The organism is Primorskyibacter flagellatus (genome assembly GCF_900176485.1).
Taxonomy (GTDB): Bacteria; Pseudomonadota; Alphaproteobacteria; order Rhodobacterales; family Rhodobacteraceae; genus Primorskyibacter; species Primorskyibacter flagellatus.
The window spans coordinates 1-53,221 of sequence record NZ_FWYD01000006.1 but is presented as its reverse complement, the minus strand read 5'-3'; the positions used below and the strand labels follow the sequence as shown (position 1 = coordinate 53,221).

Here is a 53,221-nt window from a genome sequence, read left to right as displayed (position 1 = left end):
CCGGGGACGTAATCGCCGGGCTTGCACAGCACCACCGTGATCCCCTCGCGCGCGTTGGGCGCACCGCACACGATCTGCTTGTCGCCCTCATTCGTGGCCACGGTACAGACCCGCAGCCGATCCGCATCGGGATGCTGCTCGGCATGGGTCACCTTGGCCAGCGTAAAGGTCCGAAGGGCGTCGGCGGGGTTTTCGACCCCCTCGACCTCCAGCCCGAGATCGGTCAGCGCATCGGTGATTTCCTCTACCGTTGCAGAGGTGTCGAGGTGGGATTTCAGCCAGGAGAGCGTGAATTTCATGGGTCGTCCGCCGCTTGTTTGCCTTTGCCGCCGTCCTTAGCCGAAAGGGGCGAGAGGGGAAAGGCCCCGGCGCTACTCGGCCCCCGCCCGCTTGGCCAATTGATCGACCTTGCCCATGCGCCACAGCTTGAGCTCGCGCATCAGGCGCAGGCTGGGTTTGCACAGAAAACAGAACGAGCCGATGATGAACAGCCAGATCGCGGGTGCCTTCATGCTGTCCCACAGAAACAGGACAGAGCCGATGGTGAAACTGATCGCGGCGGCAAAATCCACCAGCGTATATGCAAGCTCATAGGCCGCATAAACGCGCTGCGTCTTTGCGTTACGGGTGCGGTTGGAATGTCGGAAAAGCTGCATGGGGCGCGCCTCGCTCTGCGGTGTCGGAAATGTCCGACTTAACCTAGCAAGCACGAGCAAAGTTTCCGAGGCCTCTCTTTCCCACGCTCGCCACATCGCGCAAGCCGCGCAAGGGCCAGTCCGCGGGGTGGTGCCGCGACGGCTGTTCTGCACGCTTTATGCGGTCAAGTCCGAACACCCTCACAGCGATGCGCGAACCTCACCAAAGCGCCAGCCCGTCCGGGCGGACTGGCCCTTGCGCGGCGCCCTCCGGGCTTGATTCCGCGCCGAAGTACAAAACCCGCCCGTCGTAAAATGCTTTGACAAATAAAGTTCAAGGCACCTTTTTGCCAAAGCTGCCCTGCTTGTATTCCTTGGAATGCTTCGTTGGGGCAAATATCGACCACATCATAACGTCGCTACGCATCTCCCAAACCATTCGGTTGTAATAGCTCATCACCTCAATAAAGCGCGGATGTCCGGGTTCGGAAATTTCAACCAATTCCGGCTGCGCCTCTTCAAATTTTTGAAAATATTCAGCGGCATAAAGCGTGACCTTAGGCGATGAATACAGCGTAAGTAGTCCAGCTGACCTTTGAAACTCAGGGCTTTTCAGGTCGACGTTTGTGTGTGCTTCATCTGGTGCGGGACAGCGCGTTAGAAAAGTCTCATAAGCCTTTCTCTTTTGATCAAGGATCCGCTCAGACTGCGCAAAAATTTTGCCAAATAGAAAACTCAACGCACTCAGCAAGAGTGCCCCGAACCAAATCGCCGCGCTTCCCATCTAGCTCACCTACTCAACCCGCCCCGCAGGGTCGGGACGTCCAGCGATGCGAACCCGTAATGCCGCAGCCAGCGCAGGTCGCTGTCGAAGAACGCGCGTAGGTCGGGGATGCCGTATTTCAGCATGGCGATCCGGTCGATGCCCATGCCGAAGGCAAAGCCCTGCCACTCGGCCGGATCGACGCCCGCCGCTGTCAGCACCTTGGGGTGGACCATGCCCGACCCCAGAACCTCCAGCCAGCCGTCGCCCTGCCCGATCTTGAGCTGGCCGTCTTCCCAGGAACACTGGATATCGACCTCGGCCGAGGGTTCCGTGAACGGGAAGTGCGAGGCGCGGAAGCGGGTCTTGATGCCGTCCACCTCGAAGAAGGCCGAAAAGAACTCCTCCAGCACCCATTTCAGGTTCGCCATGGAAATGTCCTTGTCGATCGCCAGCCCCTCGACCTGATGGAACATCGGCGTGTGGGTCTGGTCGTAATCGGCGCGGTACACCCGCCCCGGCGCGATGATCCGGCACGGCGCGCCGTATTTCTCCATATGCCGGATCTGCACCGGCGAGGTATGGGTGCGCAGCACATGCGGCGGGCGCTCGTCGCCCTCGGCGCGATGCATGTAGAACGTGTCCATCTCGGCCCGTGCGGGGTGATGGCCGGGGATGTTCAGCGCGTCGAAATTATACCAATCCGTGTCGATCTGCGGCCCTTCGGCGACGGAAAATCCCATCTCGGCAAGGATCGCGGTCACTTCTTCCGTCACCTGACTGATCGGGTGAATGGTGCCCTGACGCACGCCGCGCGCAGGCAGCGTCACGTCCAGCCATTCCGCCCGCAACCGTTCGTCCAGCGCGGCATCGCCCAACGCGGCCTTCTTGGCGGCCAGCGCCGCGTTGATCTCGTCCTTCAGCGCGTTCAGCGCCGGCCCGGCGACCTGCCGCTCCTCGGGCGTCATCTTGCCAAGCTCGCGCATCTTCAGCGCCACTTCGCCCTTTTTGCCCACGGCCGTCAGGCGGATCTCCTCCAGCGAGGATTCGTCGCCCGCATCGGCAATCAGGTTCAGGTATTTTGATTTCAGATCGTCCATTGCCGCACCCCGGAATTGATTGGCATCCTGCTATCACAAGAGGCCGTGAATTCAAGACCGGGCGCGCGCAATCACCCGCGCCCGGTACCTTGTCTGCCGGATGTTGAAAGATCCAAAGGCGGCGCGGTTCGGCTCAGTTTCCGAAAATCTGGATCGGTGACGCCGCCAGAAGCTGCCCCAGCGCCGGCGATGGCGACTGGCTGAACTGGGTGTTGGCGTTCAACCCCTGCCCGATGATCTGCACCACCTGCGGCGAGCCCGCGAATTTCGTATGGTTGCTGGAGCTTGCATCATGGATCTTCGACAGGTCAATCACCGTCACTCCCAGCCGTTCCAGCATCGCCGTATCCGCCGCCCCGACCCGCGGGACCCCGCCCGCAATGCGGCGCGAGATGCGCAGGGCGAAATCATCCTTGGAGACCAGCACATACATCTTTTCCCGGATCGAGGCCGGAAGGATGCTGACCTGTGTGCGGAACAGGTCAATATCAATATCCGGCGCGGCCAGAACGATATGTTCCAGCTTGCCGTGACGTTTCAACCGTGAGGCCAGTTGCGCATCGACAAGCCCCTCCATGGTCAGGAAGGTCCCCATCGAATGGGCGAAGATGCCGAACCCCTCGGCATTGGTGCGGGTCAGGATCTGGGTGATTTCCTTCAGCTTGGCGCGGGCCACCAGCGCGCTGTTCAGATCATAGACATAGCGCGGCGTTCGCGCCGCCGAGGCCCAGGTGAACAGCACCGGCACGCCCTCGAACTTCGTATCCTCGACGAACTGCGCCAGCCGCAGGATGCCGTCGCTGGCGCTGGTGTTATAGCCGTGAACGAAAAACATGACCGACCGCTGACCGGGGGGTCTTGTTGCCAACTCCTTGTTCAGCGCCGCGATAAAAGCGCCGTCGCTGTCAAAGACGGTCGGATCGACCACGGTGAATTCGCGCCTCGGGTCCGGCGGCAACTGCCGCGCACGCTCCACCCGGCCGGGCATATGGTTGGGCGGTATCGTGACCTCGACAGAGGCCAAGCCCAGCTCTGGCGCTCTTTGGGCGGTAAAGAACGCGCCCGTCACCTCGGTCGCCTGCCGCGTCGTGGCGATAAAGACTTTCTGACGGTTAAGATCGAAGGACGCTGCCGGGAAGTCCGGGTTGACCACGCCGATCAGTTCCGGCGGACGCCCGCAACCGACAAGAAACGACAGCACAAGCGCCGCAACGAGGAATTTCAGAGAGAGAATTCGGGTCATGCGCGCTCCGCTTGGCTGAGTATGGCGCAGCCCGGACGTGCTGCAAGCTGACGCAATGCTATCAGCGCGTGTGTGACCGGGCAATAACGTCATGAGCCCCCCGCAGCAGGTGCCGCATAAGAAAAAGGGCCGCCTCCGAAGAGACGACCCTTTGATCTTTTCGACCGATTGCCAGGCTTATGCGGGCAATGCGGCTTTCGCCTGATCCACGATCGCGTTGAACGCTTCGGGCTCATGGACGGCCAGATCGGCCAGAACCTTGCGGTCCACTTCGATCCCGGCAAGACCCAGACCGTTGATGAAGCGCGAATATGTCAGCGTTTCGTCATGGCCGCGAACAGCCGCGTTGATCCGCTGGATCCACAGCGCGCGGAAGTTCCGCTTGCGGTTCTTGCGGTCGCGTGTGGCGTATTGGTTTGCTTTGTCGACAGCCTGACGCGCCACCTTGAAGGTGTTCTTGCGGCGGCCATAATAGCCCTTCGCTGCGTCTGTGACTTTCTTGTGACGGGCGTGGGTGACTGTCCCACCTTTGACTCGTGCCATTGTTCAGATCTCCTTCAGCGCGCGTAGGGCATCATTGGCTTGATGATCTGCTCATCAGCCTTGGCCAAAACGGTGGTTCCGCGCGCATCGCGGATGAACTTGGTCGAGCGCTTGATCATGCCGTGGCGCTTGCCTGCCTGACCCGCCTTGATCCGGCCCGAGGCCGTGATCTTGAACCGCTTCTTGCAGCTCGATTTCGTCTTCATCTTGGGCATTTCCGGCTCCTTGATATTAGGTTCGGTTACCGCGCGACTCGGCATGCCACTTAAGCCGGACGCGCAGGCGAAGCCGCCCTATACGCGCAGCCTGCCCGGATGACAAGAACCGATCCGCGATTTCAGTTGATGATGCGTCCGATAACAGCAGCGAAAGCGCGCGGCACGTCGTCAAAAGTCAGCCCGCCGGGTTCCAGATGGTACGCATAGCCGACAAGCCCGCCGCCGACGATCAACATGATCAGCGCAAATATCGGCGCGCGCCCGTCCGCCAGCGCAGAGGCCGCCCGCGTGATCGAAAATGTGCCCAGAACGCAACCGAGGACGAGGTAAAGATCACTCTCCATGCCTCGCCCCTTCTTTTCCAAACGCCGTCTCGCGCCGTTTCTAGTCCGGGTCGGTGCTGAAGATCAAACGCTCGTCGCAAGGGGCGACGCGCAGAATGTTGGTGGTGCCGGGGACGTTGAAAGGCACACCCGCAGTGACCACGATATGATCCGTGGCAGAGGCATAGCCCCCTGCCCGCGCTGCCCGCGCAGCACTGACCACCGCCTGTTTGAACCGCTCAAGCACGCCGGTCATCACGCAGTTCGTCCCCCAGCTCAGCGCCAACCGGCGCGCGGTTCCACGCTCCGAGGTCATGGCGATGATCGGCACCCGCGGCCGTTCACGCGCTGTCAGCAGCGCCGTGGTGCCCGATTGCGTGAAGCAGCAGATCGCCTTGATATCGACATTCTCGGCGATCTCGCGCGCGGCAGAGACGATCGCGTCGGAAACCGAGGTCCGGTCGACCTTGCGGCTGGCCTCGATGACTTCACGGTAGGTTTCATCCGCCTCGACCTCGCGGGCGACGTTGTCCATCGTCTGAACCGCCTCGGTCGGATACTGGCCGGCTGCGGATTCCGCCGACAGCATGATCGCATCCGCCCCTTCATAGATCGCGGTCGCCACGTCCGACACTTCGGCCCGTGTCGGCATCGGCGATTCGATCATCGATTCCAGCATCTGCGTCGCGACGATCACCGGCTTGGCCGCCCGGCGGCAGCGACGCACCAGACGCTTCTGGATCGGCGGCACGTTCTGCACCGGCAGTTCCACACCCAGATCGCCGCGCGCCACCATGATGCCGTCCGACGCCTCAAGGATTTCCTCGAAGGATTTCACCGCGGTCGGCTTTTCGATCTTTGACAGGACCGCGGCCCGGCCATTGACCAGTTCCCGCGCTTCCCAGACATCCTTGGCGCGCTGCACAAAGCTCAGCGCCAGCCAATCCACGCCCAGCGCGCAGACAAATTCCAGATCCTTGCGGTCTTTTTCCGACAGCGCCGCCAGCGGCAGTTCCACATCCGGGACGTTCACGCCCTTGCGGTTGGAAATCGTCCCACCGGTGATCACGGTGCAATCCGCGAAATCCGGGCCGCATTTTTCGACCTTCAGGCGGATCTTGCCGTCATTGACCAGCAGATGCGCGCCCTCTTCCAGGGCGGCGAAAATCTCGGGATGTGGCAGGCGCACGCGGTTGATGTCGCCCTTGGCCTCATCAAGATCCAGCCGGAATGCCGCCCCCTCGACCAGTTCTTCCTCGCCATCGGCAAATTCACCCACACGCAGCTTCGGCCCCTGAAGATCGGCCAGAATGCCGATGGTCGAATCCAGGTCCTTCTCGACCTTGCGGATGATCTCGTGGCGTTTGCTGATCTCGTCATGGCTGCCATGGCTCATGTTCAGACGAAACACGTCCGCCCCGGCCTCGTGCAAGGCACGAATGGTGTCATAATCGCTGGAGGCAGGGCCCAGCGTGGCGACGATCTTGACGTTCCGCAGGCGTCTCATATCAGCTCTTCCTTTGCATATTGATTTTTCGCAGGCGGGATCGGCGCAGCGATGTTATCGCTAACGAGCCCTTTGGGGCGTTATTGCCCATTTCACATTCTGACGCAACTGCCCTATGCAATCGCCAAGCAACATGAAAATCACATGACGTATCAACCATATTTCATCGAAGGTGCGCAACGCCCGTCTCGCTGGATGGTCACCTGCGATCACGCCAGCAACCTTGTGCCACCCGAACTTGGCGGCACATTGGGGCTGCCCGAAAGCGAAATGGCGCGTCATATCGCCTATGATATAGGGGCCGCAGGCGTCAGCCGCGCCCTTGCAGACGCGCTGGATGCCCCGGTGGCGCTGTCCAATTTCTCGCGGCTGGTCATTGACCCCAATCGCGGCGAAGATGACCCGACCCTGCTGATGCGGCTCTATGACGGAACGGTGATTCCCGGCAACCGCCATGCCGATGCGGCAGAGCGCAAGCGCCGGCTTGACGCCTATCACCGGCCCTATCATGCAGCAGTGGAGGAAGTGGCGGCGCTGCATCCGAAACGGGTGATCGTGTCGATCCACAGCTTCACGCCACAGCTCAAGGGGCGGCCACCGCGCCCGTGGCATATCGGCGTGCTGCACGCTTACGACGAACGCCTGACGGAACCGATGTTTCACCGCCTGACCGCCGAAGGCGATCTGGTTGTCGGGATGAACCAACCTTACGGCGGTCACCTGCCCGGCGACTCGATTGACCGGCACGCGCTGCAACACGGGCGGCTGAACGTACTGATCGAGCTACGCCACGATCTGATCGCCACACCGGATCAGCAACAGGCCTGGGGCCGGCGCCTTGCACCGCTGCTTGAAGCCGCCCTTGCCGATACCCACCTTTGAATGATGGCCAGGGCCACCGACAAGGAGACACGACATGGATGACCAGACCCGCATCGAACTTGAGGCCGCCGCCTTTCGCCGCTTGCGCCAGCACCTGATGCAAGACCGCACCGATGTACAGAATATCGACATGATGAACCTGACCGGGTTCTGCCGGAACTGCCTGTCGCGCTGGTATCAGGAGGCCGCCAATGAACGCGGCATCGAGATGTCCAAGGACGAAGGCCGCGAGGCGTTCTACGGCATGACGATGGACGACTGGAAAGCCAACTACCAGACCGATGCGGGCGCGGATAAGCAGGACGCCTTCAAGAAGGCCTTCGCCGAAAATGTCGGCCCCAAGGGCTGACAAGGCAATGGCTGGCGATGATCGGCTGACAGGGTTTGTGCAAACCGCGCTGGCCGCCGGCCACGACCGGACAGAGATTGCCGCCCGGCTGCGCGCTGCGGGCTGGTCGGCAAGCGAAATCGACCATGCGATGGGCCAATGGGCGCAAGACGGTTTTGCCCTGCCCGTGCCAAAGCCGTTGCCATCTCTGGGCGCGCGTGACGCTTTTCTTTATGCACTGATGTTCACGGCATTGGCCGTGGTTCTGGGCTTTTCCGTTCCGCTCGGCTTTGCCCTGATCGACAGTTGGCTGCCGGACCCGGCGGACAGACTCATGCGCCTGGCAGCGCGGATGCGCTGGCCCATTGCCGTGCTGGCGATATTCCTGCCGCTGTTCCTGATCCTTGACCGCAGAATGGTCCGCGCGACCCGGCAGGACGGTGCCCAACGCAGGTCCCGCGCGCGGGCGGTGCTGGGGTTTCTTGCGCTGTTTCTTGCCGCGCTCACCCTTCTCGGGGATGCCATTTCCGTGGTCTTCACCTTCCTGTCGGGCGATCTGTCCCTGCGCTTCGCGGCAAAATCCGCCCTTGTCGCCCTGCTGGCCGTGCTGGCCTTTCTGTATGTCAAAGGCCTGATGGCCTCCGATCCGACAAAGGCTGAAAATGAAACCTGACCGACTTGCCGTCTGGTGCCTGACCGTGCTTGTCGCCGCGATGCTGGCGCTTGCGCTGATGCAAACCGGCGGGCCGGGCATGGGCCGGGCCGAGAAACGCGACTTTGCCCGGCTCAATGATCTGACCGCGCTTGAGCGTTTTGTGGTTTGCGTCGCGCGCAAGGGCGGGCAAGACACCCTGCCCCCGACCCTGTCGCCGGTCGCCGCCTGCCCGGAGGACACGCCCCGCGAGGATCCGTTCACTGGCGCGCCCTACCGTTACGACCGGCAAAGCGACACCACCTTCCGGCTTTGCGCCCGCTTCGAAGTGCCCGAGCGTCTGGATTATCGCGCCAGTCAACTCGACGACGAAACCGGCTGCATCACCGGACTATATGAACGGCCCGCGATGCAAGTCGAGTAAACAAACCCTTGTTGCATCGCGCACAGAATTTACATTTAATTGTTTAATATTAAAGGCTTAGGTTTCGCCGCGAAACCTCAGACCGCAGTCTTGCGGCTTTCCTCCAGATAGATCTCGCGCAGCCGCAGCGCCTTTGCGCCCGGCACCCCGTCGCCAATCGCCGTGCCGTCAATCGCCACCACAGGCATCACGAAAGTCGAGGCCGACGTGATGAACGCCTCATCCGCCTGTTTGACCTCGTCGATGGTGAAATTGCGTTCTTCCACCTCCATCTGCGCCTCGCGCGCGAAACGCAGGACCGCGGCGCGGGTGATGCCATGCAGGATGTCCTTGGACAGCTCGCGCGTGATGATCTTGTTGCCCTTGACGATATAGGCGTTGTTCGAAGTGCCCTCGGTCACGAAACCATCCTCGACCATCCAGGCATCATCGGCACCTGCCTTCTTGGCCATCATCTTACCCATCGACGGGTAAAGCAGCTGCACCGTCTTGATGTCGCGGCGGCCCCAACGGATATCCTCGATCGAGATCACCTTGATGCCCTGTTTCGCGACCGGATTATCGGCCAGTCCGGGCTTGTTCTGGGTGAACAGCACCACCGTCTGCGCGGTCTCTTCCGGGTCGGGGAAGGCAAAATCGCGGTCCGCAGGGGCACCTCGGGTGATCTGAAGATAGATCATCCCCTCGTCAATCTCGTTCAGCCGCACCAACTCTCGGTGGATCTCCAGCAGGTCGTCCCTGGACATGGGCATGCCCATATCCAGCTCTGTCAATGACCGTTCCAGCCGCACGGCATGGCCGTCAAAGTCGATCAGCTTGCCGTCCAGAACGCTTGTTACCTCGTAGACACCGTCCGCCATCAGAAAGCCCCGGTCGAAGATCGAGATCTTGGCGTCGGCCTCGGGCAGGTAGTCGCCATTCACATAGACGGTGCGGCTCATGTCGTGGTCCTTTGTTCTTTCGGGTGCGGCACCCGGTCGTGGCTAGCGGGGCGGATCACCCCCAAAGTGCGGCTTCGGACGGGTGAACCCCCGCCTCGTTGAAAACCAGCGCGTCGTCACGGTCTTTAGCCAGCAGGAGCGGCCCGTCAAGGTCCGTCACCTCGGCCCCCTGTGCCAGCAGCACCGCAGGCGCCATCGCCAAAGAGCTTCCGACCATGCAACCGATCATCACGCGAAAGCCCAACCGCTTCGCCCGTTCGAGGGTGGCCAGCGCCTCTGTCAGCCCGCCGGTCTTGTCCAGCTTTATATTGACCATGTCATAGCGCCCCTGAAGCCTGTCCAGATCGTGACGGTCATGGCAGCTTTCATCGGCGCAGACCGGCACCGGACGCGCGATCCCGTCCAATGCAGAATCCTCGCCCGCAGGCAGCGGTTGTTCAACCAGCGCCACGCCAAGACGGCTGAGATGCGGAGCGAGATCGGCGTAGATCTCGGCGCTCCAGCCCTCGTTCGCATCAATGATGATGCTGGATTTCGGCGCGCCCGCGCGGACGGCCTCTAGCCGGGGCATATCGTCGGGCGTGCCCAGCTTGATCTTCAGCAAGGGCCGATGGGCGTGCTTTGCAGCGGACGCGCGCATCGCGTCGGGCTCGTCCAGCGACAAGGTATAGGCGGTGATCTCGGGATGTGGTTCCGCCAGCCCAGCGAGTTCCCACACCCGCTTGTCCGCTGTCTTCGCCTCCAAATCCCACAGGGCACAATCGACGGCATTCCGCGCAGCACCGGCGGGCAGAAGGCCCTGCAAGGCCGTGCGGTCGAACGTATCGGGAAGACCCGCGATCTGGGCCTCGACGCTGTCCAGCGTCTCATCGTAGCGGGCGTAGGGCACGCATTCGCCCCATCCGGTCACGCCATTCTTGGCAATACGGACGGTCAGCACCTTGGCCTCGGTCCGGGCACCCCGGCTGATGCGGAACACCTGAGCCAGCGGGAACGCGTCGCGCGTCACGTCTATCTGCACCGGGTATACTCCTGTATTAGCTGCCCGTCGCAACCTGCCACGGGCGAAACCGGAACTCAAATGGCGGCCAGTGCCTCAACCAGCTTTTGCGTACCAAAGCGGAACGGATCGGTCGCAGGCAGGCCCATGCGTTGTTCAAGCCCCGCCAGATAGTCGCGGGCCTCGTCCTCTTCCATCGCCTGCGTGTTGACCGAGATGCCCACCACCTGACAGTCCGGATTGGCGACCCGCGCCAGTGGCAGTGCCGTGTCGCGCAACGTCTCCAGTGACGGCAACGCATAGCCCGGCAGGCCGCGCATATGGGGGCGCGACGGTTCGTGGCTGAGGATCAGCGCATCGGGCTGGCCGCCATGGATCAAGGCCATCGTCACGCCAGAGAACGAAACGTGGAACAGGCTGCCCTGCCCCTCGATCACGTCCCAGTGGTCGTCGTCATTGTCGGGCGTCAGCCATTCCACAGATCCGGCCATGAAATCAGCCACGACCGCATCCAGCGGGATGCCTTCCCCAGTGATCAGGATGCCGGTCTGGCCGGTCGAACGGAAGGTGGATTTCATCCCCGCCGCGCGCATGTCACGATCCAGCGCCAGCCCGGTATACATCTTGCCGACTGAGCAATCCGTCCCCACCGCCAGAACGCGCTTGCCGCGCCGTTTGACCCCATCCGCGATAGGGTATTGCACTGACGGCACGCGCACATCATGCAGCGTGCGCCCGCAGTCGGCCGCCACCGCCACCAGATCGGGCTCATCCCGCAGCAGGTTGTGCAAGCCGGAGGCAAGGTCAAAGCCTTCCTCCAACGCGGCCACCAGCACCTTTTTCCACGCCTGCGAAATCACGCCGCCGCGGTTGGCCACGCCGATCACCAGCGTCTTGGCCCCTGCCGCCTTTGCCTCGGCCAGCGTCATGTCCGGCAGCTTCATGTCGGCCTTGCAGCCGTCCATCCGGAATTGGCCGACAGCATTGTCGGGCCGCCAGTCGCGAATGCCCTGAGCAACTTTTACTGCAAGCGCATCAGGGGCATCCCCGAGAAACAACAGGTAGGGGGTCTGGATCATGGCGGCACCTCTGGATCTGTATCACGTTTGTCTGCGACCCTAACAAGTGGGGCCGTGAATGAGTTTCGCAAGTTATGGGTGTAGGCACGCAATTGCACACGAATCTTCGACAGATTGATCATTGCTTGCAAGAAATTTGCAGGAAGTTCCGGAAATTCAGGAGCATTCATCACTATATCGCAGCAGGGAACACGAACGCGCCCTTCCCGGCGGGCCGCCTGAGAAAGCCCCCTGACCCGTGGCGTTCCTTTCGCCGCAATCCGTTTTCGGCAGGAGCGCTGTCAAATGCTGCAAGCGCACATTCGCACTTGCAGCAATGCACGCAAGAATATACTACCCGAAGCAACAGATACGCAACTTCCTTACGCAGAGGCCCAGCCATGTCCTTCCGCATTCAGCCCACCCCCGCCGCCCGTCCGAACCGCTGCCAACTGTTCGGCCCCGGCTCTCGTCCTGCGATCTTCGAGAAGATGGCGGCAAGTGCGGCCGATGTCATCAACCTTGATCTTGAGGATTCCGTCGCCCCCACAGACAAGGATTCGGCGCGCGCCAACATCATTCAGGCCATCGGCGACATTGACTGGGGCAACAAGACGCTGAGCGTGCGAATCAACGGGCTGGACACGCCCTATTGGTACCGCGATGTCGTCGACCTGCTGGAGCAGGCAGGCGACCGTATCGACATCATCATGATCCCCAAGGTCGGCTGTGCCGCCGATCTTTATGCCGTCGACGCGCTGGTCACGGCGGTGGAGCGCGCAAAGGGGCGCAGCAAGCCGCTCGGATTCGAGGTGATCATCGAAAGTGCGGCGGGCATCAGCCATGTCGAGGAAATCGCCTCTGCCACGCCGCGCCTGCAAGCGATGAGTCTGGGGGCCGCCGATTTTGCTGCCTCGATGGGCATGGCCACGACGGGCATCGGCGGCACGCAGGAAACCTATTACATGGCGCGCGAAGGCCAGAAATACTGGTCCGACCCGTGGCATTGGGCGCAGGCGGCCATCGTTGCGGCCTGCCGCACGCATGGCGTATTGCCGGTGGACGGGCCGTTTGGCGATTTCTCCGATGACGAAGGGTTCCGCGCGCAGGCGCTGCGGTCGGCCACGCTGGGCATGGTCGGGAAATGGGCGATCCACCCCAAGCAGGTGGCGATTGCCAACGAGGTTTTCACGCCCTCCGACACGGCCGTGGCCGAAGCACGCGAAATTCTGGGCGCGATGGAGCAAGCCAAGGCCAATGGCGAAGGGGCAACCGTCTACAAGGGGCGCCTTGTTGACATCGCATCGATCAAACAGGCCGAAGTGATTGTGAAACAATCGGAAATGATCGCGCAAAACACCTGAATTCGAGAGCGTTTACGACCTCGTAACGATTGCGCATGTATGACGCGTATAGGTGTGTTTGTCCCGGAGACCTGCCATGTTGCAAGGGTACAATGTTGTCGATTTTGCCGGCCCGATCGGGTTGTTGTGCGTTCTGATCGTTGGCGTAGGCGAAATCCGGCGCTGGCTGTCCAGTCCGAAGCAGGCACAATATGTGCTGGGCGCGATCTTCGGTCTGGTCGCCGTGATCGAGATGGAGATGCCGATCAGCCCGTTTGAGGGCGTCATCATCGACCTGCGCATCGTCCCTGTCATTCTGGCGGGGGCTTTCCTGGGCTGGCGCGGTCTGGCCGTCTGCCTTGTCATGGCGATTAGCACGCGTCTGTATATCGGCGGCGTCGGTGCCGGTTCGGGTGTTGCATCGGTGGTGATTTCCGGCGCGCTGGGGGCGCTGTGGACAAGCGCGACACGGGCGCATTTGCGCCGCGGTTTCTGGCAGCTTTGCCAGCTTGGCCTGATCTCCGGCCTGTCCTTTGTCAGTGCGGCGTTGCTTCCTGCGGATATTGCAATCTGGTTCGTCTGGAACGCAGCGCCGATTCTCTGGCTGATCTATCTGGTGACCATTCCAATTGTCGGAGCGTTGATCCAGCGAGAGATCCGCCGGATCGAAACCGAACATTTCATGCGGGAGGGTGCCTCGACCTGTCCGGACAGCGGATTGTTGCGCCCGGCCTCGTTCATCCGCGAAACCCTCCAGCTGGCCGCAACAGAACCCAAGGGCACGGTCGCTGGCCTGTTGGTGATCTGGCCGGTCTACGCAAAATGGCTAGGCACGTTCTGGGGCAGCGGGCTGACCAGCCGTGTGCAGGCCGCTATGGCCATTGCGCTTGTCGGAAGGTTGACCCATTCCGGCAGGATTGGCCTGTCCCGGCATGGGCACCTTCTGGTTCCGTTGACTGCGGAAGAGGTCGCGCAACACCGGGATGCCACCGAAAGCCTGTCGCGCCGCCTTGCACAAACCGAACTGCGCCTCTCGGCCGGACAGAAGTTCCGCTTTGGCGCAAAGTTGCGGGTGCTGCCGGCGCAGAACGATGCGGAACTTTTCGATCTGCTGCAATCCGTCGAGAGCATCGACTCTCCTCCGGCGGAGTCTTGCGATGGGCAGCCAACCTCATATGCGGCGGCGCAAGCGGGCAATGGCACGCGCCAGAGTCGCGATTCGTTGTTCGCCAAGCTTGACGCGACGCTCGCCGTGTCCAGAACGGATACGGTCAGGCTGAACGACTGAACATAACCTAACTGCGTTCATCCTTGGGTGACCCCATCACGACGTAGGACGTGATCGCGGCCACCTGCGGCAATGTTCCCAAAACCTCGGTATGGAAATGTTTGTAAGCGGCAAGATCGGCGGCTTCGATCCGCAACAGATATTCCACGGAGCCGGTGATATTGTGGCACTCTCGGACTTCGGGGCTGCGCGAGATTGCGCGCTCGAACGCTTGTTGTGCGGCCTTCGTATGCTGACCCAACCCCACCGTTACATAGGCGATGAACCCGGTGCCCATTGCCTCGGGGTTCAGCACCGCGCGATAGCCAGAGATGACGCCCGCCCGTTCCAGCGCCGTGACCCGCCGCAGGCAGGCTGACGGCGACAGCCCGGCCCGCGCGGACAGGTCCAGGTTGCTGATACGCCCATCCTCTGTCAGCGCACGCAATATTCTGCGGTCAATTTCGTCAAGTTCCTTCATAAATTGCATAAATAGTGCATAATTCTTACAAAATGCAACATAATTACGCGAAGACCGCGCAATAAGTGCACGCATGACAGAAAACATCCTCATAGCGCTGGCAGGTTTTGCCCTTGTTTCGTCAATCACGCCGGGACCGAACAATCTGATGCTGATGGCATCCGGGGCCAATTACGGCTTTCGAAGCACCATCCCGCATATGCTGGGCGTGGGGATCGGATTCGTCGTGATGGTGGCACTGGTGGGCATCGGATTGGTCCGCGTGTTCGATGCCTGGCCGGTGGCGCATCACATTCTGACATGGGTCAGCGTGGCGTATTTGCTGTGGCTGGCATGGCGCATCGCCCATTCCGCCGCCCCCGGATCTGCCGATGGAACCGGTCGCCCGATGCGTTTCATCGAGGCTGCGGCATTTCAGTGGGTCAACCCGAAAGCCTGGACCATGGCACTGAATGCAATCACGCTTTATGCGCCCGAAAGAAACCTGACTTCCGTTCTGCTGGTTGCCGCGATTTTTGGCGCGATCAATCTGCCCAGTGTCTCAAGCTGGACCCTGATGGGGCAGCAGATGCGACGCGTGCTGAGCAATCCGCGCAGGCTTCAGCTATTCAACTGGACCATGGCACTGCTTTTGGTGGGTTCTCTCGCCCCTGTTTTGATGCAGTGATCCGCACGATCCCGGCAGTAGTACTGTCACGCGCGCCAGCCTAAACGCGACCCGGTGCCAAAAATCTTGTTTTGTTGCATCTGCTCGATGGCCGCGCCATATAGCAGCAGGGACGCGAGACGGCAAAACGGAGCATGACATGACCCATTACCTCGATTTCGAGAAGCCTCTGGCCGAGATTGAAGGCAAGGCCGAAGAGCTGCGTGCCATGGCACGGACCAACGAGGAAATGGATATCGAGAAGGAAGCCGCGGCCCTGGATCGCAAAGCGGCCGACATGCTGAAAGATCTGTACAAGACGCTGACGCCGTGGCGAAAATGCCAGATCGCCCGGCACCCGGACCGGCCCCATTGCAAGGATTATATCGAGGCCCTGTTCACCGAATACACACCTCTGGCCGGCGACCGCAATTTTGCCGACGATCATGCGGTGATGGGCGGTCTGGCGCGCTTCAACGACAGGCCGGTGGTGGTCATCGGCCATGAAAAGGGCAATGATACGCAATCGCGTATCGCCCACAATTTCGGCATGACCCGTCCGGAAGGGTATCGCAAGGCGATCCGCCTGATGGAGATGGCGGACAAGTTCAACCTGCCGGTGATCTCGCTGGTGGACACGCCCGGAGCTTATCCCGGCAAAGGTGCCGAAGAACGCGGTCAATCCGAGGCGATTGCACGTTCGACAGAAAAATGTCTGCAAATTCGTGTGCCGCTGGTATCGGTCATCATCGGCGAGGGTGGTTCTGGCGGGGCGGTTGCCTTTGCCACGGCCGACCGTTTGGCGATGCTGGAACATTCGGTCTATTCAGTGATCTCGCCCGAGGGCTGCGCGTCGATCCTGTGGAAAGACGCTGAAAAAATGCGAGAAGCAGCAGAGGCGCTGCGGCTGACGGCACAGGACCTTACCAAGCTGGGGGTTGCCGACCGGGTCATTCAGGAACCGCTTGGCGGGGCGCATCGCGACAGCGACGCGGCGGTGACAGCCGTGGGAAAAGCGATCCAGTCGCTTCTGTCGGATCTGGACAGCATTTCGCGCAAAGATCTGGTCAAGCAACGGCATCGCAAATACCTGAAAGTCGGATCGCGCGGGCTGGCCGCCTGAGGCCCATGCTGGCGTAACCTGAACGGGTCAGGCCGACGAATCGACGCGCCCCGGATCAGCCCGCCAGCATCTTCAGCCCCTGCGTCACATCCGACCGCACCGCCAGCCGCAACCCCGGCTCGTCCCCGGCCTTGAGTGCGGCGATGATAAGTCGGTGGAAATGCGGCGGCTCGGTCCGATTGAGCCGCCCGTAAAGCGCCCGCATCGTCGGCCCCAGTTGCAGCCAGACAGTCTCGGCCATGGCCAGCATCGCGGGGGCCTGAGCGCGCAGATAGAGCGTGCGGTGAAATTCCAGATTTGTTCGGATATAGCCAACCGCGTTGCGTTCCTCGACCATCTCGCCGACGCTGGAATTGATCGTCTGCAGGCGGTCAATCAGGGCCATATGCGCGCGCGGCATGGCGCGGCTGGCAAGCTCTACCTCTATCAGCGCGCGCAGGACCGCCAGTTCCTCGATCCGTTCGTTGGACAGTTCCGGCGTGGACACCCGCCCAGACGACGACAGCGACAGCGCGCCTTCCGCAACCAACCGGCGGACGGCTTCGCGCGCGGGTGTCATCGACACGCCAAATTCCCGGCCAATGCCGCGCAAGGTCAGGGCAGCACCCGGTGCCACCTCGCCCACCATGATGCGGGCACGCAAGCGGCGATAAACGCGGTCATGGGCGGCGGCCGGAATCGGCTCTGTCTGGCGGGGGGCGGTCAACATGCGGAAATTGTGATCACAACCGGCAAAAACGTCAATCGCCAAATCGGTAGCGGTGCAATTCAGCCCCCTGATCTCGCAGCCAGTTCCGCGCCGGCTTCCAGTCGCCATAAAGCTGCGTGACCAGATCCCAGAAAGCCTGAGAGTGGTTCATCTCGGCCAGATGTGCGACCTCATGCGCTGCGACGTAATCCAATACCTCTGGCGGTGCCATGATCAGCCGCCACGAATACATCAGCCCGGCGTCATGCGTACATGACCCCCACCGCGACCGCGTGTCGCGCAGGGTGATCCGCGCGTAAGCACGCCCCAGCCGGGCGGCATGGCGGTCCGAGGCTTCGGTCAGCCGGTCGCGCGCCAGCACCTTCAGAAAGGCCGACAGCCGGACGCCGAAACGCGCCTCATCGCCGGGCACCAGAATCGCCTCTCCCTCGACGCGCACGCGCCGCCCCTGCCCTTCGCCAATGCGCAGCATCCGCCCCTCGACCGGCAGCCATGCACCGCTGCGCAAGGTCACAGTGGTGGGTTGCGCTGACAGGTGGCCCCGCAGCCAGGCCTCTTTCTCGCGGGCGAAGGCATGCGCCTCTTTCACCGCCACATGCTTGGGCAATGTCATCGTCACGCGCCCGTCCAGCCGCGACAGGCGCAGGCTGATCCGTCGCGCCCTGACGGAGCGCCTGAGCACCACGTCGATAGGTGGGTTGCCAGGCAGGGTGAACTCGCCCATACGTCTTCCTCGGTCGGGACCGCGTCAAAGCCTTTGACACGACGTTGGTGTTATGGCAGGTGGCCCGGATCGTCTTCAAGACCACATGATATATGAGAGGGAATGCCCATGCCCAAAGAAGAATGGGGCGTCAAGCGTGTTTGCCCGACTACAGGCAAACGATTCTACGACATGAACCGCAATCCGATTGTCAGCCCCTATACGGGCGAGGCGGTCGAACTGGACAGCACGAAAAGCCGCATGATCGCGGCGGACGCCGAAGATGCATCCACAACCAAGGCGAAAGCCAAGGAGAAGGAAAGCAAAGACGCCCTGGACGATGACGAAGATGTCGATCTCGACCTGGGTGACGACGTGCTGGATGACGACGACGATGATAACGTCTCGTTGGACGACATCGCCGACGTGGCCAAGGACGACGACGATTCCTGACTCGAAATGAATTCGCGAAGGGCTGGATTTTGCTCTTGATCCCGCCCTTCGCATCGCATACATCGCAGCTCACAGCGTCGGTTGCGATGCTGCGAATGGGGCCTTAGCTCAGCTGGGAGAGCGCCTGCATGGCATGCAGGAGGTCAGCGGTTCGATCCCGCTAGGCTCCACCATACCGCACTTGATACGTGCCAGATAGTTCTGCCTTCTCGTCAGTGGACTTGCCTCTGCCGCGCAGACGGCTGCCATTTTACCCATAAAAATCCACGCTGCTTTGATTGGCGCCATTTCGGCGCGCTGATCGCATCGTAGCCTTCCCCTCTCGTTAAACCCGAGGATGGCCCATGGGTGACCATTTCTTCGTCGTGACGGGCAGCCCAGTTGACAGCGTCGAGATATGGGAATCGAACGCGATCATCCTCTATCTCACCGCCCTGCTTCCGACGGCCAGGAGGGGGCCTGTCGCGGGCGATCCGCAGTGGGGGCAATATCTGAGCTGGTTAGCGTGGTATGGCAACGTGATCGAGCCGGTCATCGCCTTCGGAACGGCCGAGCTGTCGCATCCGGTCCTCGATGTCACGTTCCGGGGCGTTCCATGAAGTAACGGTTGGCGGTGTTCGCCTAATCAGTGAATTTCTGCTTGTTCGCGGTCGGCACCGCCAAGATGCACCCGTCGACATAGCTCATTGTCATTTCTCCCTCTCATTTTCCCTTCACAATATACAAACCAAGTGGTATGTATATCAATATGCCGAGACCCACCAAACATTCCCCCGAGCGCGGCGACGCGAAGACGCGGCTTCTGGAAGCCGCCCGTGACGTGATCCGCCAGAAGGGATTCGCCGCAACCTCCGTTGATGATCTTTGCCAATCGGCGGGGGTGACGAAGGGCGCATTTTTCCATCACTTCAAGACCAAGAACGCGCTTGGCGTGGCGGCCGCGAACTACTGGGCCGAGACAACCAGCGCCCTATTCGCCAGCGCGCCCTATCACCAGCCGGACGATCCGCTGGACCGGGTTCTTGCCTACCTTGATTTCCGCAATGGGATCATCGGGGGAGAGACATACCAATACACCTGCCTCGTCGGCACCATGACGCAGGAGGTCCACGACTCCGCCCCCGCGATCCGCGATGCCTGCGCGGACAGCATCCTCGGCCATGCCGCAACGCTTGAGGCTGATATCGAAGCGGCCCGGGAGCAACGCGGCATCGACGCAGACTGGACCTCCGCAAGCCTCGCGCGTCATACGCAGGCCGTGCTTCAGGGTGGGTTCATCCTTGCCAAGGCGACCGGCGATCCGGCCCTCGCCCGAGAGAGCGTCGATCACCTGATCCGCTATGTGCGAGCGCTTTTCGACCTCGATGCCGAATCAGAAACGACAACAGAGAGGGAGAGTTGACCAATGAAACATGCAGCCAAGGTGCGGACCTGCCTCTAGTTCGAGAAAGGTGGCGTTGAGGCGGCCAAGGAATATGTCGCTCTGGTGCCAGACAGCCGGATTGAAGCGGTGCGCGACAATGGCCAGCCTGACGATCCGATGATCGTCGAGTTCAACCTGGCCGGTTCGCCGATGATGATCCTGACAGCGGGCCCGCATCACAAATTGACGCCCGCCGCCTCGATCAGCGTCCTCACTGAGGATCAGAAGGAAACCGATCAGCTCTGGGACGCGCTGACCGGAAATGGGGGCGAGGCCGGACACTGTGGCTGGGTGGTGGACCGTTTCGGCGTATCCTGGCAGATCGTGCCGAAGCGGATGCCGGACCTTCTGGCCAGCGATGATCCGGGCATCGTTCAGCGCGTAAGCAAAGCCATGATGCAGATGGGCAAGATCGATATTGCGGCATTGGATGCGGCAGCAAACGAGCCAGCGCATGGGTGATTCAACCGAGATCGCATGTTCCTGCGGACAGACCCGCCTTGAGGTGCAGGGCAAACATATCGCCAGCATCGAATGTTGCTGCTCGTCCCGCCGGGAGGCCGCCGCACGGATGCAAGGACTTGATGGCGCGCCGTTGATTTTGACGAGCCATGACGCCACGCCTTTCGTGATGTTTCGCAAGGATCGGTTGCGGTCTATTTCGGGGCCTCGAGAACCCTGCCTCATTTCGGCTGGCACCGAATGCCACATCCGCGCTGGTGATCGCGACCTGCTGCAATACGCTGGTCTATCTTGATGTCAAACACGGTCATTGGTTGAGCCTCTACGGCACGCTCTGGCCAGACGGCGCGATGCCGACAACGGAGATGCGCAACATGGCCTCGGATCTGCCCGAAGGAGCGCGCCTGCCGGACGACATTCCAAACGCAAGGAAACAGGGCCTGGCCTTCTGCGCAAGAAACTTCGGCGCTTGGGTCGCGATGCGGTTCCGCAATCCGAAGACACCGAAAACAGGAGAGATCAATGTCCGACACCGAAGAAATGATTGAAGTCGAGAGCATCACGCAGCCAGGCAAGATAAAACGCGTGAACCGCGCCAAGTATCTAACCATGCGCGACGCCTTCCTTCCGGTGCTTCCGACCGAAGCACCCGGAATGACCTTCGCCGATGCCAAAGCGGCCTTGCTGCCTGATCTTTGTGACGCGTTGTTCCCCGGCGGTGACAAAGCTGGCTGGTGGTTAGCCGCCGTGCAGCTCGACCTGGAAGCCAAGGGCGTGATCAAGCGCGGTAGCAAAGGGCCGGTGCGCTTATTCAGAACGAGGAAACCGGAATGAAAATCAATCACCTCTTTCTCAGTATCAATGCAGCCGATTTCGCCGCTCAGTCCGAGTGGTGGAAAAATTTCATCGGCCGGCCTTGGGACCGCGAACCGATGCCCTCCTGCCACGAATGGGATCTGACGGGTCGCGTGCTGTTCGAGGTTCTCGACAGCGATGATGGCCAGGGTGGCACGACCGTGACACTGCACGTTCCCGATCTCGACGCAGAGACCGAAAGGCTGGGCCGCGCGGGGATCGAGGTGCCAGAGCCGGTGAAGGTCGAGGGGTTCGACACGCTGCGCTATGCGGAGTTCGCCGATCCCGAGGGCAACACAGTGGGTCTTCTCGATGGCAGTTGAGGGGAGCGTGCGCGGGCGCCGACAGTTTCGAATACGCGATGAACTGCCATTCTTCGGATTGCGGACGGGCGACCGGGTCCGCCTTCAAGCCTATGGCCGGAATCGGCATCGACAGAATCGGAATCGTCTCTGGCGAAGATCATCTGTCGCGCCCGGCACGCTTATCGATACGCCGGGCATCCGGCCGGCGGCGCATATATTCGTGGGATCGAAGGCCGACTGGTTTGAGATTACGGACGACCTCCGGCAGCACCTCGCGTTCGGCTGACGGGCAGGCTACAGTTTCTCACCCGGCAACTTGCTGGCTTGCCGGACCCAGTCCACGAACCGTTCCTCGTCGAAATCGTCCTCCTCGTGGATGTTGAGATACCGGACCTTCTCCTGCTTGGAGCTTTCCGGCGGGGGCGGGTCAAGCGAGGCACCATCGAAGAACGTCACCTTCACGTATTTCGTGAAGCAGTGATAGCTCAGGAACCAGACGTCCTTCTGTGTTCCGTAGAAGGGTGAATTCCATTTGACGGCCTTGGTCACGTCGGGGACGGCTTTCTCGATCAGATCGTCGAGGCGGCGACCGATTTTCCGCTTCCAATCCGGCATGGCGGCGATGTAGTTCTCGACCGGGCTGTTACCGTAGCCCTTGGGGATCTGGGGATTGCCTCCCGACAGCAGTTTTACATCATTGTCTTTGCTCATCTACTTGCTCCTTGCCCCGTCGAATTTCAGTTGCGGCAGATGCGATCACCGCTCGTTGTGCCCCTTGCCCATCATGATCTTCGACTTGGCCTTACGCACCCGATGGGCGCGTGTTTCGGATTTCCTGGCATCCCCTATATGCAGAACGTAGCTGCGCTGGCGCCCCGGAGTCAGGTCCTCGAAGGCTTTGGCTAGCTCCGCGTCGTCGTCCAGCGCGTCCCGAAGCTCGGCGGGATAGTCAAGGTCGTCCCTCTCGCTGAAATCGACCTCCAGCCCATCCTTTTCTGCTTGTACCGCCTTCTCGATGAATTGCCGGATCAGGGCTTCGCTGTCCGCGATCTCCTCCAGGCTCTCGAACCGCATCTGCCGCATCGCCTGCGAATGCTTGCCGGGCCGAACCAGCACGTCATCCGGATCCTCCAGAAGCGATCCCTTGAAGAACCCGAGCGCGCAGTGATTTTTCTTGCCGTAGATGATCACGACGTTGTTGCCCTTGTAGGTGTAGCAGAGCTTTGCCCACTTGACGGCTTCCTCCAAGCCGCAGTCGAGGATCAGGTCGCGCAGGGCCCTACGCTCAGTGTTCCAGTTTTTCTTGCCCAATAGGTCGTTGACGCTTGGATCATCTGCCACGGTTGGTCTCCTGGATCACAGCCGAGCAACGAAGAGCCGCCCGAGCGCGATCACCGCGCAGACCGCCGCGACGCCCAGCCAGTAAAACATCGGTCCATTTTCCTCCGCACCGGCACGGAGATGGAGACCTGAGAACATCAGCATCTCGACGGCAACGGCAATGGCGGCAAGCGGCACCATCCAGCCGAGCGACGGCACAAGGGCCGGGATCACCAGCCCGATGGCGCAGAGCAGTTCCAGCGGGATCAGCAGCAGCCAGACCGAATGCGGCAAGGCGCTCAGCGTCGGGATCGACGCTTCGGAATTGACGATTTTCCAGCCCGCGCCGATGCCCGTGTGCAGTGCCAGAAGGACCTGAAGTATCCATAGGAATATGTTCATTTATGCACTCCTTGAAATTCGCACTCAGTCGAGGCCTGCTGTCACCTGTTCCAGCTTGTCCAGAAACCGCGTCCAGCCCGAGATCGCGCCGCGATAGGCCTGTTCTTGATCGGCGGTGAAGCCGGTCTGTTCCATCCGCAGGTGCGTGCCGGTATCGGTTTCGGTAAGCGTCCAGGTCACGACGCTTTCGAGCCCGTGCGCCTGCCACGAATAGGACAGGGACTTCTGCGGCTCGACCGCCAGAACCTTGCAGGCAATTGTGCCCCACTCGGCGTCCAACGCGAAACGATGGCCGACCTCGGCCTTGAAATCGCTTTCCATCAGCCACTCCTCGATAAGGTGCTTTTGCGTCAGCGCGCGCCAGACCTTTTCGGGAGCATGACGCAGGTCGCGCTCTTTGACGACAGTGCGGCTGTCTTTGCCAGCGCCGTTCATTGATCCATCCTCCCCAGCAGATTTTCGAGGCTGTCGAGCTTCGTATCCCAGAACCCGCCCATTTGTCGGGTCCAGTCGATTAGTGGGTCCAGCGCCTTTTTCCGGGCGGTGTAGTGCGTCTGTCGTCCTTCGTGGCGACCGCTGACGAGTCCCGCCCGTTTCAGAACGCCCAGATGCTTCGAGACAGCCGGTTGGGAAATCCCCGCCTGCTCGGTCAGAGCTGCGACAGTCTGTTCACCGTCGAGACACAGGCGTTCGAAAAGCGCTCGCCGCGTGGGATCGGAGAGGGACTTGAATACGGCGTCGTGATCAGGCTTCATGAATAACTCCGCGGCTATGATTGATAGATAGCCGCGCGGTTATGGGTTGTCAAACCATGCGTGTGACACGGGCTCCTTGCTTATCTGCGTCGCCACGAACTCCCATCCGCGAGAGGCCCATTCGCGTAGGGTGCGCTCCGATTGACGCCCGGACGGATCGACCAGAACGAACCCTTGCGGCCTCCGTTCCGACATTTCCATCGGACTGACGTGTTCTTCTTCTAAGGTGGCGCTATCTGCGTCTTTTCCGACCCGGACCATCATCAGCGCGTCCCCGGTCACACCGCTCACGATGGCCGGGACTGCATTACCGTCGCTGACATCGCAGCTGCCCGTTCGAAGTGCCGTCGCCTTGTGCCAGATGATGGAACGGGAGCTGCGCGCGTGACGGCCGGTCCGATATGCCCCTGCATCCGCCGCCCAGGAACACGGGCATTCTGTGATGCCATGTGCTGTCCGATCGGACAGGGTGAGAGAACAAGGTGGGAACAACTCGAAACCCGCGATTGCGGCATCTCACAACTGCCACATTGAGAAACGACATGGCGTTTCCGGGGGGCTCAGGCCGTAAAAAGGCGCTATTCTTTGCGAAACTTGATGACAGACATACTGTACAAACCGCCACATGGTTGCTATTTACCCCCTCAATTAACATCTTTGCGGTCCATATTCAGAGAGGTGGTGTCAACCACATGCAGGTCAGTGTTCGCGACAACAATGTCGATCAAGCCCTTCGGGTTCTTAAGAAAAAGCTTCAGAAAGAGGGTGTTTTCCGTGAAATGAAGCTTAAGCAGCATTTCGAAAAACCTTCCGAGAAGAACGCTCGTCAAAAAGCTGAAGCGATTCGTCGTGCCCGCAAGCTCGCGCGCAAGAAATTGGAGCGCGAGGGATAAGTTTTTATCCCTTGATGCTGAACGAATGAAGCTCCCGTCGCCTTTTGGCCGCGGGAGTTTTGGTTTTGAACGGACCGTTATGTGCGACAAGTCTTGCCAAGCCGGATGATAATCCACTCTTGCCCAGGTTGCTATCGCGGGAAAAGCAATGCCGACGTGCGGCCTTGCTGACCGACGGCATTTGGCCGCCAGACATGTGCCGAGGTCACGGGATCCGCTCTTTGAGCGGTCCCGGACACACGAGCAGCTTTATTTCGAAGATGACGCGCCGCGGCCAAGACGTAGCGGCATGTGGCGGTTCACATCCTTGTAGAGCAGATAGCGGAACGGGCCGGGGCCACCGGCATAGCAGGCCTGCGGGCAGAAGGCGCGCAGCCACATATAATCGCCGGCTTCGACCTCCACCCAGTCTTGATTCAGCTTATAGACAGCTTTGCCTTCCAGGACATAAAGACCGTGTTCCATCACATGGGTCTCAAGGAACGGAATCACAGCGCCGGGTTGGAGCGTCACGATGGTGACATGCATATCATGGCGCAGGTCGGCGGGATCGACAAATCGCGTTGTCGCCCATTTGCCGTCTGTGTCCGGCATCACGGTCGGGGCGATATCCTGCTCGTTGGCGATAACGACGTCGGGGGCATCCAGCCCTTCAACCGGCTCATAGGCTTTGCGCACCCAGTGAAACCGCAGCATTTCCGTGCCGGTGTTGTGCAATGCCCAATCGGTCGCAGGCGGCAGGTAAGCATAGCCCCCCTCGGCCAGAGTATGGGTTGCGCCGTCCACAGTCAGCGTCGCGGACCCTTCGACCACGAACAAGACGGCTTCGGCTTCGGGATCGGTCTCGGCCCGATCTGAACCGCCCCCCGGCGAGACCTCCATGATGTATTGCGAGAAGCTCTCGGCAAAGCCGCTCAGCGGTCTTGCGATCACCCAAAGCCGGGTCTTGTCCCAGAACGGCAGAAAACTGGTGGTGATGTCCCGCATCGTGCCTCTGGGAATAACCGCATAGGCGTCGGTGAACATCGCACGGTCGGTCAGCAGTTGTTGCTGAGAGGGGTGCCCCCCGGTCGGAGCGAAATATTTTGCGGTCATCGGCGTCCTCGATCCTGTGAGTTTGTGGTCATTATGGACGCGCCGGCCCAAGACAACCATTGCCATTTGCAAGACAAGAGTTTCAGGGGATTTTTGATAGTGCCAACAATCTTCGCCGAAAGGCCGAATAAATGCCGCGGCGTTTCCGACGGGTGACACGCCTTGGGTGTCGCAGGACTTCAGATCTCGTGCACGCGCAGCTCGTCGCCACAGACTTGTCGGGCGATATCGACGACATGGCGGTGGTGGGTCAGGTAGATCGCCTGCCCGGTGCGTCCGATCCGGGCCATCACATGACAGGCCGCGCGTGTCCGATCTTCGTCAAAGGTCTCAAAAATGTCATCGCAGAAAAACGGCAGAACCGTGCCTTGCTGGGCAAGCTGTTCATAGGCCGCTGCCCGCAGCGCCAGGTAAAGCTGAAAGCGCGTGCCCTTGGACATATCCTGCGCCTGTTTCGACTGCCCCGCAGGATCAAGCGCGATCAGTGTCTCTGCGGTGCCGTCTGGCTGCGTCATCAGCCGCGTGTAGGCACCATTGGTCAGTTCTGAAAACGCCGTTTCGGTGGCTTTCATCATACCGCTGCGATGGGTATCGCGGTAGCGCCGGATCGCCTCTTCTGCCAGATCATGGCCAAGATGCAGTTCCAGATAGGCCAGTGCGGTCTCCTGTATCTCAAGCTCGAGGGTCGCCTTGCGTTCCGTGAGCACAGCAATATCGGCATCGCCGGTCACCGCGCGCAAATCGCGTTCGGCGGCACTGCGCGTGGCAATGGCGTCGCGGTAACGGTCCTCTATCGCCGCGCCGTCGCTGTTAAGCTGCATCAGTTGCGCCGCCAGGCTTGTGTCGGTCACATCGTCCAACATGCTGCGGGCTGCGCTCAGATCGGCCACGTCGAGCGTGAGGCACAGCCCGGACAAAAGCGCCGCGCGGCGGGCCTTTGCCTCGATCACCTGTTGCGCCTTCCCGACGGTTTTTCGCAGGGCATCGAGTGTTGTTGTATCCGCGTCCTTCGGGAAAGCGCTGGCGATGTCTTGCATTTTGGTTTCGATCGCATTCAACGCCCGCAGCGCCGTATCTCGCGCCTCGCAATGGCGGCGGAGCGTCGCGAGCGTGTCGGCATGCTGCTTTTCCGCCGCTTCCGCTTGATCCGCCGCGTCACGCAGCGTTGCAAAGGCAGCCAAAGGGTCGGACAGGTCGGATGCCTCAGCAAGCGCTGCCACAGCCTGTGCGAAGTCGCGCTGATCTGCCTCCATCGCGGCGATCTGGCGCGCGATGCTTGTGCGTCGCGTGTCCAATTCCCGCAAGCTTCGCAGGGGGGCGAAGGACCGCTCCAGCGCTTCGCCTTGCACAGCGCCGTTGAAGTTTTCCGCAACCGTCTCGGCCCAGACCGAGCGGGCTGTTTCGTCGGCCTTCTCGCATTCCACCAGATGCGCCTGCCGTTGCTTTCGTTCGCCGTGAAGTTCGCGCAACCGGGCGCGCGCGTTTTGCGCGGCCTCGTGCAGTTTTCGGGCCTCAGAGGCGTGGCTTCGGGCAGCCGCCAACAGGGTTTCGAAATCCGGGCTTTCCAGATCGAGATACGCAGACAGCGCCTTTGACAGACGCGCGGCCTGATCGAAGACATTGGCATGCTCGGCCCGGATGCGCGCCAACCGTTGTTCTGCGGCCTGTGCTTCGGACAGGCGTACGACCCATGCGGCAAAGGCAGGTGGGGTCAGGTGGGCATCGATCCCGCTCTCGCGGGCGGCAACGGTCAATTGCCCCTCAACCTGCGCGATATTTGCGACAAGCGCGTCCCGCTTTGTCTTTGCCTTCTGGATGCGGTGTTCGGCGCGTTGGGCGTCTTCCTCAAGGTGGCGAAGCTGGCCAAGTTCGCGCGCATGGGCCAGCCGCGACTGTGCAGCAGCATCAACTTGCCGCATCGCCGCCTCAAAGGAATCTGCTGTTGCTTCGGTCAACGCCTTGCGGTGGCTTTGCCAAAGCGCGTCGCGGCGCTCCAGAAGGGCGCGGGCCGCATCATCCCCAAGCAACGCAGCCGAGGCCGCCAGCCCGTCGATTTTTATCGAACGGTCGGCAGTCTCGGCCTCCAGAGTTTCAATCGCCTCTTCGGTCGCACGCAGGTCGCCGCATAGCTGCGCGTGCGTCTCTGCCAGCGCGGCAGCTTCTTCACTGGTCAGTGGACAGACAGGCAAGTCTGCAAAGCCCTGCCCCTTTAACAGCAGCACGTCGCGGGTTTCGGCGCAGTCGCGTTCTGCCTCGGCCACCGCCTGCTGCGCCGCTGCGTGACGCGGGGCCAAAGTATCGACTGAAAAGCGGTCGAGAACGGCACCTATGTCCGGCGCGCCCTCCTCATCTTGGCTGGTGATCGCCGCCTCGGCCCCGGCGATGCGCTCTGCCAACCGGGCAAGCTCGTCTCGCGCGGCCTCGGCCTTCTGCATCGCCGCACGCTTCGCATCGCGCGCCGTTTCCAACTGTGCCAGTGCCCCCGGCGCGAGGACCAGCGCTTCGGGATCGGTGCCCTCGGCCGCGTCCAGATCGCGGGCGGCGAGGGCCATGTCGGCCCGCACCTCTTCAAGGGTGCGGCGTCGCTTTGGCAGGTCTTTCCCGGCGGTGGCGTGACGACTGCGCAGATCGTCCAGATCATCCAGCGCCGCGCCTAGCGCAAGGTGTTCGGGATGCCGCTCAACCCCGTCGCGCTGACCTTCCAGCACCTCGATTTCGCGTGTCAGACGTTCTTGATCCGCTTTGGCCTGTCGTTGCTCTGTCAGCATGTTGACCAGCGCCTCGGGCTCGATGTCGAGCCGGTCGGGAAAGCCCGGATGCGCATTGATGATCGCGTCCAATCCGTCGACTTCGGCCAGCACCGGCAGGGCGTCGCGCTTGGCCAGGGTGGCGGCATGCTCGCTTGCATGGGCCGCGCGCATTTCGCCCGTCTCGGCTTCTTCCTGCGCGGCGCGGTCGCGGGCCTGCCGCAACGACCGGTATGCGGCGGCGGTGACATCCTCCTCGCGAATCCGGTGGTCGATGTCTTTCAGTTCCGCCTTGAGTTCCGCCATACGGGTCTTGCTGCTGCGCTTTTTGTAAAGCGCATCGGCGCGGTCGCGCACCGAGCCCAGTACCTCGGTCAGATCACTGATCCCTGCCGCCGCCGAAAACAACAGCCACCCGATATCTCCCTTGGCGCTGGCGATCTCTTCGCCGCCGCGCTCAATAGTTTCATCGTCAAGGCATAGCAGGTTGCGATAGTCGTCCAGCCCAAGCCCGCCCAGATGCGCCGCCAGCACTTGTTCGGGCAGCGGCTTGCCTTGCGCGTCCACCAGATTGGCGTTGCGCGTTGGCAGACGTGTCAGTTCGCATTCGGCATCGCCCAGATCCAGCACACCCGAGATGCGCAATGTCTTGCGATCATGCTGAAAGGCATAAGGCTCGCGCAGCGGAAAACCGTAGAGCAGCCGCAGAAAACCTTCCATCGTGGTGGTCTTGCCGGCCTCGTTGGGGCCGTGGATCAGGTGAAAGTCAGAGACTCCGTCAAGGCGGGGGCCAAAATCGTAGGACTTGCCGGAAAACTGTCCGAACAGTTCCAGATCAAGCCGTCGCAGCCGGATCATTCCGACGCCCCTTTCATCAGCGCTGTCACATGATGCGCGCCCGTCTCGGCCAAGCGCTGTGCAAGCGTGGTTGCGGCGGCCTCGTCGGGGATCAGGGCAGCCCGGATATGGGCGGGCAGATCGGACAGGATCTCTGCCAGTTGCGCCTCGATCTGTGCTGCATATCCGGGTTCGGTCCGTATGGCCTGCATCAGCGCGGACAATTCGGCGGTGGCGCTGCTGTCAATGCGTGGTCCGTCGGGATCGGTAAGGGCAATCTCCAGCTTTTCGACCCAGAGGCATCCGGTTTCGCGCGCCATGCCGCTGACAGTCTCTGCCCAGGTGTCGCGGTCACGGTCGATCTGCCAGCGCCGGGCCAATCCTCCGGTGAGGCGCAAACGCAGAATGGCGGCATCAGATTGCAGCGACGCCGCGCATTGCTGAATGGTCTTGCGCAGGTGGTCACGCAGCGCATCCTCGTCCTCGCAATCCGTGACATCCACCTCCACGGGCAAAAACTCGACCTGACTGGTGTGACAGTCGGAAACGCTGATCTGGCTACCCTCGATAGACAGCAGCGTCGCACTTTGCGGGCCGGGTTCCCCTATATCGCGGCCCTGAGGCGTGCCGGGCATGACGATCCACGGTGCCTGAGAATGGATCTGCCGTTTGTGGATATGGCCAAGCGCCCAGTAATCGAACTCCATCGCGCCAAGCTCTGCCACGGTACAGGGCGCGTAGGTGTCATGCCCCGCCGCACCGGCCAGCGAACTGTGCAGCAAAGCGATATTGACCGCGCCCGCGACCGGAGGCGCGAATTTCGGCAGCAAACTGTCGGGCGCGTGACGGCCGCTGAAGCTGACACCGTGGATCCAGATGTCATGCGCGCCCAGTTGCACCGCACCACCGCGCCCGCTGAAGACATGGACGTTATCGGGCAGCGCAACTTCACCGGTGATAGGGTTTTCGGCGTCGTGATTGCCCTTGATCAGGAAGACAGGGATGCAAGCAGCCCGCAGCCGATCCAACTGTGTGGTCAGAAACGCCGCCGTCCGGGCACTGCGGGCGGCCCCGTCATACAGGTCCCCAGCGATCAACAGCCCCGCCACGTCTTCGTCCAGCGCCGTATCGACGATGCAGGTGAAGGCGCCGCGCGTGGCGGCCTGCACCCGGTCGCGCAGATCCGGATCGCGCAGCGCAAGCGATTTCAGCGGCGAGTCGAGATGTATGTCGGCAGTATGTAAAAGCTTGATCACGCTGGCCTCTTTCGCGGCGCAGTCTTGTCCACGCCGCGCGGATTTGCAATCGGATGATTTGCCTAACCGGTCCGTACGTTCAGTCCAACGCCGTCCACGCCGCATCGGCCTTGGACGAGGCAATACAGGCCGAGATAAAGCGCATGCCGTCCAGCCCGTCCTTGATCGTCGGGGCATGCACCCCTACGGGCAATGGCGTGCCGGAATCGGCGTGGCGGATCAGGTGCGCGGCCTCGGAATACAGCGTGGCAAAGCCTTCGAGATAGCCTTCGGGGTGGCCCGGCGGAATGCGGGTGGTGCGCAGCCCGGCCTCGTTCGCGCCAGCGCCGCCACGGGTCAGGATCTGCTTTGGCTCACCAAACCGGGTGAACGTCATCTGGTTGGGGTTTTCCTGCGCCCATTCCAGCCCGCCTTTTGTGCCATGTACACGCAGGCGCAGGGCGTTTTCATTACCGACGGCGACCTGACTGGCCCAAAGCATCCCCTTCGCGCCCCCGTCGAACCGCAGCATGACATGCACGTTGTCATCAACCTGCCGGTCCGGCACGAATGCGTCCAGATCCGCCGCCAGCGACGTGGTTTTCAGCCCGGTGACAAAGCTGACAAGGTTGAACGCATGGGTTCCGATATCGCCCACACAGCCCCCCGCGCCAGAGCGTGCCGGATCGGTGCGCCAGTCGCCTTGCTTGTTGCTGGCGGGTTCGGTCAACCAGTCCTGCGCATATTCCACCTGAACAACGCGGATCTCGCCCAGATCTCCTGCCGCTACCATGGCTTGCGCCTGCCGGATCAGCGGATAGGCGGTGTAGTTATGCGTCAGGATGAACTGCCGACCGGTCTCGCGGACGACCCTGGCGATCTCTGCCGCCTGTTCGGGCGTCGCGGCCAGTGGCTTGTCGCAAATCACATGGATGCCCGCCCGCAGGAAGGCCACGGCGGGCGCGGCATGCATGTGGTTGGGGGTGACGATGGCAACGGCGTCAATGCCGTCTTCGCGCGCCGCTTCGGCTTTGGCCATCTCGGCAAAATCGGCATAGCTGCGATCTGCCGCGATGCCCAGTTCCGCCGCAGAGGCCGCGGCGCGTTCCTCGTCAGAGCTTAGCGCACCTGCGACCAATTCCCACTGTCCGTCGATCCGCGCGGCGATGCGGTGCACGCCTCCGATAAAGGCCCCCTGCCCGCCGCCGACCATGCCCAATCGCAACCGTTCCATCATTCGATCCCCAGCATCTTGCGGATGGCGCCCCTGTCGGTTTCGCTGCCTGCGAAATCGTCGAACGCCTTGTCCGTGGTCTCGATGATGTGGTGCGCGATGAACGGCGCGCCCTCGGCGGCCCCCTGTTCGGGGCTTTTCAGGCAGCATTCCCATTCCAGCACCGCCCAGCTGTCATAGCCATATTGCGCGAGTTTCGAGAAGATGCCCGAGAAATCCACCTGCCCGTCGCCAAGGCTGCGGAACCGTCCGGCCCGGTTCACCCAGGGCTGATAACCGGAATAGACCCCCTGACGGCCATCGGGGTTAAACTCCGCATCCTTGACGTGATAGGCACAGATGCGTTCGTGGTAGATGTCGATGAAGGCAAGATAATCCATCTGTTGCAGCAGGAAATGCGAGGGATCGTAGTTGATCCGCGCACGGGTATGACCGTCCAGCGCATCCAGGAACATCTCGTATGTGGCACCGTCGAACACGTCTTCGCCGGGATGGATCTCGTAGCCGATATCGACGCCGTTTTCGTCGTAGACCTCCAGGATCGGCTTCCAGCGGCGGGCAAGCTCGGCAAAGGCCTCGTCGATCAAGCCTTCGGGGCGCTGCGGCCATGGGTACAGGAACGGAAAGGCCAGCGATCCGGTGAAGCTGACGGACGCATCAAGGCCAAGCGTCCGGCTGACCTTGGCCGTCTTGGTCACCTGATTCACCGCCCATTCCTGTCGGGCCTGCGGATTGCCATGAACCGACGCAGGCGCGAAGGCGTCAAACACATCGTCATAGGCGGGGTTCACCGCGACAAGCTGGCCCTGCAAATGGGTCGAAAGTTCGGTGATCTCGACACCCGCATCGGCGCAGATGCCCTTGACCTCGTCGCAATAGGTCTGGCTGTCGGCGGCTTTGTCCAGATCAAAGAGTCGCGCGTCAAAAGTGGGGATCTGGACACCTTTGTAGCCCAGACCGGCGGCCCATTTGGTGATCGCTTCAAGGCTGTTATACGGGGCTGCGTCGCCTGCGAACTGGGCAAGAAACAGCGCGGGGCCTTTCATCGTCGTCGGCATATCGGATCCTCCGGATTTGGTCACGGGCGCGCGTAGCGCATATAGGCAAAACGCTGGCTGTCGGGCGACCAGCAGGGCACGTTCAGCGTGCCTTGGCCGCCCCAAAGTGTTGTAAGAATGCAGGTTTTCCTACTGTCGAGATCGATCAACCGCAACGAGACCTCGCGGTCCGGCGGATGACCTTCGGTTCCTTCGGGATAGGCAAGGTACAGGACATGGCCGCCGTCCGGCGAGGGATGCGGGAACCAGTTGACCGCCGCGTCATCGGTCATTTGCTCCGGCTCCGTCCCGTCAATCCGCATCCGCCACAAATCCATGCTGCCACCGCGATCGGAGTTGAACCAGATCCACTGTCCGTCGGGCGTATAGTCCGGCCCGTCATAATGGTGCGGACTGCGAATAAGCAACGCTTCGCTGCCACCACTGACGGGAATCGTCGCGATCCCGAACTCTCCGTCGCGCACGACCGTATAGGCAAGCCGCTCTCCGGCCGGCGACCAGCCATGCCACCACGATGGCGTCTTGTCGGTAATGCGCGTGGGCAAACCACCGCCAGCGGGCATGGTATAGATGCAGGAATGCGGCGTCAGGGTCTTGTCGCAGATCACCAGCGTCTGGCCGTCGGGTGAAATGCCATGATCGTTGTTCAGCGAAGCGTGCAAACCTGTGTCGATCATCAGAAGGTCGGGCGCATGAATGGGCACGCGAAACAGTTTCCCATCGCCGTTTACGATCAGGTCCGCGCCGCTGGGTGTCCAGTTCGGTGCCTCGATGTGGCGAGCGGTCTTGAACAGTGTGCTGCTGTCGCCCGTCGCCAGATCGAATATCTCCAGATAGGACACCATCACGTATCCCCCGGAACATAGCTGAAGCGGGCAAAATCGGCAGTCTTGCCCTGCCCGGTTATGTCAAACGCCGCCATGCCGACAAATGCGCCGGTGAAAGACCCATGCTCACCGCGACCGCCCTCGTCAGAGATGACACTGGCGTCCAGTTCCGGCCCGAAGGCTTGCCAGTCGCCGCCCTGACGATACGCAAATTGCTGTGTGGCACCGGCGACATCGACCGCCAGTTCCACCGGGCCATCCTTCAGCGGGACCGGATCAGTCGGAAAGCTGAGACGTCCGTCAGGCCAGTCCCCCGCACAGGACATCAGCGTCAGGCAGCGGCCTTCGTTTGCGACATGCGTAACGCAGGCAAAGTGAAACTTGTGCCGGTTGTAATACGTCGTCAGCCCTGCGGCCTGTTGATAGGTGGTCGGTGTGAACTCTGTCAGCGTGGTTTCCGCCCGGTAGTGCAGATGCTCCTGCCGCCGCGCGACCAAGGCCTGTTCGAACCAGCTTCCAATGCTCTCGCGCCCGATCAGGCGCAACGCGGTACCGGTGAGTGCGAAGATACGTTCAGCTTCCGGTGTGCGAAGCCACTGGAATTCAGGCGGCAGTTCTGTGCCCTCAAAGCGCCGTTCCACAGATACTGAAGCGCGGCGCGTGGCGGGTGCTGGCGGCGTGACCTCGACCTGCGGCAGCGGGCCGCCGTCCGCCAGATACAGCCAGCCATCATCACGCCATTCGCATTTCTGAATGCCGGTTTCCCGACCAAGCGGAGAAAACCTGCCCGGCAAAGGGCGCGAGCACAAATGCGTGTGATAAACCTGTCCATCCGGCGTCTCCACGATCTGGCCGTGGCCGGCGCGCTGTATCGGCCAGTCCGGGTGATCTTTCGATGTAATCAGGTGCGTGTCAGGGTGAGTTTCATATGGTCCTTCGATCTGCCGCGACCGGGCCATCGTAACCGCATGTCCATAGCCCGTGCCGCCCTCGGCCACGGTCAGATAGTACCAGCCGTCGCGCTTGTAGAGATGCGGACCTTCAGTCAGCCCGTGCGGGCTACCGGAATAGATCTTGCGGATCGCGCCCTGCAAGCCGCCTGCGGGCGTCCATTCCTGCAACAGGATGCCATCGAAGGCGGGATGTTTCGGACTGCCACCGACCGAGTTGGAAATGTGGTTCCATTGCAGGACAATGTACCATTTCCGTCCGTCATCATCATGGAACAGCGACGGGTCGAACCCGTGAGAGCTGACATAGATCGGGTCACTCCACGGTCCTTCGATCGTGGGGGCGGTGACGATGTAGTTATGGGCGTCCTTGAAATTGCCATCGAGCCGTTTGACATCCGTGTAGACCAGCCAGAACAGCCCGTCAGCATAGCTGAGACAGGGCGCCCAGATGCCGCCGCTGTCAGGATTGCCGCGCATATCCAACTGCGAGGCGCGCGACAGCGGTCGGCATGCCAGATCCCAGTTCACCAGATCGGTGGACCTGTGAATCTGCACGCCGGGATACCATTCGAAGGTCGATGTCGCGATGAAATATTCCTCTCCCACCCGGCAGATCGACGGGTCGGGGTTGAAACCGGGCAGGATCGGATTGCGGATCATTTGCGCGAAGGTCCCTCGGTTTCGGAGGAGGCCGCCCACAGGTTGATATTCGCGTCCTTGGCATGCTGGTCGATGCGCGCCAGCTCGTCGTCGGTGAAGTCGAGATTGCCAACCGCGCCCACACAATCGACCACCTGACTGGGCTTTGACGCGCCGATCAGGGCGGTGGTCACGCGGCCCCCGCGCAGCACCCAAGCCAGCGCCATCTGAGCCAGCGTCTGACCACGGGTTTCGGCAATGGCGTTAAGTGCGCGGACATTTTCCAGCGCCTCGTCAGTCAGGAAATTTTCGCGCAGGGACTTGCCCTGAGACGCCCGGCTGCCTTCGGGAATACCGCCCAGATATTTCTTGGTCAGCATGCCTTGCGCCAGCGGGCTGAACACGATGGACCCGATGCCCAGATCGTCCAGCGCGTCCAGCAGACCGTCCTCCTCGACCCAGCGATTGAGCATGGAATAGCTGGGCTGGTGGATCAGGCAGGGCGTGCCCAGTTCTTTCAGGATCGCCGCCGCTTCGCGCGAGCGTTGGGCGTTATAGCTTGAGATGCCCGCATATAGCGCGCGGCCAGACCGGACGATGTAGTCGAGCGCCTGCATCGTCTCTTCCAGCGGTGTGTCGGGGTCGAACCGGTGGGAATAGAAGATGTCGACATAATCCAACCCCATGCGCTTCAGCGACTGATCGCAGGACGCGACCAGATATTTGCGGCTGCCCCATTCCCCATACGGCCCCGGCCACATGCCGTAACCGGCCTTGGACGAAATGATCATCTCGTCCCGGTATGGGGCAAAATCGGTCTTGAGGATCTCGCCAAAGGCGGATTCAGCCGCGCCCGGTTCTGGTCCGTAGTTGTTGGCCAGATCAAAATGGGTGATGCCGTTATCAAAGGCTGCACGGGTGATCGCCTGCTTGGTTTCATGCGGCGTGTCATCGCCGAAATTGTGCCACAGCCCCAGCGAGATCGCCGGAAGCTTCAGCCCCGAGCGCCCGCAGCGGCGGTATTGCATCGTGTCGTATCTTGTGTCGGACGCGGTCCAGACCATATAGGTTTCTCCTATGCGAGCAGCGCCGCGGCGGCGTCCGGGGTCAGGGCCTCGGGGCGTTCGCAGGTGCTGCTCAGTTCAACGAGTGTTTTCGTCTCTCCTGAGTGCAGGATTGCGGTCATCACGTCCACCACATGCAGGGCGAAATCATCCGAGCACCGATGCGGGCGGTCGTTCAAGATGGCCTGCGCCATATCCGCCAGACCGGCACAGCGATAGTTTGCCCGACCGTTGTCATTGGCCTTGCTGAACGGGTGATCCCAATCAACGGACGGGTTCACGAAGGCGGATTTCTCGGTCATGCGCACTTCGCCGCCAAAGAAATTTGGGTCGGGGACGTGCAGGGTGCCTGTCGTGCCGTAAAGCTCCATGTTGGAATGGCCGTGTTCCCACACGTCCCAACTGGCGCAGTAGGTGATCTGAGCGCCGCTGACAAACTGCATGACAGCATGGATCGTGGTGGGCGTTTCGACCTTGATCTTCTCGCCGTTGCGCGGCTCTGACGTGATGGTGCGGTATTCACTGGCGCTGGACGACAGTGCCGTAACGCGCGCCACCGGGCCAAGCAATTGCACGAGATTGGAGATGTAATAGGGGCCGAGGTCAAGGATCGGGCCGCCGCCGGGTTGAAAGAAGAAATCCGGGTTCGGGTGCCACATTTCCATGCCGGGACTTTGCACGAAACAAGTGCCCGAGACGATGCGCCCCACGGCACCTGCATCCACAAGATGACGCGCAAGCTGATGCGCGCCGCCCATGAACGTGTCGGGCGCGGACCCGACCCGCAGACCCTTGGCATCGGCAATCGCCTTGAGGTCCAGACCCTCTTGCAGCGACAAAACGAACGGCTTTTCCGAATAGACGTGTTTGCCCGCCTCCAGCACCTGTTTGGAGACGGCGAAATGCGCGTTGGGGACGGTCAGGTTGACGACAATGTCGATGTCATCCGCCGCCAGAAGCCCCTCGATGGTCTCGGCCCGCAGGTCGTATTCTTCGGCACGGGTCTTGGCCGCGTCGGCGTTGAGGTCAGCGCAGGCGCGCATTTCGATGCCCGCGAAAAGCGGGGCGAGGCGCATATAGGCGGCGGAGATATTGCCGCAGCCGATAACGCCGATTCCGAGTGATTTGCTCATGGTGTCGGTCTCTTTCAATATGTCTTGAAGCTGGCGATGGAACGGTCGGCAAAGCGGCGCGCATCGTTGGGTTTGTCATGCTCGGCGACGAACAGATCGCATCCTGCCTTGCGCAGGGCGTCCATCAGCGCGGGCCAGTCCATCGTGCCATGGCCGACATCGGCCCAGCCGTCCTCGTCCTCGCACATCCCTGCGGGTGCAATGTCCTTGACATGCGCGGTGGTGATCCGGTCGGCGTTGGCGGCAATCCATTCCAGCGGATCGCCGCCCCCGCGCACCACCCAGGCCACGTCCATTTCCCATTCGATGGACGGTGCGTTGTCGAGGATCAGCTGCATTGGGATGGTGCCATCTGCAAGCGGCATGAATTCCCAGTGGTGGTTGTGCCAGCCAAATCGCAGGCCCGCATCCTGCACGCGCTTCGATGCCTCTTCCAATCGTTTCGCCAACCCGACCCAGGCTTCCGCATCGGCGCCGTTGCGATAGGCATCCTCCGGCGCGGGGCAGAACAACCGCTGCATGCCCAGCGTTTTTGCCGTGGCGAGTGTCTTGTCGATCTCGGATTCAAAATTGCCCACCGGGAAAAAATGGCCCGACGGCATTGTCAGCCCGTTGGCATCCAGCAGCGCCCGAAAGGCAGCCGGGTCCTCATAGACGCCGCCAAACCCCTCGACCTGAGTGTAACCCAGCCCGGCGATTGTTTTGATGACATCCTCCCACGGGGTGAAATCGCGGGCGGAGTAAAGTTGAAACGAAAGATCCATGTTGGAATGTCCTGTTTTTAGTTGGCAGAAAGGCGCGCTACAGGCGGGCCTCTGTGGTTTTGTCGAAGATATTGGCAAGCGCCGGGGTCAGGCCCAGCGGCAGGGTTTGTCCGGGGGTGATGTCGGCCTGGCCGTCCATCCGCACCCACAACCGTTGTCCGCCCGAGGTAACGCGCGCCAAAGTGTCAGAGCCGAGCGGTTCTACCAGTTCGACCTGCCCCTCAAGCTGGAACGGCGAATGCGCTGCCTCGGGACCGACAATGATATGTTCCGGCCTGATCCCGAACCAGGCGTCGCCAGCCTGCGGCCCCTGCGGCGTGAATTCATAGCCCGCAAGGTCAAAGCTGGCGACGTCAGAGGTAAACCGCGGCGCGGCCCCGCCCTCGATCCGTCCGTCCAGAAAGTTCATCGTCGGCGAGCCGATGAACTCGGCGACATATTTTGTGGCTGGTCGGTTGTAGATCTCCTTGGGTGTATCAAGCTGAAGGATGCTGCCCCCGCGCATGATGGCGATACGGTCGGCCAGCGTCATCGCCTCGATCTGGTCATGGGTGACGTAGATCATCGTATTGCCCAGTGTCTGGTGCAACTGCTTGATCTCCACCCGCAGATCGGCGCGCAGCTTGGCATCGAGGTTGGACAGCGGCTCGTCAAACAGAAACACGTCGACATCGCGCACCAGCGCCCGGCCGATGGCAACCCGCTGACGCTGACCGCCGGACAGGGCCGCCGGCTTGCGCTTCAGCAACGGCTCCATCTGCAAGGTCTTGGCGGCGCGTGCGATGCGCTCCTTGATCTCCGGCTTGGGGATCTTGGCGTTCTTCAACCCGAAGGCGAGATTGCCCTCGACCGTCATCTGCGGATAAAGCGCATAGCTTTGAAACACCATGCCGATGCCGCGTTTCGACGGTTCCTCCCACGTCACATTCTGCCCGCCGATATGAATCTGACCATCCGTGACGTCCAGCAGCCCCGCGATGCAGTTCAATAGCGTGGATTTCCCACAGCCGGACGATCCCAGCAGGACAAGGAATTCGCCCTTGCCGATATCGAGGTTCAGATCATGCAGCACCTCGACTGCGCCAAAGCTCAGCTTGAGGTTCTTGATCGAGATGCTTGGGTCCATTTGCATTGCTCAGCCTTTCACCGCGCCGGCCGCAATGCCACGCACGAAGAGTTTTCCGGAGACGAAATAGATGACGAGCGGCACAAGCCCCGTCAGCAGCGTCGCCGCCATGTTGACGTTGTATTCCTTCACACCCTGAACCGAGTTGACGATATTGTTCAGCTGCACCGTCATCGGATAGAGATCGGGCTTGGTGTAGACCACGCCGAACAGGAAATCGTTCCATATCCCAGTGACTTGCAGGATCATCGCCACCACGAAGATCGGCAGGGACATGGGCAGCATGATCTGAAGATAGATCTGCCAGAACCCGGCGCCATCCACCCTTGCGGCCTTGAACAGCTCTTCCGGCAGCGAAGTGAAGTAGTTGCGGAACAGCAGCGTCAGGATGGGCATGCCAAAGATCGAATGCACCATCACAAGCCCGCCCAGCGTGCCGTAGATCCCCATCTCGCGCAGCAGGATCACGATCGGGTACAGCATGACCTGATAGGGGATGAAGGCACCGAAGATCAGGATGGTAAAGAACGCATCCGCACCCTTGAACCGCCAGTTGGCCAGCGCGTAGCCGTTCACCGACGCAATCGCGATGGACAGCAGGACCGACGGCACGGTGATGCGCACGGAATTCCAGAAACCGCGGCTCAGCCCGTCGCAATTAAGGCCAGTGCATGCCTCGGACCAGGCCTTGACCCAGGGCTGGAACGTGACCTCGACAGGCGGGGCAAAGATATTGCCCAGCCGGATTTCCGGCATGCCTTTCAGCGATGTCACGATCATCACATAAAGCGGCAACAGGTAGTAAAGCGCGACGACGATCAGCGTGCCGTAGATAAACACGTTGCGGCGCGAAAAACGGCGGCGCGGCTTGGGTCCGCGCGGACCGGAGAGCGCGCCGGATGCAGCGTCCGACCCGACAACGGCGGCAGACATGGTGGCAGGATCAGACACGCTTTTTCCCTCCGAATTCCAGATAGGCCCAGGGCACGACGATCACCAGAACCGCGAGCAGCATCATCGTCGAGGCGGCAAAGCCCTGCCCCAGATTCTGGCCCTGAAACATGTAGTCATAGACGTATTTCGCGGGCACGTCGGATGCGATGCCGGGGCCGCCCCCGGTCTGCGCCACGATCAGGTCGTAAAGCCGCACGATGCCGCTGGCGATGATGACAAGCGTGGTGATGAACACCGGGCGCATCATCGGAATGACGATGAAGATATAGGTTTTCCACGCCGGTATCCCGTCCACGCGGCTGGCCTTCCAGATCTCCTGGTCGATGCCGCGCAGACCCGCCAGCATCAGACACATCACCAGCCCCGATCCTTGCCACAACCCGGCAATCAGCACGCCGTAGATGACGATATCGGCATTATAAAGCGGATCGAAATCAAAGCTTTGCCAGCCCAGTCGCTGGATCACGCTCTGGATGCCGAAATCGGGGTTGAGCAGCCATTGCCACACCAGCCCCGTCACGATGAAGGACAAAGCAAACGGATAAAGCAGGATCGTGCGAAACGTATTCTCGTATCGGATCTTCTGATCCAGCAAAGCCGCCAGCACAAAGCCGATCACGAGGCTCAGCACCATCATGCAGATGCCGTAGATCAGCAGGTTCTCGATCGACACAAGCCAGCGCGGCGTGTTCCAAAGACGTTCATACTGGTCCAGACCAACGAACTTGGTTTTCGGCAGCAGTTTGGACGAGGTGAAGGAATAGGTCACGGTCCAGACCGTTCCCCCGACAAACACGACCAGAGCGGTCAGGATCATCGGGATCGCGGCGATTTTGGCGGTCAGATTCCGGAACAGCCGGTTCGGTCGGGTGGCGGCCATATCGCTCCCCCTGTGGTGGCATTGTCAGGTGAAAGTGGCCGGACCGCGTGGCGCGGCCCGGCCCATCGGACGTGAGTGGCGGTCAGTCCTTGTTTGCCACGATATCGACAAAGCGCGCCTGCGCATCATCGGCACTGATTGAAGTATCCTGAAAGAACTGAACAAACAGATCGTTGAGCTGGTTATTCGTGTCCTCGGTATTCAGCATGTTCACATCGGGCATGATCGCCCCCGAGGCGAGGATCTCCAGTCCCTTTTTCATGCAGTCATTTGCGGCCTCAAGGTCAACATCCGCGCGCACCGGCAGCGAGCCTTTCTTGAGGTTGAACGCCACTTGCGTCTCCGGGTTCAGCAGCGTCGCGGCAAGTGCATCCTGCGCGGCCGAGATCTCTTCGTCATCCACGACGGGGAAATAGAAAGCATCCCCACCGGTCGAGATGACCTCGTTGACACCAAGGCCCGGCAGGCAGGTGTAATCTTCGCCTGCAACCTCGCCGGCCACGGCAAATTCACCCTGCGCCCAATCGCCCATGATCTGACCCCCGGCCTGATCGGTGATGACGAGGTTGGTCGCCTGGTTCCAGTCCTGCACATTGGACCCCTGCACCATTTCGCGCATGTCGGCCGCCGCCTTGAAGACGCGCTTCATCGCATCGCCCGCGGCCATTTCGGCATCGCCGTCGCCATAGATCTTCTGAAGAACATCCGGCCCGCCCAGCGTTGCCATCAACACGTTGAACGCGCCAGAACTTTGCCAGGGTTGCCCGCCAAGCGCCATCGGCGTGATGCCCGCTTCGCGCAGCGCGGGGCCAGCGGCGACGAATTCATCCCAATTGCTTGGCACATCCAGACCGGCCTTTTCAAACGCGGCATTGGACAGCCACAACCACTGCCAGGAGTGGATGTTGACCGGCGCACAATAGATCCGACCGTCCACCGTGCAGGCATCCAGCAGCGATGGCGGGTTCACGATGTCCTTCCAGCCCTCGGCCTCGGCCACATCCGTCATGTCGCGCAGAAGGCCCGCTTCGATCAGCTCTTCAGCCTGGCGGCCATGGTTGAACTGAAAGGCGCCCATCGGATCACCGCCGATGATCCGGCTGACCATCACCGGACGAGCCGTGCCGCCCCCGCCGGCGATGGCACCATCCACCCATGTGTGATCTGTCTGGGCCTCGAACTCACGGGCGAATTCGGCCACGGCGGCGGCCTCGCCACCGGACGTCCACCAATGGGTCACCTCAAGGTCAGCAGCAAAAGCTGCCGTGCCCGCGCAAAGCGCCGTGGTGGCCGCGAAGAAAGTGCGGAATGCAGTCATGTTTGTTCCTCCCTTCCGGCGCGGATGGATCCGGACCGGCATTATCTGAAGCGATCTTAGGTCGCCGCGTAATCGTTTACATTCGACGTCAGACCAACTCTGCTTGCCATGTAAACGATTACACTTATAATCGGACTGAGGCGGATTCGTGTCAAGCCGTCCATGTCAAAAATCGTGTTTGGCCAAAAGTGACCCGTCAATCCATGAGTGAAAAGCCCCCCCGTATTCAAGATGTTGCCCGCGCGGCAGGGGTATCGACGGCAACCGTCAGCCGGGCGCTCAGCAACCCGGATCTGTTGACCAAACCCACCCGAGAGGCCGTTTTCGAGGCAGTTCGCAGCACCGGATATCGGGTCAATCGCGCGGCGCGAAACCTGCGCAAGAAAAGCGCCAATGCGATTCTTGTGCTGGTTCCCAACTTGGGAAATCCGTTCTTTTCAAAGATCCTGGAAGGGATCAGCGAGGGATTTTCTGACAGTGATTTTTCGGTGCTCATCACCGATGCCAATCATCTGCCGGAACATGACCGGCGGCTAACGGATTATTTTCTGGATGGCCGCATCGACGGGATGATCTCGCTGGACGGGAATCTCACCACGACCGACATGACAGAATTCGCCCGCGAGAATGTCGGCGACAGGATCGTCTTTGCCTGCGAATGGGTGCAGGATGCCCCGATGCCATCGGTCCGCAGCGACAATTACAAGGGCGCGCAGATCGCGATCCAGCACCTGTACGAGTTGGGCCACCGGCGCATAGCGCATGTGACCGGGCCTGCGGACAACCGCCTGACTCATGTGCGCCGCGAAGGCATGCTGGCCGAAAGGCAACGCCTTGGCTTGCCGCAACGCCCTGACTGGATTATTCGCGGTGACTTCTCTTTGCGTTCGGGCCGCGAGGCGGCGCAGCGAATCGTCGCGATGCAGGACCGGCCCAGTGCAGTATTCTGCGCCTCGGACGAGGTCGCATTTGGCTTGATCGCCGGGCTGAACGCGGCCGGCTTGCGGGTTCCCGAAGACATCTCGGTGGTCGGCTTCGATGACATTGATCAGGCCGAACACTACGTTCCGGCGCTTACCACGATCCGCCAGGACCGGATCGGCCTTGGCCGCTCTGCCGCACGGCTGCTGCTTGAACAAATGACCAACGCGCACAATGCTCCCGCGGCAGAGGTGGAACTTCTCGACGTGACGCTGATCGCGCGCGAGAGCACCGCGCCGCTATCGAGCCGCGCTGATTGAAACGCGTAGCGCGATAAGCTTGTTGGGATATCCTAAAGCAATAATTGGTGCTCCAGATACCAAAGCCTGTGCGCCCCCCTGACCGGCCCTGTCTGCCAATGCAGATGACGAACGAGTTGCAAAACGAAATCCTGATCCCCCTTGCAGCCATCCGTCAACCCGTCTAAAGAAACGACGGATTCGGCGAGTTGGCGGAGTGGTTACGCAGCGGATTGCAAATCCGTGTACACCGGTTCGATTCCGGTACTCGCCTCCATTTAATTCTAAATCAATGGGTTATAGGCTAGATAGTCGAGTGTGACACAAAGTGGGACACACGCCCTATAATGCTGTCATCCTATCTAAGCCCCTCGAGACACGGGGTTTACCACTTCCGCTGGCCTATCCTTTCGTCCATAGAGGGAAGGCGAACAAGCGCCCGCCCTGTTCCCAGTCACCATTGTTGAACACGCGGGACACTGTTCTCGCGGCGAAGTGGAAAGACTGGGCGGCTTCATCGTCCCGCTCACCTGCCATCATAGCCAACTGGTCGTATAGCTGTTGATCCGTAAGCGCCAAGTCTCCCCAATGGCCTTGCAACATGTCGTTTTGATGACCCGCAGCCGGTCCCGAAACTCGTTGGTGCCCCTAGCCACGTTCCGACAGCTCCGCGCGAATACGCGCAGCACGCCGGAGGCTGGTCAACCCCGCGCCAATGGCAACGATCCACAGCGCCGCAGTCAGCACGGTGCCCGACGTCGCAAACAGCGGTTCGAACACTGCCAGAATCGCCGCGCCCGTCACCAGCGCCATGCGCTGCGGCTTTGCCATAGGGCCACTGAAATCAGGCGGCAGGCCCAACCCGGCACCCAGCTCGCGGGTGTAAGCCGTCAGCACTGCCATCGCACCTGCCACCATTCCAAGCGCAGGATGACCGATGCCCAGACCAACCCCGGCAAGGATTAGCAGATCCGAAACCCGATCCGGAAGCTCGTTCCAAAGCGGTCCATCAGGCGCGCTACGCCCTGCTTCGACCGCGACCATCCCGTCAAAGAGGTTGCACAGCAGCCGCAGTTGACAGCAAAGCGCGCCGAGGACCAAAAGTGCGCCGACTCCCACCGCGCCCTGCACATACCCGCTCGCCACAAAGGCGAGGCTTGCCACAAGCGCCGCCCCCATGCTGGCCTGCGATATAGCGTTGGGCGTCACACCCTTATCAGCAAGCGCACCGGCACAGCGTGCGGCCCATTTCGTATCACGGCTGCCCAGCGGGCGGCGGTTTTTCAGATCAACCATGCGCTTATTTCCTGTCAGCCTCTGTTCCTGCTCCGGTACTGGCACTGGATATTGTAGGCAAAGATATAGCTTAGCGACACCCCGAGTGGCACCGCGATCGTCGCCGCGATTTCCGGAGTATCACTCAACCAATGCGTCAGAACCAACAGCAGGGCCGAGCCGCAGATTGCGATCAGCGGCGGCACCCAATAGCCAGGTCCGCGCGCCATGCGCGGGCGCATCCAGTCGACCGAGCGTTTCAGCCCCAGCGTCAGCGCGCCCGAGATCAGTCCCTGCACCAGCCCGGCCAGCAGCATGGCGCGCAGGCCATGGCCTGCGTTGGCGAATACGGCCCAGCCGCCCATCGCCAAAAATCCGACCGCCACATGCAGCGGGGTGGAGGACATGAGGCGTTGGATATTCAATGCAGATCCCAGTAAAATCGAACGATGTGGAAGAATATCGGTGCCGAGAAGATCACCGAATCCAGTCGGTCGATGAACCCGCCATGCCCGGCGATCAGATGGCCCCAGTCTTTGACCCCCCGGTCGCGTTTGATCGCGGACATGACCAGCCCGCCCAAGAAGCCCATAAGCGTAATGACCAGTGAAAGCGCGAAGGCCTGTAGCACGGAAAAGGGCGTGATCCAGAACAGTGCCGCGCCCAGCAGGCTGGCGCTGAGGATGCCGCCAAGCAGCCCCTCCAGTGTCTTGGACGGCGAGAGGTTCGGCGCGATCTTGCGGCGCCCCAGCAGCTTGCCCCAGACATATTGCAGCACATCGGAGGATTGTACGACCACGATCAGGAAGAAGATCAGGAACAGGTTCTTCCCCTCATAGTCTGGAATCTTCAGGCTCAGCAACGCAGGAACATGGCTGACGCAGAAGACGGCAATCATCAGGGCCCATTGGGCTTCGGATACCCGGATCAGGAAGTTTTCTACCTGTCCGCGCAGTGTTGAGAGGATTGGCATCAATAGGAACGCATAGACCGGGATGAAGATGGAATAAAATCCATACCATCCCATGCCGACGGCCAGATATTGCAGCGGCAGCACAATAAAGACGGCAGCCGTCAGCGCCCAGTGATCCGCCGCCGCCGTGTTGGTCAGCGTCAGGAATTCGCGCAGTGCGGCGAACGAACAGATCGCGAAAAGTACGACCACCCCCGTCGGCCCGGCAACGAAGGCGATGGCCATGACGGCAACCATGACCCACCACGCGTTGATCCGCGCCGTGAGGTTCTGGATGGTTAAATTATCCGGTCCGCCTCGCCGCTTCAGGAGCTGTGCCGCGCCCGTCGCGATCAACAGAACGGACAGAACAATGCCCAGCAGGATGATGAAATGGCCGTTCATGTCAGATCTTTCTCTCAGGTGCCAATGCGTTGAGCGCGCTTTCGGCGCGCGCAAGGAAATCCGCTTTGCCCTCGCCCATCGCCAGCCGCATGGGTGCGCCGAAAGTGACGGTGCAGATCAGTGGAATCGGCACCAGCGCACCCTTGGGCATCACGCGGTTGAGATTCTCGATCCAGACCGGAACAATGTCGATCTCCGGGTTTGCCGTCGCGAGGTGAAACAACCCCGATTTGAAAGGCAGCAGTCGCGCCTGACCGGTGTTCCGCGTGCCCTCAGGAAACAGGATTAAGCTGTCACCTTCTTTCAGGGCGGCGCTCATCTGCGTCACCGGGTCGGAAGTGCGCGTATTCGAGTTGCGGTCGATGAGAACGGCGTTGAACACATCCTTGCCGATGAAGCTCTTCAGTTTGGAGGTCAGCCAATAATCCGCGCCCGCGACGGGCCGCGCGCGAAAGCGAAGGGCGCGTGGCAAGACTGTCCAAACCAACACGAAATCGCCATGACTGTTGTGATTGGCAAAATATATGCGCTGTCCCGGAATCGGTGCGATTCCGTCCCACACCCCGCGCACGGCGGTAACGACATGTGCAAAGCCCACTATCAGCGCGGCAGTAATACGAGCGGAGAGGCTCATGAAAGTGGCTCCAAGGTGATGGCGTTTGTGCAGTTCCTACAGCGTCGAGAACAGCCCTTCAATGTTGCTCGCGCATTGTTTTGTTTAGGGAACACACATACTTATTCCACATACCTGACTTATTTTCTAAATAGGTTGAAAATGACCGGAATTGACGGCCTCTTTGCATAGCTTTCCGAAAACGGGCATCGAAGCATATACGATGAAAGGCAACTTCTATCCCAGCCAATACATCCGGATCGGCATCCAGATCGCCATGACGATCATCATCAGGTTCTCGGTCAGGGAGACGAAGCCGAGCGGCACGTTACTCGATCCACCGACGCAGGCGCATTTCAGCTCCCGCTTGTCGATGTAGACGGCCTTGAAGACCGAGACGGTGCCGACCGTCCCGATGAAAAGCGCAACAGGCACCGCGACCCAGATCAGCGCGCCGGCAATCATCAGAATGCCCGCCAGCGCTTCTCCGAACGGATAGACGTACCCGTAGCGGACCTGCCGGCGGGCCAGCAGGTCGTAGTTCAGGAACATCGTCGAGAAGCTCTCGACGTCTTGCAGCTTCTGGACGGCAAGAAGAGTCATGCTGATGGCGATGAACCATTCGAGCGCACGAACCGTGAGGACGGTGCCAAACGCGGCCCAGCTGACGGCAAGGGCCATCAGGAACGCGACCGAGAAGATCGCGATGACCGGCTTGTAGCTCGTTTCGTCCTCCTGCGGGACTTCCTTCCCGAAATGCGCGCGAAGGTCGTCGTAGCCACCGATGCGTCTGCCGTCGATGAAAGTCTGGGGTGTTGTGTCCACCCCGTGCTCCCGCTGGAACGCATCGGTCGCCTCGCGGGTTTTCAGATGGTGATCTTCGACCGTGAACCCCTGGCGCTCGAGCAGATCTTTCGACTTCAGCCCGTAGGGGCAGAGATGGTCGGGCATTACCATCCGGTAGAGCTGCGCGGTCTTCGCGCTTTGGTCCAATGTCATTTCGCGACCTCCTTTCAACTCCGTCATTGATCGTCAGCGCGCCTCGCACTTGTAAAAGCCGCGGTAGCCGACGGAAAGCCCCTGATCGAGTTCGAAGACAAGCTCGGCATCGGCGCGCCAGTCGGACTCGTCCCCAAGCGGACGGACGGTCACGGTGACGCCCTGCGCCGTGAACCCGAAACCGTTCTCGGTCTCGGTTCCCGCCTCAAGCGGCACGAGCACGCCGTTGAGCTTCATGGCGGCCTGACCGCTCTTCTCCGCCGTCCAGAGGATCGGGTCGCTCTCGGGGCTGAGGTTGAAGACACAGCGGGGGCCGGTCGCGAGGATCTGCTCGGCCTCGCCCTCGGGCATTGGCGAGGGATCGAGGGTGGAAATCAGGGCGCGGGCAATGGCGTCCTCGACGGTGCCAACTTCAGCTGGCGGGTCTTGGTAGATCGACTCGACGGTGTTTTCCGCAGAGACCTCGGCAATCAGGTAGCGCATCTCCGCGATCTCGCGTCGCTGCGCCAGAATGATCTCGTGGGCGAGCTTCGCGACGCGTGGGTCGCGGATCTGCGCCCGCTCCGAGGTCATCACCGCGATCGAGTGGTGCGGAATCATCGCGCGCATGTAGCTCGGACCGCTGACGGTTACCTGGCTCCGCACCAGCCAAAGCGTCAGGGCAAAAACGACGGCGGCACCCACGAAGATGGCGATGTTGAGCCGCTTGCTGGAATACATCCCCAGCATGTACGCCAGCATGATGACCGCCATCGTCGCGCCCATCATGATCGCCATGTACGTCCGCGTCTCTGAGAAGAAAACGTGCTCCCACGCATAGGTATTCAGATACATCAGGATGAACATCACCACCGTCGAGGTGAGGATCATAAGTCCAAAACGGATGTATGACATGGATGCTCCTTCCCGTCAGTCTGCGGCCGCCGCGGGTTCGGCCGTGGTGCCGCCCCTTATTTCCTTCGGAAGGCTCGCCTACGCCGCCGGGGGTGCCGCCCGCGCTGGCCACCGGATTCCTGCCGGTCAGGGCGTATTGTACCCAAACGGGTTCAAGCTTTGGTTGTTCCCAAAAACTTTCGGAAGCCGTTACTTGTTTTCGTGCCGTCGACGAGAGAGCATTCCAACCTTGAAAGCAGTGTTCAGTGCCTGGCCCGGCTTGAAGCGCACCGGTGCAAACAAGCCGTCAGAGTCATGAGGCCGCTCTGCGGTAGCGAATACGAACTAGCTCGCTGCCGGCGAAGGGTCATGAATGCAGGCACCGACGTAAGGCACCGTCATGAACGCCTTAACACCGGGGCCGTCGTCGTCGAGCGGCATTCCCTGACCGTCTTTCAGCGCAAGCCAGGGCCATTCAGGAATGAGTGCAGCTTTCTCGGAATTCACCCCGGCTTTCAAACAGCTGCAAAACCTCGTGCCACGCAAGCCCGGCGGTGACCGGATCCCTCTCTTGAGGCTTGCCCAGTTGCTGAAGGCCGAACTGGCCGATCGGGAGGTCCGGCCCATCGCTTATAACATGAAAGGCACCCGCTTTCCGGCCGCCAAGGGCCTGTCAGGCTTCGTTGCCGCCAGTGACATCAACGAAGCCACTCGTGCGCCAACTTCATCGCGGCGTGTTCATGGATGGTGTCTCCGTTTGCTTTCATAGCGGTCGAACCTGCGTCAACTGCGGCGTAATTCATTTTCGGCAAGCATCTGAAAAAACGACCAGTTTTGAATTCGCCCCGATTTGGGAGAAGGGCGGGTGAAAGGAGACGCGGGGCGCGTCGGAGACCAGTTTCGAGCCAACGGCCAGTCTCCGAAAGTCGGATGGCCTCGTTAAACCCCTTGAACCAAAAAGAAAAAAGGCCCACACTGGGGCCTCGTCTCGGGTTCGGGAATGGTTTGTGGCGGAGCGGATGGCTCACGCGCCCAACCCTCTCTCCCGTGCGGCCTTCCACCGCACGGGATCGCTTCGAAATCCTGCGCGCCATTGAGGGACAATAGATTTCAGTTCGCTCGGCTGATCAGTTGACCTTGCCGCTTGGGTCGTAACCACCAAGCTGACGCACGGCATCAAGCAGATCCGAAATCGCGTCTTCGGCCGCCGCGAGCTTGATGGCCACCATCAGATCCTCGCGCCCAGCCATCGCCAGGAAGGTGCCCAGCACCTCGTCAGCGCAATCAAATGCGCCCCGCTCGGACCGTAGGTGCCCGAGAACCAGTTCTTTACAGTCTTCTCATTGGCACCTGTCCAGGCCGCCACGGTTTTGACACCCGCCCGACTGTCACCGAGCTACCGTTTCAGCGCCGATGCGATTTCTTCGACAAGGGATCCCTTCGTTTGATGATCGCCTTTGCCATGATATCCGATTTCTTTTAGAAAGAACTTGCCCTTTTTCGGAAACGACATTCCACACTCCTTCGCTTTACATGGATGCGAAGAATTCAACCGTTGATTCCGACGGGAGCGATGGATTTGCCTGGGTTTTTGAAAAGATACGCATGTGACTGGTCGATGGGCGACCCATTCCGACAAGAGCGACGAGCCGCCTGAAACGGATGTGCCCGCCGTCGCCTATGTGCGGATGTCGACCGATCATCAGAAGTACTCTACCGAGAACCAGCTCGACATCATTCGGAATTACGCCACCGCCCGGGGCCTGCAGATCCTGCGCGTATTCGAGGACTCCGGTCGGTCCGGGTTGCGCCTCGACGGCCGTGAGGCGCTGCAGAACCTGATGGCGGAGGTCCGAACTGGCCAGGCGGATTTCAAGGCCATTCTGGTCTATGACGTCAGCCGCTGGGGCCGCTTTCAGGATGCCGATGAAGGGGCCTACCACGAGCATGTTTGCTCTCGCGGCGGGATCCGCGTGCACTATTGCGGCGAGCAGTTCGAAAACGATGGCAGCATCGGCTCCAACCTCCTGAAAACCGTCAAGCGGGTGATGGCGGGCGAACACAAGTGGCGGAGGGAATGACACATGCAACGAACTCTCTCTCGTGCCAGCGTCGGACCCCGAGGGACCCACGCGAAACCCTGCGCAAATCTGACGCTCATTGGAAAATCAGCCGATCAGCCTAGGCCGAAGTCATCACGGAACCGGTCGATCTGATGCATGCGCTCATGCAGGATGGTCACGATCCCGATGTCGCCATTCGAGAGATGTCGCCAGTAGACAAAATGGCGTTCGTAGCGAAAGAAAAATCCGTTGAGGCCGAACTCGGCCGGGATGGGCTTTGACGCAACGCCGTGGTCAGCGATCTTGTCGAAGGCTGCAAACAGGCCGGTGATGTATTTCTCCGCCTGATAATCTCCCCACCTGTCACGGGTGTAGCGGTAGATGTCATCGAGGCGGTGGGACGCCCCTTCCTGGATTCGAACGGCGGGCATCGGATCAGGCCCTGTTCCGCGCAATCACCTCGGCTGCCGTCAGCGGTTGATACGTCTCCTCGGGCGCTGCGAACGCGTGGGTCAGCTCGCCCTTCAGCCGGTTGAAGGCTTCCTGCTCCGCCCTCTCTTTGTCACGCCGGATCAGGTCGCGGATGTACTCACTGACGTTCTCATAGGACCCGTCATCGCCTACATTGGCCGACACAAAGTCACTCAGGGCCCCACCAAGGCGGACGGTCATCGTGGTCGTTCGGGACATGGCACGGCACCTCTCATCTCGCATGTATTCAATATAACCAAAAACGCACACAAAACAAGCCGTCGATCACCCGCCTTCCCAGCCTTGGAAACACAGTCAGTCGTCCGCCTCCTCGACAATGTGGCGGCCCGCAAGTGCAAGAACAACATAGAGCACAGCATCCGAATGCCGCGCGAGGGCGATCAGATGGTCGCCGCTCGGCCCCCGCTCGCCCGAGAACCAGTACTTCACGGTGCGTTCGCTGGCACCCGTCCAGCGCATGGCCATTTTGATTGCCCTGTGTGTGTCGTCCAACTCTTCGTGCAGAGCCATCGCTATGGCGGTTCGATAATCGGTTGGTTCTTCGACCAGGTGCACAAATGTGCCCATTTTCGGCACAACTGTGCCCATCTTCACGCGCATTTTCACGTCCTTCTTCGTTAAACAGTTGAAGAACCATGAAAACGGCGGGAGTCGATCTTGTCCGTTGCGGGTCATTGGACCGCGCTTGACGGACACTACTGATTTTAGGAGCGCAGTAATGAATTGGAATTTGAAAAATGAAAGCCGGGCAAACGGAAAAACCTTGCCCGTTTCAGGAAACGACTTTCCAGACGCGCTTGTGTCAGATGGAAAAATAGAAACCAAACAAGGCTGAAAAGGAAAACCCGATTTGAATAACGGTCGATACAACAGCGAGGACAAAGGCGGCGAGGCCGGACTGGATATCCCAGCCGTCGCCTATGTGCGGATGTCGACCGATCACCAGAAGTACTCGACTGAGAACCAACTCGACATCATTCGGGATTACGCCACCTCCCGGGGCCTGCAGATCCTGCGTGTCTTCGAGGACTCCGGTCGGTCCGGGTTGCGGTTGGACGGTCGCGAGGCGCTGCAGAACCTGATGGCAGAGGTCCGAACCGGGCAAGCGGATTTCAAGGCCATTCTGGTCTATGACGTCAGCCGCTGGGGCCGGTTTCAGGATGCTGATGAAGGGGCCTACCACGAGCATGTCTGCTCTCGTGCCGGGATCCGGGTCCATTATTGCGGCGAGCAGTTCGAAAACGACGGCAGCATCGGCTCCAACCTGCTGAAGACCGTCAAGCGGGTCATGGCGGGCGAATACAGTCGTGAGCTTTCCGTGAAGGTCTTTGCCGGGCAGTGCCGCCTGGTGGAGCTGGGTTACCGCCAAGGCGGTGCAGCTGGATACGGCCTGCGTCGGGTGCTGATCGACGAACACGGCAACCCCAAGGGCGCGTTGTCCCGCGGCGAACATAAGAGCCTTCAGACTGACCGTGTCGTCCTTGTACCGGGCCCTGAGCAGGAACAGGATGTCGTGCGCCGCATGTACCGAATGTTCGTCGAGGATGGCCGCTCGGAGCGTGAGATTGCGGAAACCCTGAATGCCGACGGGCATCTGACGGATCTTGAGCGGCCTGTCTGTCGTCATATAAAATGGGACATCAGAGCGGCTTGAACATTGGAGGCTCTGGTTCGGTTGTTTGATTGATTATGCTGCTTGTTTTTGATG

General features: G+C 60.9%; 63 protein-coding genes, 2 tRNA genes and 3 pseudogenes (1 of these 68 cut by a window edge). 23 read left to right on the top strand and 45 right to left on the bottom strand.

The window, feature by feature from the left end:
- From pheT to pyk, 9 genes are all read right to left on the bottom strand, one after another.
- A protein-coding gene (pheT, locus tag B8991_RS10615) for a phenylalanine--tRNA ligase subunit beta (protein WP_084352966.1) crosses the window boundary here: on the bottom strand, positions 1-299 show its 5' portion. The gene continues 2,095 nt to the left of window position 1, outside the view; the window shows 299 of its 2,394 coding nt (coding positions 1-299); it begins with the start codon at positions 297-299; its stop codon lies off the left edge, out of view.
- Between the two features lie 72 nt (positions 300-371).
- Entirely contained in the window at positions 372-656 is a 285-nt protein-coding gene (locus tag B8991_RS10610) for a YrhK family protein (RefSeq protein WP_084352965.1), read from the bottom strand.
- 313 nt (positions 657-969) lie between these two features.
- The gene (locus tag B8991_RS10605) at positions 970-1,419 is read right to left on the bottom strand and encodes a hypothetical protein (RefSeq protein WP_084352964.1); all 450 of its coding nucleotides are present in this window, start codon (positions 1,417-1,419) and stop codon (positions 970-972) included.
- Positions 1,420-1,424: 5 nt separating this feature from the next.
- On the bottom strand, positions 1,425-2,498 hold the full coding sequence (gene pheS / locus B8991_RS10600) for a phenylalanine--tRNA ligase subunit alpha (RefSeq protein ID WP_084352963.1): 1,074 nt from the start codon (positions 2,496-2,498) through the stop codon (positions 1,425-1,427).
- Between the two features lie 133 nt (positions 2,499-2,631).
- Positions 2,632-3,741, bottom strand: coding sequence for an alpha/beta hydrolase (locus B8991_RS10595; RefSeq protein WP_084352962.1), 1,110 nt, complete (start codon positions 3,739-3,741; stop codon positions 2,632-2,634).
- A gap of 177 nt (positions 3,742-3,918) precedes the next feature.
- Positions 3,919-4,284, bottom strand: coding sequence for a 50S ribosomal protein L20 (gene rplT, locus B8991_RS10590; protein WP_084352961.1), 366 nt, complete (start codon positions 4,282-4,284; stop codon positions 3,919-3,921).
- Positions 4,285-4,298: 14 nt separating this feature from the next.
- A complete protein-coding gene (gene rpmI / locus B8991_RS10585; RefSeq protein ID WP_084352960.1) occupies positions 4,299-4,499 on the bottom strand; it encodes a 50S ribosomal protein L35 in 201 nt (66 codons plus the stop codon).
- Between the two features lie 122 nt (positions 4,500-4,621).
- Positions 4,622-4,846, bottom strand: a complete 225-nt coding sequence (locus B8991_RS10580; RefSeq protein ID WP_084352959.1) for a hypothetical protein — start codon at positions 4,844-4,846, stop codon at positions 4,622-4,624.
- A 40-nt stretch (positions 4,847-4,886) separates the two neighbouring features.
- Entirely contained in the window at positions 4,887-6,332 is a 1,446-nt protein-coding gene (pyk, locus tag B8991_RS10575; protein WP_084352958.1) for a pyruvate kinase, read from the bottom strand.
- Between the two features lie 144 nt (positions 6,333-6,476).
- Here pyk and B8991_RS10570 point away from each other — a divergent pair, with 144 nt between their 5' ends.
- Genes B8991_RS10570 through B8991_RS10555 form a run of 4 tightly spaced genes read left to right on the top strand, consistent with a single transcriptional unit; the run spans position 6,477 to position 8,618 of the window.
- Positions 6,477-7,214, top strand: coding sequence for an N-formylglutamate amidohydrolase (locus tag B8991_RS10570; RefSeq protein ID WP_084352957.1), 738 nt, complete (start codon positions 6,477-6,479; stop codon positions 7,212-7,214).
- 34 nt (positions 7,215-7,248) lie between these two features.
- Positions 7,249-7,563, top strand: coding sequence for a DUF1244 domain-containing protein (locus tag B8991_RS10565; protein ID WP_084352956.1), 315 nt, complete (start codon positions 7,249-7,251; stop codon positions 7,561-7,563).
- A 7-nt stretch (positions 7,564-7,570) separates the two neighbouring features.
- Positions 7,571-8,215: a DUF5671 domain-containing protein gene (locus B8991_RS10560; RefSeq protein ID WP_084352955.1), complete on the top strand. Its 645-nt coding sequence runs from the start codon at positions 7,571-7,573 to the stop codon at positions 8,213-8,215.
- Positions 8,205-8,618 carry a hypothetical protein gene (locus B8991_RS10555; RefSeq protein ID WP_084352954.1) on the top strand — a complete coding sequence of 138 codons (414 nt, stop codon included), beginning with the start codon at positions 8,205-8,207 and terminating at the stop codon, positions 8,616-8,618. Before B8991_RS10560 ends, B8991_RS10555 begins: the two co-directional genes overlap by 11 nt.
- 77 nt (positions 8,619-8,695) lie before the next feature.
- Here B8991_RS10555 and B8991_RS10550 read toward each other — a convergent pair whose 3' ends face one another.
- The 3 genes from B8991_RS10550 to dgcN are packed head-to-tail and all read right to left on the bottom strand — an operon-like array spanning position 8,696 to position 11,638.
- Positions 8,696-9,559 (bottom strand): D-amino-acid transaminase, encoded by an 864-nt coding sequence (locus tag B8991_RS10550; RefSeq protein WP_084352953.1) that lies wholly within the window; start codon positions 9,557-9,559, stop codon positions 8,696-8,698.
- A gap of 55 nt (positions 9,560-9,614) precedes the next feature.
- Positions 9,615-10,580, bottom strand: coding sequence for an N-acetyl-D-Glu racemase DgcA (dgcA, locus tag B8991_RS10545; RefSeq protein ID WP_084352952.1), 966 nt, complete (start codon positions 10,578-10,580; stop codon positions 9,615-9,617).
- 56 nt (positions 10,581-10,636) lie between these two features.
- Positions 10,637-11,638 (bottom strand): N-acetyltransferase DgcN, encoded by a 1,002-nt coding sequence (gene dgcN, locus B8991_RS10540; RefSeq protein ID WP_084352951.1) that lies wholly within the window; start codon positions 11,636-11,638, stop codon positions 10,637-10,639.
- Between the two features lie 380 nt (positions 11,639-12,018).
- Between dgcN and B8991_RS10535 the strand changes: the two genes are divergently transcribed.
- Both B8991_RS10535 and B8991_RS10530 read left to right on the top strand, forming a co-directional pair.
- On the top strand, positions 12,019-12,981 hold the full coding sequence (locus B8991_RS10535) for an L-malyl-CoA/beta-methylmalyl-CoA lyase (protein ID WP_084352950.1): 963 nt from the start codon (positions 12,019-12,021) through the stop codon (positions 12,979-12,981).
- Positions 12,982-13,057: 76 nt separating this feature from the next.
- Positions 13,058-14,248 (top strand): LytS/YhcK type 5TM receptor domain-containing protein, encoded by a 1,191-nt coding sequence (locus tag B8991_RS10530; protein WP_084352949.1) that lies wholly within the window; start codon positions 13,058-13,060, stop codon positions 14,246-14,248.
- A gap of 7 nt (positions 14,249-14,255) precedes the next feature.
- Here B8991_RS10530 and B8991_RS10525 read toward each other — a convergent pair whose 3' ends face one another.
- Positions 14,256-14,708: an Lrp/AsnC family transcriptional regulator gene (locus tag B8991_RS10525; protein WP_084353037.1), complete on the bottom strand. Its 453-nt coding sequence runs from the start codon at positions 14,706-14,708 to the stop codon at positions 14,256-14,258.
- Between the two features lie 73 nt (positions 14,709-14,781).
- Between B8991_RS10525 and B8991_RS10520 the strand changes: the two genes are divergently transcribed.
- A complete protein-coding gene (locus B8991_RS10520) occupies positions 14,782-15,375 on the top strand; it encodes a LysE family translocator (protein ID WP_084352948.1) in 594 nt (197 codons plus the stop codon).
- A gap of 139 nt (positions 15,376-15,514) precedes the next feature.
- Entirely contained in the window at positions 15,515-16,477 is a 963-nt protein-coding gene (locus B8991_RS10515; RefSeq protein ID WP_084352947.1) for an acetyl-CoA carboxylase carboxyltransferase subunit alpha, read from the top strand.
- A 55-nt stretch (positions 16,478-16,532) separates the two neighbouring features.
- On the opposite strand, the gene B8991_RS10510 is transcribed toward B8991_RS10515, so the two are convergent.
- Positions 16,533-17,186 carry a GntR family transcriptional regulator gene (locus tag B8991_RS10510; protein ID WP_084353036.1) on the bottom strand — a complete coding sequence of 218 codons (654 nt, stop codon included), beginning with the start codon at positions 17,184-17,186 and terminating at the stop codon, positions 16,533-16,535.
- Between the two features lie 31 nt (positions 17,187-17,217).
- Positions 17,218-17,910, bottom strand: coding sequence for a M48 family metallopeptidase (locus B8991_RS10505; RefSeq protein ID WP_084352946.1), 693 nt, complete (start codon positions 17,908-17,910; stop codon positions 17,218-17,220).
- 108 nt (positions 17,911-18,018) lie between these two features.
- On the opposite strand from B8991_RS10505, the gene B8991_RS10500 reads away from it, so the two are divergent.
- The 9 genes and pseudogenes from B8991_RS10500 (at position 18,019) to B8991_RS10465 (ending at position 21,405) form a co-directional block, all read left to right on the top strand.
- On the top strand, positions 18,019-18,342 hold the full coding sequence (locus B8991_RS10500) for a TIGR02300 family protein (RefSeq protein ID WP_084352945.1): 324 nt from the start codon (positions 18,019-18,021) through the stop codon (positions 18,340-18,342).
- A gap of 97 nt (positions 18,343-18,439) precedes the next feature.
- Positions 18,440-18,515, top strand: a tRNA-Ala gene (locus tag B8991_RS10495).
- 171 nt (positions 18,516-18,686) lie between these two features.
- Positions 18,687-18,941, top strand: a complete 255-nt coding sequence (locus tag B8991_RS10490) for a glutathione S-transferase family protein (protein ID WP_084352944.1) — start codon at positions 18,687-18,689, stop codon at positions 18,939-18,941.
- Between the two features lie 149 nt (positions 18,942-19,090).
- On the top strand, positions 19,091-19,744 hold the full coding sequence (locus tag B8991_RS10485) for a TetR/AcrR family transcriptional regulator (protein ID WP_084353035.1): 654 nt from the start codon (positions 19,091-19,093) through the stop codon (positions 19,742-19,744).
- Positions 19,745-19,798: 54 nt separating this feature from the next.
- Positions 19,799-20,227, top strand: a pseudogene (locus tag B8991_RS10480) (VOC family protein); the annotation flags it as partial.
- Positions 20,220-20,522: a hypothetical protein gene (locus B8991_RS21905; protein WP_143514557.1), complete on the top strand. Its 303-nt coding sequence runs from the start codon at positions 20,220-20,222 to the stop codon at positions 20,520-20,522. The pseudogene B8991_RS10480 and the gene B8991_RS21905, both read left to right, overlap by 8 nt.
- A 79-nt stretch (positions 20,523-20,601) precedes the next feature.
- Positions 20,602-20,775, top strand: coding sequence for a hypothetical protein (locus B8991_RS21900; RefSeq protein ID WP_235866605.1), 174 nt, complete (start codon positions 20,602-20,604; stop codon positions 20,773-20,775).
- Complete coding sequence (locus tag B8991_RS10470) at positions 20,750-21,061, top strand: DUF6958 family protein (protein ID WP_084352942.1); 312 nt, start codon at positions 20,750-20,752, stop codon at positions 21,059-21,061. Before B8991_RS21900 ends, B8991_RS10470 begins: the two co-directional genes overlap by 26 nt.
- Positions 21,058-21,405: a VOC family protein gene (locus tag B8991_RS10465; RefSeq protein ID WP_084352941.1), complete on the top strand. Its 348-nt coding sequence runs from the start codon at positions 21,058-21,060 to the stop codon at positions 21,403-21,405. Before B8991_RS10470 ends, B8991_RS10465 begins: the two co-directional genes overlap by 4 nt.
- A gap of 276 nt (positions 21,406-21,681) precedes the next feature.
- On the opposite strand, the gene B8991_RS10455 is transcribed toward B8991_RS10465, so the two are convergent.
- Genes B8991_RS10455 through B8991_RS10435 form a run of 5 tightly spaced genes read right to left on the bottom strand, consistent with a single transcriptional unit; the run spans position 21,682 to position 23,864 of the window.
- The gene (locus B8991_RS10455; protein WP_084352940.1) at positions 21,682-22,098 is read right to left on the bottom strand and encodes a DUF1801 domain-containing protein; all 417 of its coding nucleotides are present in this window, start codon (positions 22,096-22,098) and stop codon (positions 21,682-21,684) included.
- 45 nt (positions 22,099-22,143) lie between these two features.
- Complete coding sequence (locus B8991_RS10450; RefSeq protein WP_084352939.1) at positions 22,144-22,728, bottom strand: YdeI/OmpD-associated family protein; 585 nt, start codon at positions 22,726-22,728, stop codon at positions 22,144-22,146.
- 15 nt (positions 22,729-22,743) lie between these two features.
- Positions 22,744-23,109: a hypothetical protein gene (locus B8991_RS10445; RefSeq protein WP_084352938.1), complete on the bottom strand. Its 366-nt coding sequence runs from the start codon at positions 23,107-23,109 to the stop codon at positions 22,744-22,746.
- Between the two features lie 24 nt (positions 23,110-23,133).
- Positions 23,134-23,544 carry an SRPBCC family protein gene (locus B8991_RS10440; protein ID WP_084352937.1) on the bottom strand — a complete coding sequence of 137 codons (411 nt, stop codon included), beginning with the start codon at positions 23,542-23,544 and terminating at the stop codon, positions 23,134-23,136.
- A complete protein-coding gene (locus B8991_RS10435) occupies positions 23,541-23,864 on the bottom strand; it encodes an ArsR/SmtB family transcription factor (RefSeq protein ID WP_084352936.1) in 324 nt (107 codons plus the stop codon). The genes B8991_RS10440 and B8991_RS10435 overlap by 4 nt, the downstream gene beginning before the upstream one ends.
- 692 nt (positions 23,865-24,556) lie before the next feature.
- On the opposite strand from B8991_RS10435, the gene rpsU reads away from it, so the two are divergent.
- Positions 24,557-24,757 carry a 30S ribosomal protein S21 gene (gene rpsU, locus B8991_RS10425; protein WP_040700433.1) on the top strand — a complete coding sequence of 67 codons (201 nt, stop codon included), beginning with the start codon at positions 24,557-24,559 and terminating at the stop codon, positions 24,755-24,757.
- 249 nt (positions 24,758-25,006) lie between these two features.
- Here rpsU and B8991_RS10420 read toward each other — a convergent pair whose 3' ends face one another.
- The 14 genes from B8991_RS10420 to B8991_RS10355 all read right to left on the bottom strand — a co-directional run bounded on the left by B8991_RS10420 (position 25,007) and on the right by B8991_RS10355 (position 42,621).
- Positions 25,007-25,852: a bifunctional allantoicase/(S)-ureidoglycine aminohydrolase gene (locus B8991_RS10420; RefSeq protein ID WP_084352934.1), complete on the bottom strand. Its 846-nt coding sequence runs from the start codon at positions 25,850-25,852 to the stop codon at positions 25,007-25,009.
- Between the two features lie 179 nt (positions 25,853-26,031).
- Complete coding sequence (locus B8991_RS10415; RefSeq protein ID WP_084352933.1) at positions 26,032-29,457, bottom strand: ATP-binding protein; 3,426 nt, start codon at positions 29,455-29,457, stop codon at positions 26,032-26,034.
- Positions 29,454-30,692 carry a metallophosphoesterase family protein gene (locus B8991_RS10410; protein ID WP_143514556.1) on the bottom strand — a complete coding sequence of 413 codons (1,239 nt, stop codon included), beginning with the start codon at positions 30,690-30,692 and terminating at the stop codon, positions 29,454-29,456. The genes B8991_RS10415 and B8991_RS10410 overlap by 4 nt, the downstream gene beginning before the upstream one ends.
- 79 nt (positions 30,693-30,771) lie before the next feature.
- Positions 30,772-31,905: a Gfo/Idh/MocA family protein gene (locus B8991_RS10405; RefSeq protein WP_084353034.1), complete on the bottom strand. Its 1,134-nt coding sequence runs from the start codon at positions 31,903-31,905 to the stop codon at positions 30,772-30,774.
- Positions 31,905-32,963, bottom strand: coding sequence for a sugar phosphate isomerase/epimerase family protein (locus B8991_RS10400; RefSeq protein WP_084352931.1), 1,059 nt, complete (start codon positions 32,961-32,963; stop codon positions 31,905-31,907). Before B8991_RS10400 ends, B8991_RS10405 begins: the two co-directional genes overlap by 1 nt.
- 20 nt (positions 32,964-32,983) lie before the next feature.
- Positions 32,984-33,808 (bottom strand): TolB family protein, encoded by an 825-nt coding sequence (locus B8991_RS10395; protein ID WP_084352930.1) that lies wholly within the window; start codon positions 33,806-33,808, stop codon positions 32,984-32,986.
- Positions 33,808-35,403 (bottom strand): glycoside hydrolase family 43 protein, encoded by a 1,596-nt coding sequence (locus tag B8991_RS10390; RefSeq protein WP_084352929.1) that lies wholly within the window; start codon positions 35,401-35,403, stop codon positions 33,808-33,810. Before B8991_RS10390 ends, B8991_RS10395 begins: the two co-directional genes overlap by 1 nt.
- A complete protein-coding gene (gene mgrA / locus B8991_RS10385) occupies positions 35,400-36,446 on the bottom strand; it encodes an L-glyceraldehyde 3-phosphate reductase (RefSeq protein ID WP_084352928.1) in 1,047 nt (348 codons plus the stop codon). The genes B8991_RS10390 and mgrA overlap by 4 nt, the downstream gene beginning before the upstream one ends.
- Before the next feature lie 11 nt (positions 36,447-36,457).
- On the bottom strand, positions 36,458-37,579 hold the full coding sequence (locus tag B8991_RS10380; protein WP_084352927.1) for a Gfo/Idh/MocA family protein: 1,122 nt from the start codon (positions 37,577-37,579) through the stop codon (positions 36,458-36,460).
- Between the two features lie 14 nt (positions 37,580-37,593).
- Positions 37,594-38,343 carry a sugar phosphate isomerase/epimerase family protein gene (locus B8991_RS10375; protein ID WP_084352926.1) on the bottom strand — a complete coding sequence of 250 codons (750 nt, stop codon included), beginning with the start codon at positions 38,341-38,343 and terminating at the stop codon, positions 37,594-37,596.
- Between the two features lie 37 nt (positions 38,344-38,380).
- Positions 38,381-39,469, bottom strand: coding sequence for an ABC transporter ATP-binding protein (locus B8991_RS10370; RefSeq protein WP_084353033.1), 1,089 nt, complete (start codon positions 39,467-39,469; stop codon positions 38,381-38,383).
- A gap of 9 nt (positions 39,470-39,478) precedes the next feature.
- A complete protein-coding gene (locus tag B8991_RS10365) occupies positions 39,479-40,402 on the bottom strand; it encodes a carbohydrate ABC transporter permease (protein ID WP_084352925.1) in 924 nt (307 codons plus the stop codon).
- Between the two features lie 10 nt (positions 40,403-40,412).
- Positions 40,413-41,303: a carbohydrate ABC transporter permease gene (locus tag B8991_RS10360; RefSeq protein WP_084352924.1), complete on the bottom strand. Its 891-nt coding sequence runs from the start codon at positions 41,301-41,303 to the stop codon at positions 40,413-40,415.
- Between the two features lie 82 nt (positions 41,304-41,385).
- Complete coding sequence (locus tag B8991_RS10355; protein ID WP_084352923.1) at positions 41,386-42,621, bottom strand: ABC transporter substrate-binding protein; 1,236 nt, start codon at positions 42,619-42,621, stop codon at positions 41,386-41,388.
- Positions 42,622-42,824: 203 nt separating this feature from the next.
- Between B8991_RS10355 and B8991_RS10350 the strand changes: the two genes are divergently transcribed.
- Entirely contained in the window at positions 42,825-43,862 is a 1,038-nt protein-coding gene (locus tag B8991_RS10350; RefSeq protein WP_084352922.1) for a LacI family DNA-binding transcriptional regulator, read from the top strand.
- A gap of 182 nt (positions 43,863-44,044) precedes the next feature.
- Positions 44,045-44,118: transfer RNA gene (locus B8991_RS10345), tRNA-Cys, on the top strand.
- A gap of 371 nt (positions 44,119-44,489) precedes the next feature.
- Here B8991_RS10345 and B8991_RS10335 read toward each other — a convergent pair.
- The 7 genes from B8991_RS10335 to B8991_RS22295 all read right to left on the bottom strand — a co-directional run bounded on the left by B8991_RS10335 (position 44,490) and on the right by B8991_RS22295 (position 49,399).
- A complete protein-coding gene (locus tag B8991_RS10335) occupies positions 44,490-45,137 on the bottom strand; it encodes a CDP-alcohol phosphatidyltransferase family protein (protein WP_084352920.1) in 648 nt (215 codons plus the stop codon).
- 14 nt (positions 45,138-45,151) lie between these two features.
- Positions 45,152-45,523 (bottom strand): hypothetical protein, encoded by a 372-nt coding sequence (locus B8991_RS10330; protein WP_084352919.1) that lies wholly within the window; start codon positions 45,521-45,523, stop codon positions 45,152-45,154.
- 14 nt (positions 45,524-45,537) lie between these two features.
- Positions 45,538-46,473 carry a phosphatidate cytidylyltransferase gene (locus B8991_RS10325; RefSeq protein WP_084352918.1) on the bottom strand — a complete coding sequence of 312 codons (936 nt, stop codon included), beginning with the start codon at positions 46,471-46,473 and terminating at the stop codon, positions 45,538-45,540.
- A gap of 1 nt (position 46,474) precedes the next feature.
- A complete protein-coding gene (locus B8991_RS10320; RefSeq protein ID WP_084352917.1) occupies positions 46,475-47,107 on the bottom strand; it encodes a lysophospholipid acyltransferase family protein in 633 nt (210 codons plus the stop codon).
- A gap of 216 nt (positions 47,108-47,323) precedes the next feature.
- A complete protein-coding gene (locus B8991_RS10315) occupies positions 47,324-48,085 on the bottom strand; it encodes a MauE/DoxX family redox-associated membrane protein (protein ID WP_084352916.1) in 762 nt (253 codons plus the stop codon).
- 33 nt (positions 48,086-48,118) lie between these two features.
- The gene (locus tag B8991_RS10310) at positions 48,119-48,979 is read right to left on the bottom strand and encodes a DUF305 domain-containing protein (RefSeq protein WP_084352915.1); all 861 of its coding nucleotides are present in this window, start codon (positions 48,977-48,979) and stop codon (positions 48,119-48,121) included.
- A gap of 324 nt (positions 48,980-49,303) precedes the next feature.
- A complete protein-coding gene (locus B8991_RS22295; protein WP_084352914.1) occupies positions 49,304-49,399 on the bottom strand; it encodes a DUF3299 domain-containing protein in 96 nt (31 codons plus the stop codon).
- A 40-nt stretch (positions 49,400-49,439) separates the two neighbouring features.
- On the opposite strand from B8991_RS22295, the gene B8991_RS10300 reads away from it, so the two are divergent.
- Entirely contained in the window at positions 49,440-49,727 is a 288-nt protein-coding gene (locus B8991_RS10300) for a hypothetical protein (protein WP_412780719.1), read from the top strand.
- A 358-nt stretch (positions 49,728-50,085) separates the two neighbouring features.
- Here the strand turns inward: B8991_RS10300 and B8991_RS21720 are convergent, their stop codons facing one another.
- Positions 50,086-50,229: a hypothetical protein gene (locus B8991_RS21720; RefSeq protein ID WP_218673210.1), complete on the bottom strand. Its 144-nt coding sequence runs from the start codon at positions 50,227-50,229 to the stop codon at positions 50,086-50,088.
- A gap of 393 nt (positions 50,230-50,622) precedes the next feature.
- On the opposite strand from B8991_RS21720, the pseudogene B8991_RS10290 reads away from it, so the two are divergent.
- Positions 50,623-51,021: pseudogene (locus B8991_RS10290) on the top strand (recombinase family protein); the annotation flags it as partial.
- Between the two features lie 113 nt (positions 51,022-51,134).
- Here B8991_RS10290 and B8991_RS10285 read toward each other — a convergent pair.
- The 3 genes from B8991_RS10285 to B8991_RS10275 form a co-directional block, all read right to left on the bottom strand.
- Complete coding sequence (locus B8991_RS10285; protein ID WP_084352913.1) at positions 51,135-51,452, bottom strand: type II toxin-antitoxin system RelE/ParE family toxin; 318 nt, start codon at positions 51,450-51,452, stop codon at positions 51,135-51,137.
- 4 nt (positions 51,453-51,456) lie between these two features.
- A complete protein-coding gene (locus B8991_RS10280) occupies positions 51,457-51,711 on the bottom strand; it encodes a ribbon-helix-helix domain-containing protein (RefSeq protein ID WP_009502501.1) in 255 nt (84 codons plus the stop codon).
- Between the two features lie 96 nt (positions 51,712-51,807).
- Positions 51,808-52,113, bottom strand: a complete 306-nt coding sequence (locus tag B8991_RS10275; protein ID WP_005619856.1) for a hypothetical protein — start codon at positions 52,111-52,113, stop codon at positions 51,808-51,810.
- 250 nt (positions 52,114-52,363) lie between these two features.
- On the opposite strand from B8991_RS10275, the pseudogene B8991_RS10270 reads away from it, so the two are divergent.
- Positions 52,364-53,137, top strand: a pseudogene (locus tag B8991_RS10270) (recombinase family protein); the annotation flags it as partial.
- Between the last annotated feature and the right edge of the window lie 84 nt (positions 53,138-53,221).

What these genes read in the sequence shown, in the direction of transcription:
- B8991_RS10370 (WP_084353033.1), bottom strand. Translation starts at nt 39,469, where the DNA reads ATGGACCCAAGCATCTCGATCAAGAACCTCAAGCTGAGCTTTGGCGCA.
- B8991_RS10330 (WP_084352919.1), bottom strand. Translation starts at nt 45,523, where the DNA reads ATGTCCTCCACCCCGCTGCATGTGGCGGTCGGATTTTTGGCGATGGGC.
- B8991_RS10285 (WP_084352913.1), bottom strand. Translation starts at nt 51,452, where the DNA reads ATGCCCGCCGTTCGAATCCAGGAAGGGGCGTCCCACCGCCTCGATGAC.
- B8991_RS10405 (WP_084353034.1), bottom strand. Translation starts at nt 31,905, where the DNA reads ATGGAACGGTTGCGATTGGGCATGGTCGGCGGCGGGCAGGGGGCCTTT.
- B8991_RS10335 (WP_084352920.1), bottom strand. Translation starts at nt 45,137, where the DNA reads ATGGTTGATCTGAAAAACCGCCGCCCGCTGGGCAGCCGTGATACGAAA.
- B8991_RS10275 (WP_005619856.1), bottom strand. Translation starts at nt 52,113, where the DNA reads ATGCGCGTGAAGATGGGCACAGTTGTGCCGAAAATGGGCACATTTGTG.
- B8991_RS21900 (WP_235866605.1), top strand. Translation starts at nt 20,602, where the DNA reads ATGGCCTCGGATCTGCCCGAAGGAGCGCGCCTGCCGGACGACATTCCA.
- B8991_RS10515 (WP_084352947.1), top strand. Translation starts at nt 15,515, where the DNA reads ATGACCCATTACCTCGATTTCGAGAAGCCTCTGGCCGAGATTGAAGGC.
- dgcN (WP_084352951.1), bottom strand. Translation starts at nt 11,638, where the DNA reads ATGATCCAGACCCCCTACCTGTTGTTTCTCGGGGATGCCCCTGATGCG.
- B8991_RS10375 (WP_084352926.1), bottom strand. Translation starts at nt 38,343, where the DNA reads ATGGATCTTTCGTTTCAACTTTACTCCGCCCGCGATTTCACCCCGTGG.
- B8991_RS10365 (WP_084352925.1), bottom strand. Translation starts at nt 40,402, where the DNA reads ATGTCTGCCGCCGTTGTCGGGTCGGACGCTGCATCCGGCGCGCTCTCC.
- B8991_RS10525 (WP_084353037.1), bottom strand. Translation starts at nt 14,708, where the DNA reads ATGAAGGAACTTGACGAAATTGACCGCAGAATATTGCGTGCGCTGACA.
- B8991_RS10395 (WP_084352930.1), bottom strand. Translation starts at nt 33,808, where the DNA reads ATGGTGTCCTATCTGGAGATATTCGATCTGGCGACGGGCGACAGCAGC.
- B8991_RS10415 (WP_084352933.1), bottom strand. Translation starts at nt 29,457, where the DNA reads ATGATCCGGCTGCGACGGCTTGATCTGGAACTGTTCGGACAGTTTTCC.
- B8991_RS10465 (WP_084352941.1), top strand. Translation starts at nt 21,058, where the DNA reads ATGAAAATCAATCACCTCTTTCTCAGTATCAATGCAGCCGATTTCGCC.
- B8991_RS10550 (WP_084352953.1), bottom strand. Translation starts at nt 9,559, where the DNA reads ATGAGCCGCACCGTCTATGTGAATGGCGACTACCTGCCCGAGGCCGAC.
- B8991_RS10355 (WP_084352923.1), bottom strand. Translation starts at nt 42,621, where the DNA reads ATGACTGCATTCCGCACTTTCTTCGCGGCCACCACGGCGCTTTGCGCG.
- B8991_RS10530 (WP_084352949.1), top strand. Translation starts at nt 13,058, where the DNA reads ATGTTGCAAGGGTACAATGTTGTCGATTTTGCCGGCCCGATCGGGTTG.
- B8991_RS10560 (WP_084352955.1), top strand. Translation starts at nt 7,571, where the DNA reads ATGGCTGGCGATGATCGGCTGACAGGGTTTGTGCAAACCGCGCTGGCC.
- B8991_RS10440 (WP_084352937.1), bottom strand. Translation starts at nt 23,544, where the DNA reads ATGAACGGCGCTGGCAAAGACAGCCGCACTGTCGTCAAAGAGCGCGAC.
- B8991_RS10510 (WP_084353036.1), bottom strand. Translation starts at nt 17,186, where the DNA reads ATGTTGACCGCCCCCCGCCAGACAGAGCCGATTCCGGCCGCCGCCCAT.
- B8991_RS10360 (WP_084352924.1), bottom strand. Translation starts at nt 41,303, where the DNA reads ATGGCCGCCACCCGACCGAACCGGCTGTTCCGGAATCTGACCGCCAAA.
- B8991_RS10485 (WP_084353035.1), top strand. Translation starts at nt 19,091, where the DNA reads ATGCCGAGACCCACCAAACATTCCCCCGAGCGCGGCGACGCGAAGACG.
- B8991_RS10280 (WP_009502501.1), bottom strand. Translation starts at nt 51,711, where the DNA reads ATGTCCCGAACGACCACGATGACCGTCCGCCTTGGTGGGGCCCTGAGT.
- B8991_RS10380 (WP_084352927.1), bottom strand. Translation starts at nt 37,579, where the DNA reads ATGAGCAAATCACTCGGAATCGGCGTTATCGGCTGCGGCAATATCTCC.
- B8991_RS10420 (WP_084352934.1), bottom strand. Translation starts at nt 25,852, where the DNA reads ATGACCGCAAAATATTTCGCTCCGACCGGGGGGCACCCCTCTCAGCAA.
- B8991_RS10390 (WP_084352929.1), bottom strand. Translation starts at nt 35,403, where the DNA reads ATGATCCGCAATCCGATCCTGCCCGGTTTCAACCCCGACCCGTCGATC.
- B8991_RS21905 (WP_143514557.1), top strand. Translation starts at nt 20,220, where the DNA reads ATGGGTGATTCAACCGAGATCGCATGTTCCTGCGGACAGACCCGCCTT.
- B8991_RS10610 (WP_084352965.1), bottom strand. Translation starts at nt 656, where the DNA reads ATGCAGCTTTTCCGACATTCCAACCGCACCCGTAACGCAAAGACGCAG.
- B8991_RS10310 (WP_084352915.1), bottom strand. Translation starts at nt 48,979, where the DNA reads ATGTCATACATCCGTTTTGGACTTATGATCCTCACCTCGACGGTGGTG.
- rpmI (WP_084352960.1), bottom strand. Translation starts at nt 4,499, where the DNA reads ATGCCCAAGATGAAGACGAAATCGAGCTGCAAGAAGCGGTTCAAGATC.
- rplT (WP_084352961.1), bottom strand. Translation starts at nt 4,284, where the DNA reads ATGGCACGAGTCAAAGGTGGGACAGTCACCCACGCCCGTCACAAGAAA.
- B8991_RS10505 (WP_084352946.1), bottom strand. Translation starts at nt 17,910, where the DNA reads ATGGGCGAGTTCACCCTGCCTGGCAACCCACCTATCGACGTGGTGCTC.
- mgrA (WP_084352928.1), bottom strand. Translation starts at nt 36,446, where the DNA reads ATGGTCTGGACCGCGTCCGACACAAGATACGACACGATGCAATACCGC.
- B8991_RS10595 (WP_084352962.1), bottom strand. Translation starts at nt 3,741, where the DNA reads ATGACCCGAATTCTCTCTCTGAAATTCCTCGTTGCGGCGCTTGTGCTG.
- B8991_RS10570 (WP_084352957.1), top strand. Translation starts at nt 6,477, where the DNA reads ATGACGTATCAACCATATTTCATCGAAGGTGCGCAACGCCCGTCTCGC.
- B8991_RS10555 (WP_084352954.1), top strand. Translation starts at nt 8,205, where the DNA reads ATGAAACCTGACCGACTTGCCGTCTGGTGCCTGACCGTGCTTGTCGCC.
- pyk (WP_084352958.1), bottom strand. Translation starts at nt 6,332, where the DNA reads ATGAGACGCCTGCGGAACGTCAAGATCGTCGCCACGCTGGGCCCTGCC.
- B8991_RS10565 (WP_084352956.1), top strand. Translation starts at nt 7,249, where the DNA reads ATGGATGACCAGACCCGCATCGAACTTGAGGCCGCCGCCTTTCGCCGC.
- B8991_RS10435 (WP_084352936.1), bottom strand. Translation starts at nt 23,864, where the DNA reads ATGAAGCCTGATCACGACGCCGTATTCAAGTCCCTCTCCGATCCCACG.
- B8991_RS10490 (WP_084352944.1), top strand. Translation starts at nt 18,687, where the DNA reads ATGGGTGACCATTTCTTCGTCGTGACGGGCAGCCCAGTTGACAGCGTC.
- B8991_RS10315 (WP_084352916.1), bottom strand. Translation starts at nt 48,085, where the DNA reads ATGACATTGGACCAAAGCGCGAAGACCGCGCAGCTCTACCGGATGGTA.
- B8991_RS10470 (WP_084352942.1), top strand. Translation starts at nt 20,750, where the DNA reads ATGTCCGACACCGAAGAAATGATTGAAGTCGAGAGCATCACGCAGCCA.
- B8991_RS10520 (WP_084352948.1), top strand. Translation starts at nt 14,782, where the DNA reads ATGACAGAAAACATCCTCATAGCGCTGGCAGGTTTTGCCCTTGTTTCG.
- B8991_RS10400 (WP_084352931.1), bottom strand. Translation starts at nt 32,963, where the DNA reads ATGCCGACGACGATGAAAGGCCCCGCGCTGTTTCTTGCCCAGTTCGCA.
- B8991_RS10300 (WP_412780719.1), top strand. Translation starts at nt 49,440, where the DNA reads ATGAGTGCAGCTTTCTCGGAATTCACCCCGGCTTTCAAACAGCTGCAA.
- B8991_RS10455 (WP_084352940.1), bottom strand. Translation starts at nt 22,098, where the DNA reads ATGAGCAAAGACAATGATGTAAAACTGCTGTCGGGAGGCAATCCCCAG.
- pheS (WP_084352963.1), bottom strand. Translation starts at nt 2,498, where the DNA reads ATGGACGATCTGAAATCAAAATACCTGAACCTGATTGCCGATGCGGGC.
- B8991_RS22295 (WP_084352914.1), bottom strand. Translation starts at nt 49,399, where the DNA reads ATGCCGCTCGACGACGACGGCCCCGGTGTTAAGGCGTTCATGACGGTG.
- B8991_RS10445 (WP_084352938.1), bottom strand. Translation starts at nt 23,109, where the DNA reads ATGAACATATTCCTATGGATACTTCAGGTCCTTCTGGCACTGCACACG.
- B8991_RS10320 (WP_084352917.1), bottom strand. Translation starts at nt 47,107, where the DNA reads ATGAGCCTCTCCGCTCGTATTACTGCCGCGCTGATAGTGGGCTTTGCA.
- B8991_RS10500 (WP_084352945.1), top strand. Translation starts at nt 18,019, where the DNA reads ATGCCCAAAGAAGAATGGGGCGTCAAGCGTGTTTGCCCGACTACAGGC.
- B8991_RS10325 (WP_084352918.1), bottom strand. Translation starts at nt 46,473, where the DNA reads ATGAACGGCCATTTCATCATCCTGCTGGGCATTGTTCTGTCCGTTCTG.
- B8991_RS10535 (WP_084352950.1), top strand. Translation starts at nt 12,019, where the DNA reads ATGTCCTTCCGCATTCAGCCCACCCCCGCCGCCCGTCCGAACCGCTGC.
- rpsU (WP_040700433.1), top strand. Translation starts at nt 24,557, where the DNA reads ATGCAGGTCAGTGTTCGCGACAACAATGTCGATCAAGCCCTTCGGGTT.
- B8991_RS10350 (WP_084352922.1), top strand. Translation starts at nt 42,825, where the DNA reads ATGAGTGAAAAGCCCCCCCGTATTCAAGATGTTGCCCGCGCGGCAGGG.
- B8991_RS10580 (WP_084352959.1), bottom strand. Translation starts at nt 4,846, where the DNA reads ATGGAGAGTGATCTTTACCTCGTCCTCGGTTGCGTTCTGGGCACATTT.
- B8991_RS10605 (WP_084352964.1), bottom strand. Translation starts at nt 1,419, where the DNA reads ATGGGAAGCGCGGCGATTTGGTTCGGGGCACTCTTGCTGAGTGCGTTG.